General features: G+C 44.1%; 43 protein-coding genes (2 of these 43 cut by a window edge). 11 read left to right on the top strand and 32 right to left on the bottom strand.

All coding sequences use genetic code 11. The annotated features are described in order from the left end of the window. On the bottom strand, positions 1-1,109 hold the 5' portion of the coding sequence (locus tag CXK86_RS15550) for an alpha-L-fucosidase (RefSeq protein ID WP_101314023.1). The gene continues 352 nt to the left of window position 1, outside the view; the window shows 1,109 of its 1,461 coding nt (coding positions 1-1,109); its start codon is at positions 1,107-1,109; its stop codon lies beyond the left edge, outside the window. A 122-nt stretch (positions 1,110-1,231) separates the two neighbouring features. Between CXK86_RS15550 and CXK86_RS15545 the strand changes: the two genes are divergently transcribed. Beyond that, positions 1,232-2,077 carry an AraC family transcriptional regulator gene (locus CXK86_RS15545; protein WP_101314022.1) on the top strand — a complete coding sequence of 282 codons (846 nt, stop codon included), beginning with the start codon at positions 1,232-1,234 and terminating at the stop codon, positions 2,075-2,077. A gap of 28 nt (positions 2,078-2,105) precedes the next feature. Here the strand turns inward: CXK86_RS15545 and CXK86_RS15540 are convergent, their stop codons facing one another. After that, positions 2,106-3,191, bottom strand: a complete 1,086-nt coding sequence (locus tag CXK86_RS15540; RefSeq protein ID WP_101314021.1) for a glycosyltransferase WbsX family protein — start codon at positions 3,189-3,191, stop codon at positions 2,106-2,108. A gap of 61 nt (positions 3,192-3,252) precedes the next feature. After that, a complete protein-coding gene (locus tag CXK86_RS15535; protein ID WP_101314020.1) occupies positions 3,253-4,344 on the bottom strand; it encodes a CgeB family protein in 1,092 nt (363 codons plus the stop codon). A 188-nt stretch (positions 4,345-4,532) separates the two neighbouring features. On the opposite strand from CXK86_RS15535, the gene CXK86_RS15530 reads away from it, so the two are divergent. Then, positions 4,533-4,940, top strand: coding sequence for a hypothetical protein (locus tag CXK86_RS15530; RefSeq protein ID WP_235193806.1), 408 nt, complete (start codon positions 4,533-4,535; stop codon positions 4,938-4,940). Between the two features lie 111 nt (positions 4,941-5,051). Here the strand turns inward: CXK86_RS15530 and CXK86_RS15525 are convergent, their stop codons facing one another. The 6 genes from CXK86_RS15525 to CXK86_RS15500 all read right to left on the bottom strand — a co-directional run bounded on the left by CXK86_RS15525 (position 5,052) and on the right by CXK86_RS15500 (position 11,662). Beyond that, positions 5,052-6,401: a glycoside hydrolase family 30 protein gene (locus tag CXK86_RS15525; RefSeq protein ID WP_101314019.1), complete on the bottom strand. Its 1,350-nt coding sequence runs from the start codon at positions 6,399-6,401 to the stop codon at positions 5,052-5,054. Positions 6,402-6,421: 20 nt separating this feature from the next. Next, positions 6,422-8,065 carry a type 2 periplasmic-binding domain-containing protein gene (locus CXK86_RS15520; RefSeq protein ID WP_180361775.1) on the bottom strand — a complete coding sequence of 548 codons (1,644 nt, stop codon included), beginning with the start codon at positions 8,063-8,065 and terminating at the stop codon, positions 6,422-6,424. 37 nt (positions 8,066-8,102) lie between these two features. Continuing rightward, a complete protein-coding gene (locus CXK86_RS15515; protein WP_017688674.1) occupies positions 8,103-8,990 on the bottom strand; it encodes a carbohydrate ABC transporter permease in 888 nt (295 codons plus the stop codon). A 15-nt stretch (positions 8,991-9,005) separates the two neighbouring features. After that, the gene (locus tag CXK86_RS15510; protein WP_218640789.1) at positions 9,006-9,995 is read right to left on the bottom strand and encodes an ABC transporter permease; all 990 of its coding nucleotides are present in this window, start codon (positions 9,993-9,995) and stop codon (positions 9,006-9,008) included. 119 nt (positions 9,996-10,114) lie between these two features. Next, the gene (locus tag CXK86_RS15505) at positions 10,115-11,137 is read right to left on the bottom strand and encodes a LacI family DNA-binding transcriptional regulator (RefSeq protein ID WP_017688676.1); all 1,023 of its coding nucleotides are present in this window, start codon (positions 11,135-11,137) and stop codon (positions 10,115-10,117) included. A gap of 180 nt (positions 11,138-11,317) precedes the next feature. Next, positions 11,318-11,662 (bottom strand): thioredoxin family protein, encoded by a 345-nt coding sequence (locus CXK86_RS15500; protein WP_036670761.1) that lies wholly within the window; start codon positions 11,660-11,662, stop codon positions 11,318-11,320. 118 nt (positions 11,663-11,780) lie between these two features. Here CXK86_RS15500 and CXK86_RS32085 point away from each other — a divergent pair, with 118 nt between their 5' ends. Further along, positions 11,781-11,918, top strand: coding sequence for a hypothetical protein (locus CXK86_RS32085; protein WP_017688678.1), 138 nt, complete (start codon positions 11,781-11,783; stop codon positions 11,916-11,918). Positions 11,919-11,997: 79 nt separating this feature from the next. Here CXK86_RS32085 and CXK86_RS15495 read toward each other — a convergent pair whose 3' ends face one another. Both CXK86_RS15495 and CXK86_RS15490 read right to left on the bottom strand, forming a co-directional pair. Beyond that, the gene (locus tag CXK86_RS15495) at positions 11,998-12,300 is read right to left on the bottom strand and encodes a DUF3817 domain-containing protein (protein ID WP_306068467.1); all 303 of its coding nucleotides are present in this window, start codon (positions 12,298-12,300) and stop codon (positions 11,998-12,000) included. A 195-nt stretch (positions 12,301-12,495) separates the two neighbouring features. After that, on the bottom strand, positions 12,496-13,464 hold the full coding sequence (locus CXK86_RS15490; protein ID WP_036670760.1) for a LacI family DNA-binding transcriptional regulator: 969 nt from the start codon (positions 13,462-13,464) through the stop codon (positions 12,496-12,498). Positions 13,465-13,621: 157 nt separating this feature from the next. Here CXK86_RS15490 and CXK86_RS15485 point away from each other — a divergent pair, with 157 nt between their 5' ends. Further along, positions 13,622-15,046 (top strand): glycoside hydrolase family 1 protein, encoded by a 1,425-nt coding sequence (locus CXK86_RS15485; RefSeq protein WP_076249446.1) that lies wholly within the window; start codon positions 13,622-13,624, stop codon positions 15,044-15,046. 193 nt (positions 15,047-15,239) lie between these two features. Here CXK86_RS15485 and CXK86_RS15480 read toward each other — a convergent pair whose 3' ends face one another. From CXK86_RS15480 to CXK86_RS15460, 5 genes are all read right to left on the bottom strand, one after another. Continuing rightward, positions 15,240-15,842, bottom strand: coding sequence for a sugar O-acetyltransferase (locus tag CXK86_RS15480; RefSeq protein ID WP_101314076.1), 603 nt, complete (start codon positions 15,840-15,842; stop codon positions 15,240-15,242). A gap of 38 nt (positions 15,843-15,880) precedes the next feature. Then, entirely contained in the window at positions 15,881-16,447 is a 567-nt protein-coding gene (locus CXK86_RS15475; protein ID WP_076249448.1) for a sugar O-acetyltransferase, read from the bottom strand. A gap of 219 nt (positions 16,448-16,666) precedes the next feature. Next, entirely contained in the window at positions 16,667-17,830 is a 1,164-nt protein-coding gene (locus CXK86_RS15470; protein ID WP_076249449.1) for an MFS transporter, read from the bottom strand. 128 nt (positions 17,831-17,958) lie between these two features. Further along, positions 17,959-18,711, bottom strand: a complete 753-nt coding sequence (locus tag CXK86_RS15465; protein WP_076249450.1) for a TrmB family transcriptional regulator — start codon at positions 18,709-18,711, stop codon at positions 17,959-17,961. An 87-nt stretch (positions 18,712-18,798) separates the two neighbouring features. After that, a complete protein-coding gene (locus tag CXK86_RS15460) occupies positions 18,799-20,835 on the bottom strand; it encodes a catalase (RefSeq protein WP_373888066.1) in 2,037 nt (678 codons plus the stop codon). 206 nt (positions 20,836-21,041) lie between these two features. Here CXK86_RS15460 and CXK86_RS15455 point away from each other — a divergent pair, with 206 nt between their 5' ends. After that, positions 21,042-21,302 (top strand): hypothetical protein, encoded by a 261-nt coding sequence (locus CXK86_RS15455; protein WP_074094912.1) that lies wholly within the window; start codon positions 21,042-21,044, stop codon positions 21,300-21,302. A gap of 125 nt (positions 21,303-21,427) precedes the next feature. Here the strand turns inward: CXK86_RS15455 and CXK86_RS15450 are convergent, their stop codons facing one another. Further along, a complete protein-coding gene (locus CXK86_RS15450) occupies positions 21,428-25,168 on the bottom strand; it encodes an alpha-L-arabinofuranosidase C-terminal domain-containing protein (protein ID WP_036608355.1) in 3,741 nt (1,246 codons plus the stop codon). Positions 25,169-25,553: 385 nt separating this feature from the next. Between CXK86_RS15450 and abnB the strand changes: the two genes are divergently transcribed. Then, complete coding sequence (gene abnB / locus CXK86_RS15445) at positions 25,554-27,971, top strand: arabinan endo-1,5-alpha-L-arabinosidase AbnB (protein WP_101314018.1); 2,418 nt, start codon at positions 25,554-25,556, stop codon at positions 27,969-27,971. A gap of 202 nt (positions 27,972-28,173) precedes the next feature. Here the strand turns inward: abnB and CXK86_RS15440 are convergent, their stop codons facing one another. Beyond that, positions 28,174-28,728, bottom strand: coding sequence for a helix-turn-helix domain-containing protein (locus CXK86_RS15440; RefSeq protein WP_036608360.1), 555 nt, complete (start codon positions 28,726-28,728; stop codon positions 28,174-28,176). Positions 28,729-28,858: 130 nt separating this feature from the next. Between CXK86_RS15440 and CXK86_RS15435 the strand changes: the two genes are divergently transcribed. After that, entirely contained in the window at positions 28,859-29,440 is a 582-nt protein-coding gene (locus CXK86_RS15435) for a LysE family transporter (protein ID WP_076249454.1), read from the top strand. Positions 29,441-29,493: 53 nt separating this feature from the next. On the opposite strand, the gene CXK86_RS15430 is transcribed toward CXK86_RS15435, so the two are convergent. Then, a complete protein-coding gene (locus CXK86_RS15430) occupies positions 29,494-30,471 on the bottom strand; it encodes an MBL fold metallo-hydrolase (RefSeq protein WP_076249455.1) in 978 nt (325 codons plus the stop codon). Positions 30,472-30,671: 200 nt separating this feature from the next. On the opposite strand from CXK86_RS15430, the gene CXK86_RS15425 reads away from it, so the two are divergent. After that, on the top strand, positions 30,672-31,649 hold the full coding sequence (locus CXK86_RS15425; RefSeq protein ID WP_076249456.1) for an alpha/beta fold hydrolase: 978 nt from the start codon (positions 30,672-30,674) through the stop codon (positions 31,647-31,649). 87 nt (positions 31,650-31,736) lie between these two features. On the opposite strand, the gene CXK86_RS15420 is transcribed toward CXK86_RS15425, so the two are convergent. The 5 genes from CXK86_RS15420 to CXK86_RS15400 form a co-directional block, all read right to left on the bottom strand. After that, positions 31,737-32,384 carry a hypothetical protein gene (locus tag CXK86_RS15420; protein WP_101314017.1) on the bottom strand — a complete coding sequence of 216 codons (648 nt, stop codon included), beginning with the start codon at positions 32,382-32,384 and terminating at the stop codon, positions 31,737-31,739. Positions 32,385-32,696: 312 nt separating this feature from the next. Next, complete coding sequence (locus CXK86_RS15415) at positions 32,697-34,178, bottom strand: DHA2 family efflux MFS transporter permease subunit (protein ID WP_101314074.1); 1,482 nt, start codon at positions 34,176-34,178, stop codon at positions 32,697-32,699. Between the two features lie 68 nt (positions 34,179-34,246). After that, positions 34,247-34,834 (bottom strand): TetR/AcrR family transcriptional regulator, encoded by a 588-nt coding sequence (locus CXK86_RS15410; protein ID WP_047842796.1) that lies wholly within the window; start codon positions 34,832-34,834, stop codon positions 34,247-34,249. A gap of 262 nt (positions 34,835-35,096) precedes the next feature. Next, positions 35,097-38,351 (bottom strand): bifunctional cytochrome P450/NADPH--P450 reductase, encoded by a 3,255-nt coding sequence (locus CXK86_RS15405; RefSeq protein WP_101314016.1) that lies wholly within the window; start codon positions 38,349-38,351, stop codon positions 35,097-35,099. Positions 38,352-38,649: 298 nt separating this feature from the next. Then, positions 38,650-39,570 (bottom strand): NAD(P)/FAD-dependent oxidoreductase, encoded by a 921-nt coding sequence (locus CXK86_RS15400; protein WP_101314073.1) that lies wholly within the window; start codon positions 39,568-39,570, stop codon positions 38,650-38,652. Positions 39,571-40,033: 463 nt separating this feature from the next. Here CXK86_RS15400 and cyoE point away from each other — a divergent pair, with 463 nt between their 5' ends. After that, entirely contained in the window at positions 40,034-40,963 is a 930-nt protein-coding gene (cyoE, locus tag CXK86_RS15395) for a heme o synthase (protein ID WP_036608378.1), read from the top strand. A 116-nt stretch (positions 40,964-41,079) separates the two neighbouring features. On the opposite strand, the gene CXK86_RS15390 is transcribed toward cyoE, so the two are convergent. The 3 genes from CXK86_RS15390 to CXK86_RS15380 all read right to left on the bottom strand — a co-directional run bounded on the left by CXK86_RS15390 (position 41,080) and on the right by CXK86_RS15380 (position 46,429). Beyond that, a complete protein-coding gene (locus CXK86_RS15390) occupies positions 41,080-42,849 on the bottom strand; it encodes an ABC transporter ATP-binding protein (RefSeq protein WP_101314015.1) in 1,770 nt (589 codons plus the stop codon). After that, entirely contained in the window at positions 42,846-44,591 is a 1,746-nt protein-coding gene (locus tag CXK86_RS15385; protein ID WP_101314014.1) for an ABC transporter ATP-binding protein, read from the bottom strand. Before CXK86_RS15385 ends, CXK86_RS15390 begins: the two co-directional genes overlap by 4 nt. Positions 44,592-45,193: 602 nt before the next feature. Beyond that, positions 45,194-46,429: an MDR family MFS transporter gene (locus CXK86_RS15380; protein WP_127545778.1), complete on the bottom strand. Its 1,236-nt coding sequence runs from the start codon at positions 46,427-46,429 to the stop codon at positions 45,194-45,196. Positions 46,430-46,574: 145 nt separating this feature from the next. On the opposite strand from CXK86_RS15380, the gene CXK86_RS15375 reads away from it, so the two are divergent. Further along, positions 46,575-48,341, top strand: coding sequence for an ABC transporter substrate-binding protein (locus CXK86_RS15375; protein WP_101314013.1), 1,767 nt, complete (start codon positions 46,575-46,577; stop codon positions 48,339-48,341). 78 nt (positions 48,342-48,419) lie between these two features. Here the strand turns inward: CXK86_RS15375 and CXK86_RS15370 are convergent, their stop codons facing one another. From CXK86_RS15370 to CXK86_RS15345, 5 genes are all read right to left on the bottom strand, one after another. Continuing rightward, on the bottom strand, positions 48,420-51,047 hold the full coding sequence (locus CXK86_RS15370; protein WP_180361774.1) for a PAS domain S-box protein: 2,628 nt from the start codon (positions 51,045-51,047) through the stop codon (positions 48,420-48,422). Between the two features lie 268 nt (positions 51,048-51,315). Further along, positions 51,316-52,047: a polyprenyl synthetase family protein gene (locus CXK86_RS33025; RefSeq protein WP_373888068.1), complete on the bottom strand. Its 732-nt coding sequence runs from the start codon at positions 52,045-52,047 to the stop codon at positions 51,316-51,318. Between the two features lie 1,837 nt (positions 52,048-53,884). Next, positions 53,885-54,682: a sulfite exporter TauE/SafE family protein gene (locus CXK86_RS15360; protein ID WP_101314010.1), complete on the bottom strand. Its 798-nt coding sequence runs from the start codon at positions 54,680-54,682 to the stop codon at positions 53,885-53,887. Between the two features lie 491 nt (positions 54,683-55,173). After that, the gene (locus CXK86_RS15350; RefSeq protein WP_101314009.1) at positions 55,174-55,929 is read right to left on the bottom strand and encodes an SDR family NAD(P)-dependent oxidoreductase; all 756 of its coding nucleotides are present in this window, start codon (positions 55,927-55,929) and stop codon (positions 55,174-55,176) included. Between the two features lie 325 nt (positions 55,930-56,254). Then, entirely contained in the window at positions 56,255-56,725 is a 471-nt protein-coding gene (locus tag CXK86_RS15345; RefSeq protein ID WP_143781208.1) for a DUF6376 family protein, read from the bottom strand. A 141-nt stretch (positions 56,726-56,866) separates the two neighbouring features. Between CXK86_RS15345 and CXK86_RS15340 the strand changes: the two genes are divergently transcribed. Beyond that, on the top strand, positions 56,867-57,671 hold the 5' portion of the coding sequence (locus CXK86_RS15340) for a bile acid:sodium symporter family protein (protein WP_036670738.1). It continues 164 nt past the right edge of the window; only the first 805 of its 969 coding nucleotides appear in the window; its start codon is at positions 56,867-56,869; the stop codon falls past the right edge of the window.

The following is a 57,671-nucleotide window of genomic DNA, read 5'->3' as shown; positions in this document are numbered from 1 at the left end:
CCATTCACTTCCAGCCACTTGCCAATGCTCAGCAAAATCTCACGATCTTCTTCCGGTATGCTGCCGTCTGCTTTGGGTCCAATGTTCAGCAGTAAATTTCCGTTTTTGCTTACAATATCGACGAGATCCCGAATGATCTCTTCAGCCGTTTTATAGTTATTATTTTCCGTATAACACCATGAGTTTTTAGCAACAGCTGTATCCGTTTGCCAAAAATAGGGCTTAAGCTCAGCGAACTGTCCCCGCTCCACATCCGGAACGGCACTACCAAACATGTAGGCCTCATGTTTATAATTGATAGCTACAGGCACGCCCCATTCTTCGCCTTTGTTATAATAATAGGCAGCAAATTTCTTCAGATAGGGTTTGAACGCAACCGTTTGAATCCACCAATCAAAATAAAAGACCTTTGGCTGATATTGATCGACCAGTTCACAGCAGCGAATCAACCAGTCCTCCAGATACTCCTCGGTTGGAGGTGAGTCATACAAGTCGAAGTGATCCTTGGGTTCAGGCATGGCAGGCCAATAGAAATCCCCACGCTCCAGGGGTTCCTTAATATCTGAATCAAACTCCTTCCCGTGAGACATGAAGAACCAGTGCTCGGCGCGGTGAGACGACACGCATAATGTCAGCCCCTGCTTCTCGTATGCAACCTTCATCTCACCCAGAAGATCCCGTTTGGGCCCCATTTCATATGTGTTATAGTGAGAGATAGAGCTTTTGTACATCTGAAAACCATCATGGTGCTCTGCCACAGGCATAACATATCTGGCTCCAGCCTGTTTGAATAACGTTGCCCATTCGTCTGCATCAAACTTCTCTGCACGAAACATCGGAATGAAGTCTTTATATCCAAAGTCCTTATGAGGTCCATACACCTCAAGGTGATGTTCAAAAGCTTTGGTGCCTTGTATGTACATATTTCGCGAATACCATTCGCTATCATAGGCCGGTACAGAATATAGCCCCCAGTGAATGAATATGCCGAATTTCGCTTTTGGGTACCATTCTGGAACTTGGAAGGTGCTAAGCGAACTCCAGTTGTCCTTGAATTTACCGCTCTCAATCGTTGCTTCAATATGTTGCAAATATTCGTTTTTGTCCATGAGATGTTCTCATCCCTTCTGTTATTGTCTGTAGTTGTATTGTAGTGCTACGGCCGAAAGATAGACATGCAGAACACTAACTTTTAGATGGACAATAATAACCTTGTATGGAGATGAAAAGTATGAATCATCAAACTTTGCTTACGAACTACCTGTCCAATCTCCAAGTCGAATTATTCATGGTCAATTACAATCGGTGCGATACGGATTGGCGGGATCTGGATTACACGCCCGATTACAGCAAGTTTTATTTCATATGCGAAGGTGAAGGTTGGCTCAAAATTGGGGATGAGGAGTATTACCCTGCACCTAATCAGCTTATTTTAATGCCAGAGGGGATCCAACAGTCCTACTCTGCTATTAATGACCGTCCTTTTCTCAAATATTGGTGTCACTTTAGCGCAAAGGTTGGGGGAATCAATTTGTTCCAAATTCTGAAATTCCCACACATCTGTACGATAGATCAACCTGAGTTGATTCAAGCAATCTTCAGCAGTATCCTTACATATGCAAAATCCGATGAAGTCTATGGCCATATGATGGCCAAGAGCAAACTAACCGAGCTACTGTCCCACTATATAATGAATCTGGATCTGGATCAGATCTCTTTTATTAACGTGCCTGTCATGGAGAAACTGTCCACCATTCTGGCTTATATTGATTCCAACATCGAAGAGAATATTTCGGTTCAGGATCTGGCCCAGATCGCCTACATGCATCCGAATTATTTCATTCGATTCTTCAAGCAGCAGATCGGTGTTCCTCCGATCCTCTATATTACTGGCAAAAAAATCGATAAGGCCAAGGAGTTGCTGGCCTGCACCCCGAACACAATAACCACCATCGCCGAGCATCTCGGTTTCAGTGATTTGTATTATTTCTCCAGACAGTTCAAAAAGCATACAGGGTTAACTCCAACGGAATACCGCAAACAACAAACGGTACTTACAACGAAACATGGTCTATAAATAAACTCAAAGCAAAGAGAGAGTTCCCTCATTCGGAACTCCCTCCTATAGACTTGTTTCTGTTCGATTCATGCTGAGTTACTTTCTTGAGTTCTCTCAAATAAGCATAACCATAGTTTTGATCCGGCTCAAGATATGCCCCTTCCGCCCACTCATTCCAGGCATTAACAAAAAGATATTCACTTTTGTACAGCGTCCTCGCTCGTTCCATCTGTCTGGACAGATACAGCCCAAACTTCTCTGGGGTGGCCCCGAGCGTACTCTGTCCGTCAACACCTCTCCGCGGTGTATTATCCCAATTGACAAAAGCACCTGGATAGACAATTTCTCCGTTACGGTGTGGTGTTCGTTCGAGAATGGAGGACCATACCTTGTCGTAATTCACAGCAATATGCTGCTGTCCCTTGATGTTCATTTCGATCCATATTCCATTCATATGTCCATGTGCAAACGTATAATGCGGTTCAAATTCCATACTCGCATCAAAGATCTGACCATTAAATGTAGGGAATCCACCAATGGTCTGAACAAAATGAATCCCATTCAGGCCATGTTTCAAAGCCAATTCACGCCAAAACTGAATCATTTCCTCACATTGCGGAATACTGGCTGGTCGATAGATCAGAAATAATGGCTTACCTTCCACTCGAATATATCGTTTGTCCTTAAATACTTTTACCAGATAATTAAAATGTTCTTCCCAATCCTCTCGATCCCCATAATTCTGGGCCATGAGAATATCGGATTCTTGCCCATCCCATTTTCTTGTCCATGTCTCATTGGCCCAGGACAAGCAAAAAGGAAAATCAGGCTCCCCACTATCCAAAATTTCATTCACTGGTTTTTCCAGCAAACGCTTGCCTTTGAACCAATAATGATAATAACAAAATCCATAAATGCCATGCTGTTTAGCCGTTTCCGCTTGCCATTTTCGTACATCTGGATCGGAAAGATCATAATATTTCCCCTGAAATGGCTGTTTAGGCTGATGATGACCCGAATATAAAGGCGCGGCTTTTTTTACATTCGTCCATTCGGTAAAACCGTCCCCCCACCATCGGTCGTTCTCCTCAATCCGGTGAAATTGGGGCAGATGCAGAGCAATTACCTTCAATCAGAACTCCTCCAATGCAGCAACATGATGCAGCCTACGCTCCTGTGATTTTTGGGATGATTTATATGAAAATGATATCCAGCAGTCGCAATGTTTTTTGTAGATGGGATTGATTATATTTCATGTATGCCAGAGCATGGCTAGCGGCCAGTCTCCTTGCATCAACACTCTGCCAGTAATGTTCAAACTTCTGAGTGAGTTCTTCACAAGAGTTGTATTGTTGAAAGTTACTAAGGTCAATCCCGTTGCTCTGATTCACAGATGGTCCTATGAGCTGAAACGTCCCACATGCGGCAATTTCCATCACGTTTTTGATTGATTCGCCACGATGAATAACCAGTTTACTTCCGTTATATAACATCTGACGAGCTTCATTCGTATGAACAGGCTTGAAATCCCCGATCTGTGCCCAACCCTTTCCATCTACCCGAACCTTTTTGTTATCCAAAAGACCCGATTTGGCAACAGCGGTGACGATGCCATCCGATTCTGCATCCCCGATGATATAAACATCCGATTCGTACTCCGAGGGAACAGCTTGCGGACAGAATATATGTGGATCAGGCGGCATGAACAGTTCATGACTACCAGTGCTTCCCATATGATGCTGATCATCGCTTATTTGGGTTGAATGTTGTGTAAACACGTGATCAAAAATCGGTAGAATAGTTTCGCTTTGATTCACATGTTGATCGGCAGACAACCAGATGGCCTTCTTCACGGTTGATGTCCTTAATGCTGTAATATTCTCATCCGGCAAGTTTTCTTCGCTTCCGATAACCATAATCAGGTCAACATCATTAGAAGACAAGCAGGCTGACACGGATTCGATATATTTAATCTCATTCACATTTCTCACGAGATGTTTCAGACTCTGTTCAATCAGGACACAATGTGATGACATTTCTCGGTCATTACAAGGAGTAATAAGAAGCACATTTAACTCCTTATAGATCACTTTTGGCACTTCTCGGGCAGGTATGCTTCCCACCTTCATCATTTTCAGCCATTGCTGATTCAGTTCCATTTGCTGCACTTCCATATGTTTACGCATGGATTTGAGTTTCCTGTTCAGAACCACATTCATCTGTCTCAGGAATAACCGGTTCGCATCATGAACTGAACGTTTCTTTTTTGTGGACTTAACCTGCATTTTTGACTTCTTTTGGATAGCAAACCCTCCCGTTCCATACGAAAACATTCTCTGCCTACAATATGCACGACATAGTGTTTCGCTAACTCTTTTTTTGCAAAAGGGGCTTTATCCCAAGTATATAATGTGTGGCCACCCGGATCATTCCAGATCTTGTCCTCATAGAATATAAGAATACTATATAGGAGATGATATCTTTGCCAACATTTGATAGCATCCTTGTCACCGGTAATCAGACCATTAACCAAGATCTGCAAGTTAATGGTAATCAAACCGTTGGTGTCGATCTAAACGTCAATGGCAGTCAGACCATAACAGGCAGCCTTCAAATCAACGCCAGCTCCTCGATTGTCAACCATTTGGGTGTAGGCGGAGTGATTGAAGCTGGAGATAGCGTTAAGGCCGCTACACAATTAATGGCACTTAATCAACCTACTCTTCCAGTCTCCCTCCCCGTTTTGCAACAATTCAGATATTACAATCCTGGTGTTGCAGGTCAACCCGGTCTGGTCTTAACAGGGACTGCTGGCAATCAATATATACTGTTCGTTGATGAAAGTAGCGGGACACCCCATCTCGCCATTCAACCCGTATAAGATAACCCTGAATCAGATGAGTTTCACCAAAAGAAGCGATATCCGTGTACACTCCGGATATCGCTTCTTTTGGTTTCTTTTTTGATGAAGCCTGGTTATAACTCCATCCTTTTATAAATCTGTGATCAATACGGACATGACACTCTTGCTTTCCAGCTGGAACTTCATCAATACATCGTCGCGCAGCTTTACCTGTATGTTGCCCGTTTTCTCCTCATCATTGAAGAGGACTAAAGCTACGGAACCATCGGCATTTTTAAAAGCCACAGAACAAATTCCATCACCACAGGATGTTGATTCGATCCGAACAGCCTTCGGGCGGATCACAGCACTGAAATGAGCCAGAGCATAATAATCAAGTGTATACGTAAGTTCCTTTGTTTGCTGATTCACCTGTACGATCCCACGACACGTACTGCGGCCAAATCCCGGAACGGTTGGCCCGTTGTTCTCGTCAAGTGCCATATTCCAAAGTACAAAGGACTTGCTGTAATTGCGAAGAATCTGAATTCCCGTTCGCATCACATTTGAGAAGGCTTGCTCAAATGGCGGAATCCACTCTCCACCCGAACCTTCAGTGAAATGCACTTCTTTCCCTGCAAAAGCTTCATAAACCTTCGTTTGAGCAGAAGCATCGCCCCCGTACCAATGCCAGGCTACACCATCCACTTCCTCTCCCGCTTGTTCAAGTACGGTCAGGGGATAGTCCGGTTGATCCCAGTTGTGATCGTAACAGAGAATCTTGGTTTGGATATCGTTTTGCACAAAGGCTGGTTTGAGATGGTTTTTGATAAAATCTGCTTGGGCCTCGGCTGGCATCAACATTCCGGGATAGTGCCCGGGTTCATAGAGCGCCTCATTCTGTGGTGTGATGGCATGGATCGGTAATCCATGCTTGCCATACGCTTGAATGTATTTCACGAAATATTCAGCATAAACGGGATACCATTCAGCCTTCAGCTGTCCGGTGATCATGGATCCGCTCGTTTTCATCCAGCCGGGTGAACTCCATGGTGAGGCAAATAGCTTCAGCTCAGGATTCAATGCCAACGCCTTTTGCGTTAAAGGAATAACGTCCTCTTCATCATGTGCAATGCTGAATTGGGTTAATTTCGGGTCTACCTTCTGTTCTGGCATATCGTTATAACTGTATATCGTTCTCGCATAGTCCGAAGCGCCCATCGGATTTCGGATGACCGAGAGCCCAATCCCTTTCTCTGGATGGAACAGCCGGGTCATAACCTCTTCCCGCTGCTCCTCACTCAAGATTTGGTTGATCAAATAGGCAGATGAATCGGTAAAAGAAGCACCAAATCCGTCCATCTCCTGATACGTTAACTGATCATCCAGATGGATGGTCGTTGTCTCCTTATCAGCATCTAGTGGTTTCAATTGCTCTTGGGATAGAGATACGAATAAATCTTCTTCACCCGTGGATTTGTACATTTTGAATGTAGTCATAGGATTCTCCTTTAATTCTATTATTGAATGCCTAGTTTCTCTTTGTTCAGTTTCATCTTTTCACTGCGTACCTTCACAATCTCTTCCCAACGGTTCTCACCTAAAAATGACTTGTAAGAAGCCAGTGCATTGTCATACGAGGCATCATCCTTGGACCGTACCATACTGACCAGCGTTGTATTCCACTTCGTATTGATTGCTGACAACGCACGAGCTTCAGGTGTACCTTGATCCGGGCTAATATTCTCCAGAATAAAGTGTGGTTTCAGCTTGCCTTTGCCCCACTCCTGCATCTGTTTAATCGCTTCAGGAAAAGCATCTGCACTGAGGGCTTTGTGGCGGTCATGACCGAAGAACATAAACTCACCCATTCGATAATCCTTTTTGAATTGATCTGCGTTATTCAGTTGCATGTCTTTCACTGCTGGCAGCAGTTCTACACTACCGTCGGCTTTGGTTTGGTAGGTTTTCCCCTCAATCCCGTAATTCATAAGCGTCTGTCCTTCTTCACTCAGCAAGTATGTGAATATCTGAATGGCCTTGGCCGGATCTTTACAGTCCTTGGAAATGAAATTGATCATCCATCCCGTTATCCCGGATTGATTCAATGTTGGTGCATTGCCTTTGGTGCTCTGCGGTCCATCGATAGCAACATATTCTTTGCCTGGATTGGCACTCATGTAGATTTGCAGGTTTCCTCCTTGTTGAGGTGTACCGTCAAGCAGCATGGTCGCATATTTACCGGACTTCACTTTTTCCTCGAAAGCGGTTCCATCATCGGCAAAACTGTCATCACTGATATTGGCGTCTCTATACACGGTGTTCAATGTTTTCAACCACGTGAGGTAATCTTCATCCAGATTGCGATCATAGAATTCTCCTGATTCGGTCTCCAACGGAACACCGATGAAATCTTGTAACGTATCCCCGAGTGAACCTGTTCCTTCACCAATAGAGTTGAATCCAAACGGAATCAGCGCAGGGAACTCTTGCTTAATTCGTTTCATCACACTCTGGAATTCTTCTGGCGTTCCAATGATCGGACTACCCAAAGCTTCGTACACATCTTTACGAATGATAAATGCCGTTTTGGCAGGAATGTTACCGCTATCATAATCCTCTTGTGTATTGGAATAGTTCGGGTAACCATAAGTTTTACCATCCGCCAATTGGAACCAGTTCAACGTATCGGCAGCCGCAACTTTATTGAAGTAGGGATCATATTTTTCCGCCAGATCGTTCAGCGGCATCGCCCAGGTTGCAGCTTTTTGTACCACAGGAGAATTGGAGTCAAACACCGTCAACAAGTCAGGCATATCTCCACCTGCGAAAAAGGTGTTTAACTTGGTATCATCACCCGTGATGAATTTAATATTGATGTTCAACTCCTCTTTGATTTTCTTGGTAACAATGTCCTTGCCAAAATCGGTGTTCCACCAGTCAGCATTGACGTACCATGTCAGGTCGGTAGCCTCTTCCTTTTTATCCAACTGCCAAGCTGGCTTTTCCGGGTCAACCGTATAACGATCTTCAATGGAAACCCAGTTTCCTTCACTTGAGCCCCCAGATCCACCACTGCAACCTGTAATCATAAGTACGGCTGTGAGCAGTGTTGCGAGCAATTTAATCCCTTTTTTGCCTGATGCCTTATTCAACTTCAACATATTTTTGTTCCTCCTCAAAATGGGGTATTGGTTGCTCCTATTCCTTGACTGCTCCGAGCATCATTCCCGAGATAAAGTATCTCTGAACGATGGGATAGATCAGCACGATAGGGAGTGTTGTAATGACAATGGTGGCCAACTGCACGCCTTTGGTCGTTGTTTCAATAACAGCCGAACCCCCGACATTTTGCATGGATTGTGTCTGTGACTGCACGATAATCTCATACAACATCATCTGAAGTGGATACAGTGACTGATCGGTAATGTATAACTTGGTTGTCATAAAGTCGTTCCATTGCCCCACCCCATTAAATAGTGCAATTGTAGCCATGGCAGGCATGGAGAGTGGAATGAAGATTTTCAGGAAAATATGCCAATCCCCTGCACCGTCAATCTTGGCCGATTCTTCCAGCGAATCCGGAACATTCCGGAAGAAATTCATCAGAATTACGACATCATAGAAGCTGAATAACGCCGGGATAATGTACACCCAGAAGCTGTTAAGCAGGCCAAGTGATTTGATTAACAGGTATGTCGGGATCATACCGCCCGAGAAGAACATGGTAATAACACCCATGGCAACGTATAATTTACGGCCTCTTATGTACTTTTTGCTCAGACCGTAACCAACCATGGCACAAAAGAACACATGTGTAACAACGCCGATCGTTGTTTTGGAAACTGATATGAAGAAGGCCTGCCAGATGCCCTGATCATTGAATACCGCTCTGTAATTCTCCAGCGAGAATTCCGGTGACCAGAAGATGAATCCACCTTCCGCCAACGCTTTGCCTGAACTAAAGGAAGAGATGATGACATTCCAGAGCGGAACCAGAATAACGATCGTACAGATGATTAACAAAATCATATTTAAGGTATCAAAGATCCGACTATCGAGATCTTCTTTTGCCACCTTTCCATTCACGCGGGATGCCTCCTTCTACAACACAGATTGATTATCGTTTAATTTGCTTGTGATTTTGTTTGCAGTGACGAGCAGAATGACAGAGATGATGGAGACACCCAAGCCAACGGCCGTTGCATATGAAAAGTCACCCTGAGACATCCCCATACGGTAGACGTACGAATTGATGACTTCCGCTTTATCGCGGTTCTGGGAGTTCATGAGCACCAGCGTCTGATCCAGATTCGACCCTAATAAACCGCTTACAGTTAAAATCAGATTTAAGCTTATGATTGATTTCATATTAGGCAATGTGATATTCCAGATCTGTCTAAGACGGCTTGCACCATCAATTTTGGCCGCTTCATAATACGTAGGATCAATCTTTGCCATGATCGCCAGATACAGAATCGTTCCCCAACCTGCTTCTTTCCAAATATCCGATAACGTAGCAATCCACCAATACTTGCCTGCATCCAGCAAGATGTTCTGCGGTTGCGAGATCACTCCCAGGCTAAGTAACAACTGATTAAATAACCCCGTTGTCGAAAACCAGGTGATCAGCATTCCCCCAAGTACGATCCAGGACAAAAAGTGAGGTAAATATGAAACCGTTTGCACAAACTTCTTGAATCGTCCGCTGTTTAACTCGTAGATCATGATTGCGAGAATGATCGGAATGACAAACCCGATACCTAATTTCAAAAAGCTGATCCCCAACGTATTCACAACTGCATCCCAGAAGTATTTATCTGACAAAATGATTCTAAAATTATCCAACCCTACCCAAGGAGCGGTAGCCAGCGTATCAATGACCGTGTAATTTTTGAAGGCAATTGTCAAACCGTAAATCGGAATATAACAGAAAATAATCATAAAGATAATGCCAGGGATAATCATCGATTGAATCTCCCATTGTCTCCAATAATCGACTATGAATTCTTTAATCCGTTGTCCGATGGGTTTCTTCCCATTGGGATTGATCGCATTTTTACCTGTTGATGTCTCTACGGCTAATTTATCCACGTTTTTTTACTCCCCTCCATCATACATACATTTATATAAAAACGTTTTTATTTTTCGACATAAAAAACCCCTTTGTTTTTATTTATGTAAAAAAAGACCGGAGAAGAAGCTGAGTCAACTTATGTACGGTAGTCTTTCCGGTCGATCTTCACATGGCTTGAACCTCTAACCACCAGCTCACCCGCCAATTTTTGCGCAGCCCCTTGTTCTTTCTCCTTAATCATACCCACCAGTTGATTGATTGCCAGGATACCCTGTCTTGCAATTTGATTTCTTACCGTTGTGAGTGGTGGAGAAAAATACTGTGCGATATCAATATCGTCAAAACCCACGACACTAACATCTTGAGGCACTTCAAAGCCCTCAGACTTCAACGCATGCATACAGCCAATTGCACTCAAGTCATTCCCTGCAAGAAATGCATCAGGTCGCTTGCCGGGGTGCAAATGAAGAAAAGATTTTATCGCACTATACGTGCTCTCCTCCTCAAAATACCCTTGTATAATGTAATCTTCATCGATTGGAAGCTGGTATTCATGCAAGGCAGCCAAATAGCCGTCTCTACGCTGCACACTGTCAAACATCGTATCCACACCCGAAATATAAGCAATTTTCTTGTGCCCCAGCCCAATTAAATACTTGGTAGCTTCATAAGCCGCCACGTACGAGTCAAAAATGACACTTCCCATCGTATCGCTCTGATAGACCCGATCCAGAAAAACCGCCTTGATCTTGTCTTTCTCCATTGCGATAATATCTTGCTCATCAATCCGAAGCTCTTCGTAGATAATGACACCATCCACCCGCCGACCCAGAATATTACTCATAATAACGTGTTTATCCTTGGTCACAAATACATTCAAACCATACCCAAGACGATCACATTCGCGAGACATTGACTCAACCAGCTTATAGAAATACGGACCCGATACACTTGTAGTGAAAAAACCAAGCATTTTGGTTTGACCGGACTTCAACAGCTTGCCATTCAGATTGGGCACATAATTTAAACGCTCTGCCACCTTAAGAACATGTGATTTTGTCTCCGGGTTCAAGACATCCACACCATTTAAGGCGTTGGAGACCGTAGATATGGATACGCCCGCTTCCCTTGCTACATCTTTAATCGTTATCTTTGCCATAAGTTTTGTTCCTTTACTATAAAAACGTTTTTATAATGTTTAAATTATCATAAAACCGTTTTCATGGCAACACTTTAATTTGCGAGTTCAAACATCATGTACTTTATTCATAGCTATATGCCACTGAGGGCGAAAAAAAACGGCTCATGTATGAGCCGCCGTTCATGAAGCTTTAGCTTTCTATTCCTCATCCTGGATATACATGGAGTGAATCTGTTGCAACTGCTCTTCCAGACGTTCCAAGCGAACAAAACGATCCGCTCGAATATATTCCTTCTGCTCCACAAGCATGATCATTGTTGGAACGGTAAAAATAAGAAACTTGGAAGCAACTTCTTCCACGTCGTTAGCATTAATGTGACCGAGGTATATTGATGGATAAGGTTCAAGCAACGCCCTGATCTTGGGGAGTAAAGCGTGACATACACTGCACTCTGGACGAGATACATACAAAAAAACCAATTCATGTTGTTGAATAACTTCTTCAACCATTTCTATGGATGTTAACTCATGAATATCTTTCATAGAAGCTCAACCCTTTCAATCATTCAATAGCTTGCTCATTTAAACTTTTTCTTTTCAAGTATAGCCTATATGCGTTAGAATCAAATGGAATATATCCCCATATGAAAGAGGTTATGGTATGAAAAAATCATTCTTATTTCTGTTCACTGCCCTGGTTGTTGTTACTTCCTTCTCGGCGTATACACCTGTGTCGAATGCCTCAGGCGATATTGGAGTCAGCTTATTGTCCGATCGTCAGCAAGGTACAGTAAAGTAGAACTTGTACAGAAAGTAACAGGCGACAATTCGGATAACATCTGAATTAGTCGCCTGCTTTCATTTATTCTTATTGATTTTTATTTCCAATCTCTCTTTCGAAGATAAGATTCGAATACAAAAGTACCAAACGGCAGTAGACCGGCGAGTCCACCCATCAGCCAACGTGTTATCTTCCACTTTTTGACCAGAGCCAAATGCACTAGTGCAATAAGATACAAAGGAAATAAAATACCATGAATCATGCCCATTACGGCTACAGCGGAAGAGATATCTGCAAAATATTTCAGAGGCATAGCAATAAAAATCAATAAAAGTAAGGATACGCCCTCCCATATGCCCGCAATTCTGAATCGGCCTGTCACTGTTTTCATAAAGTCCATTCTCACCTTTCCTGCTAATCGTTTGTGAAATATGTAACTTGTAACATGATACAAAAATCTCACGCCACATCTCCGTACAGATATGTCGTTCTGAAGCTCATATTCAGTATAACGTATGACTCCGATTTGAAGATGCTTCAAATTTGAATAATTATTGAATCCATAAAATCAGATTCCAACATCAGTCTTATGGATTCAAGTCGTCTCACGCTCAATCAGCTGGTATGTCAGCTGTTCGGTCTGCAACTCCATTTTACCCAATACGGCCCACAATTGATGGAAAGCCTGGGTAGCTTGCTCCGCAATCGGATTGTGTATGGTCGTGATTCCAAGAACACGGGAAAGCTCGATATCATCAAACCCCACAATGGCGAGTTGTTCCGGTACCTGAATTTTCCGTCTGCGTGCTTCACTAAGAATGCCGATGGCTGCATAATCATTGGAACATAATACGGCCTGTGGAAGTTCTGGCCCCTCAGCCATTCTTCGCATCGCTTCTTCGCCATCGGAGGAGCTAAATACGGAATATTGATATGCTTCAGTCCACACATGCAACCCTCTGCTCTTCATGAAAGATTCATAGGCTTCACGGCGGCTCTGGGTATTCAAACTTTCAGCCCTTCCAAATACATTTGCAATTCGGGTGTATCCTCTCGAAACCAGATGCTCCAGAGCTAACTTATACCCCTCTGCCTGATCCATAGCAACAGACGGAATCTCGTCATTCCCCATTCGCTGCCAGGAGACAATGGGCCCATACTCCATATAAGCCTTTAATTTCCGAGGATCATTAACACAAGCAATAATAACTAGCCCATCGACTCGTTTACTGCGCAGATCTTCGAACGCCTGCAATTCAATCTCCGGATCTCCACGGGATGTATAGATAATCGTCTGAAACCCAAAATCCATGGCTGTATCAATAAATTGATTCATGAATGTAAGAATGATCTCACCTGTGGTAGAGGTCACAATTCCAATCTGCTTTGTTTGCCCTGTAGATAAAGATACCGCATTCCGGTTGGGAATATAATTCAACTGTTTCATAATATCCGTTATGATCTGTCTTGCTTCATCACTAACATGCGGAGAATGATTAATCACGCGTGATACTGTCGCTTTTGAGTAACCGGACCGCTTCATAATTTCATCAAACTTGGACATCGGAGACTCCCTTCTTGCTAACGAACTATAGAATAATAGTATGCCTCAGATCTGGGTCAAAAGTAAAACTTGACGTGTAACCCGTTACAACGTTTAAGCTTTTTTTATGTCATATATGAATCATCTTAAAATCAATTTGATGAATGGAGCGATACACATGAGTAATCAAACCTATCAATTCCCGGAAAATTTCCTGTGGGGTGGCGCAATTGCAGCCAACCAGGCTGAAGGTGCATACAATCAAGGCGGCAAAGGATTATCTACTCAGGATGTAGCTCCCAAAGGCATCATGGGTCCAATCACGGAAGAACCCACTGAAGATAACATGAAACTGATCGGTATCGATCTGTATCATCGCTACAAGGAAGATGTGAAACTGTTTGCAGAGATGGGCTTCAAGGTATTCCGTACTTCCATCGCCTGGTCCCGGATTTTCCCAAAAGGGGACGAGCTGGAACCAAATGAAGAAGGTCTTCAATTCTACGATGATCTGTTTGACGAGTGTCACAAATACGGGATCGAACCACTCGTTACGCTATCCCACTATGAGACACCTCTTCACTTGTCCAAAGAATACGACGGCTGGGTTAACCGAAAAATGGTTGGATTCTATGAGCGTTATGTAACTGCCGTATTTAAACGTTATAAAAACAAAGTGAAATACTGGCTTACCTTTAACGAAATCAATTCGATTCTTGAAGCACCCTTCATGAGTGGAGGCATCTACACGCCTAAGGAGAAGCTTAGCAAGCAAGATCTGTATCAAGCGATCCATCATGAGTTTGTAGCCAGTGCTTCCGCTGTGAAGCTCTGTCATGAGATTATTCCTACGGCACAGATTGGGTGTATGATGCTCAGTATGCCTACCTACCCGCTGACACCGAATCCAGACGATATGATCAAAGTCATGGAATTCGAACACAGCAACTATTTCTTCGGTGATGTACACGTAAGAGGTCGCTACCCTGGTTATATGAAACGTTACTTCCGTGAAAATGGAATCGAGATTCAGATGGAAGCTGGCGACGAGGAAATGTTGCTGAATACGGTAGACTTTATCTCTTTCAGTTATTACATGAGTATCTGTCAGACAGCAGACCCGGAGAAACAAATCGCAGGTGAAGGTAACCTTCTTGGGGGTGTACCTAACCCTTATCTGCCAGCAAGTGAATGGGGATGGCAGATTGACCCGCAAGGATTGCGTTATGTGCTTAACATGTTCTATGACCGCTATCAAAAACCACTGTTTATTGTAGAAAATGGTCTTGGTGCTGTTGATGAGTTGATCACGGGTGCTGACGGCGAGAAAACAGTTGAAGATGACTACCGAATCCAGTATCTGAATGATCATCTGGTTCAAGTTGGTGAAGCTATTGAAGATGGCGTTGAAGTTATGGGTTATACATCATGGGGTTGCATTGATGTTGTCAGTGCGTCTTCTGCCCAGTTGAAAAAACGTTATGGCTATATCTATGTGGATCGTCATGACGATGGATCAGGAACACTCGAACGTTATCGCAAGAAATCCTTCCATTGGTACAAAGAAGTGATCAGCAGTAACGGGAAAAGTTTGCAGCGTTAAGGATCTTTAAGCAAATGTAACAGATACATTCTTCTATCCCTCAGACATATCACATGAAAAAGTGTCGGTTATACGATACCTTGGCATGTTTTCTGTCTGGGGATTTTATTTTTATTTTCAAAAAGAAACACCCGATGATACACATCGGGCACTCTCATTAGCGACTATCACGTTGTTCACTATTTATTCTTCACTAGATGTTCTTCACTACATCCCTGCTGTACTTGGTTTTGTCTTCTTCCGTTATCTTGCGAATGACCCTGCAAGGACTACCCGCAGCAATCACACCAGATGGTATACTCTTGGTCACTACGCTCCCTGCTCCGATGATCGTATTGTCTCCAATCGTCACACCGGCAAGAACTGTCACACCGCCACCGATCCACACATTATTGCCCACCGTGATGGGTCCAACGATCTCCAGACCTTCATTGCGCTGCTCAACATCATAAGGGTGGCCTGCTGTATAAAATCCGCAATTGGGAGCAACAAAAACGTTATCTCCAAAACTAATTTTGCCTCCATCCAGCATGACGATATTATGATTGCTATAGAAGTTCTCACCAATTTCAATATTATAGCCGTAATCACATACAAATGGCTGTTCAATCAGGAAACGATCGGTCGTTCTCCCGAGCAATTTCTTAATTAACGCTTCTCTTTCATTGATCTTGCCTGGATGGAGCTGGTTATAATCGTAACAAAGCCCTTTGGCATGTAAACGCTCTTCAATTAACTCTTGATCATAATTGGCGTTATACAAGAGCCCTAATTGAGATTTTTCTTTTTCAGTCATCATTTTGTAAGCACTTCCCATCTTCTATCTAAAATAAGTTAAAGCTCAATCTCTCTAATAATTCTGGCAGGATTACCGCCCACAATCATATTATCCGGAACATCCTTTGTAACCACAGACCCGGAAGCAATGACCACGTTGTCTCCAATGGTAACCCCCGGGTTAATAACGGCTCTGCCACCAATCCATACATTATTGCCAATCGTGACTGGCTTGCCGTATTCTGCACCCGTACTGCGTTCATGCGGATGGAGTGGATGAGTAGCCGTATAGATATGCACATCTGGCCCCATTAAGCAATGGTCTCCAATACGAACTTCACACACATCTAATATCGTACAGTTAAAATTGCTATAAAAATGATTGCCTACATGAATGTTATATCCATAATCCACATGAATATTAGGTTCCATGCCCAGATGTTCACCTGTAGATCCCAACAGTTCCTTCAATAACTTGGTGCGAAGCTCACCGTCCGTTTCCGTCGTTTGATTGAACGTCCGCGTCATTTTCCTTGCATACTCTCTGTCCTCAGACAATTGAAGATCCGAAGCCATGTACAGCTCGCCATCCAGCATTTTTTGTTTTTCCGTCTTCGTAGTCATGATCACCGCTCCCTCATTACACATCATGTAATTCAACATTAAATAATACTTTTAAAAACTCTTTTAATTATATAGATTAGTATGAATAAAGCAAGTTTTGCTCGATATGAAAATGGTTTATTCTACTGACGCGTACTCTAGCGAAACAGCAAAAAAACCTCTACACCCATTAGACTATGGGAATGCAGAGGTTCAAGCTTTTTGTCTAATTTCTTTATTCTAAGCAACCGCCTGAACGGTTTTTTCCTTAACGCTAATGGCATAGATGGCAGTCACCAAACCAAGCAGAATCAGAACAGAACCAACCCATCCGGTGTTCAGAATCGATGAATGATCGATCACTATGCCGCCGATATAGGTACCCAGTGCAATACCTGCATGGGCAATACCTGAGTTAGTGCTGATTAGCGTTTCGGCTGTTTCCGGCGACGTTTTGATAATGAGACTATTCTGTACAGGCGTAACGGTCCAGCTCAGTGCACTCCAGATGCTTAACAACAACAAGAAGGCGATCAAAGGCAATCCCACACTGAACGGAATGACAGCCATACTTACGATAAAGGGAATCAGCACAATGATAATGGCTTTAGCAGGATGCAGACGATCGGACAACATGCCTCCAATGCCTCCACCTGCAACAGCGGCGATCCCAAACATCATATAGATAAAGGTGACCATCGTCGCACTGGCACCCAGCGTTTCTTGCAAGAATGGCGTGAAATACGCATATAAAGTCAAATGACCCGCAAGCACAAGCAAAGTTGTAGCATGGATTGCCAACATTTTTGGATTCCACAGTGCCGTAAGCTGTTTCTTCAGGGATACAGCAGGAATAGGCTGTACACGATCCATCGCAATCCAGATGGCCACCATAACCACTGCTGTGAGAATAGCGATCAACATAAACACCTCACGCCAGCCTGCCAAGTTACCTACAAAGATTCCAAGAGGTACACCTAGGATAAGTGATGCACTGCCTCCCATGGTAATAATCCCCACGGCGCGTCCTTTATATTGTGGTTCCACAATACGTGCTGCAAGGGTCAGGGAGAGCACAAAAATAAGTGAACCCGTTGCGGCTCCGAGTGCTCTGCCCGCCATCAGCATATAAAAGCTGGAACTAAATGCAGAGATCAGATTACTGATCAGAAATACAAACAGCGTACACATATATACTTTTTTACGCTCGAATCTGGCCGTCATATTTAATAAAATCGGTGCAGACAACGCATAGACAAGAGAGAAAATAGAGATTAAATACCCGGCTTTCGCCAAGGAAAGATGAAGATCCGTAGCAATCAGGTCCAGAATTCCGCCCAAGATCAGTTCAACCGTTCCGACCACAAATGCTGCGATAGCAAGCACATATACTTTCTTATTCATTTTTTGAATCCTCCTCTAAAAGTTACAACTACGATAGTAACCCATAAGAATGAAAGTTTCAATAGCTATTTTCATGATTGTTTTCAAACAAAGATATAACAAAAAAACTATCCTCCAAGAGAATAGTTTTAATAGATTAATCTGGTGAGCAGTTTCTCGATTTCAGCATCCTGTAACAGTTGGTCACCGTATTTTTTAGTAATTTGAGTAAGCGCAACATCATGGTAGAAATAATCAGTCATCGCTTTAACAATCGGTTTGGACATCGTCTTGATCGCTCGCCATGAATCGTGCTCTACACCGGCAAACAGCAGATATTCATGATCCACAATAAGCAGCTGTGATGGTTCCGGCGCATCAAGCAATGGAATCAACGAGTATATCCGGTTTAAGGATGTCTCCATTCCCCCAACGGCAAGCACTTCAACGTACACGCCCTGCTTTTCCTTCTGCTCCAGCAGTTCACGATATTTCTCCATTCGCTCATTCCAGGCCAGAAAAAGAACCGATGAATCTGCTTCCTCGATAAGCTGTTCGATATTCGACGCGATGGATGACTCATCTTTTAACGTCCAGATATGTTCATCGGTGAATGTACGTTTGATTTTGTAACTCTTCAATTCCTCAATATCTTTCTCAAAATCAGCCTTGATCTTATGAATAATAGACTGAAGATCCACAGCCATATATAGTTTCTTCTTCCCATCCATCGTTGTCAGCACCGTTCCCTTGTCGATCAGACGGTTGAGCACTTCATAGATTTTGGCTTTGGGAACGTTGGAGTAATTAACAATCGATGTGGCATCAAGCGGTTCATCCTGGGCAAATATAGCCTCGTATACCTGACTTTCATATTGTGTAAACCCGAATTTCTGCAACATGGTTTGGATCGGCGCATCCCTTCTTAGTGTGTCTGGTCTATCTAGTTTAGACGCATGAACTTCCCATGTCCAGTTTATCCCACGTGGCTATGTCCGATCCCAAAAGCGCTGCTGGGTCATCGCTTGAATGAATTGCTCTGCAAACGCCGCAGGCTGCTGTTCCACAATGACGCCAGGTTTGCCTATAATGCCGACCGGCTGGATCACCGCTGCACCCGTCGGTGTAGCACCGATCGGTTTGAAATGATTGTACGTTTCGATCGCATAGGATCGGGTGTATTTCTGAACATAATCGTTTTCCTGCTGTCCTCCAACAATGAACAGACCATCATATACCAAGGGTGAGCCGGTCAAAAAGCTGTCGTCCACCTTGAGCTCCACATTCCCTGTTCCACGTACCACACCCTGTCTTTCATGTACAATGACTGGTTGAAGTCCCGCTCCCTTAAACTCTTCCAAAATGTATTGTGTGCTCGGGCCATCGAACCCTTCCCCAACAATCACTCCGACACGCAATGTCTTGGGAGAAAACACCGTATTTGCCATGCTGAGCGCAGGTGACGACTTCGTCACTGGAGATTCAGGGACGTTAGGTACATTGACTCCGAGTTCCACGGCCAGAATAGTCGCCAGCTCCGTGCTGATATGACCTAACATATTGACAACCTGCTGACGAATGGAAACATCCTTTACCTTCCCAAGTTCAAACGTGAGTGCTTGAATAATATGGCTTCTCTCCAAGCCTGTCATGCTATTCCAGAATAGACGTGCCTGTGAGAAGTGATCCAGGAAGCTGAGTGCCGTTTTCCGTTCTTTAAGACCTTGCACCGGGGAAGGGTATGTCACAAAGCCCCCTTTTGTTCCCGGCACAGTATAAGGTGAGTTATTGGCAAGCGAATTGTCATGATAGGCGATTCTCCCCTGATCAATGGTATAGCGAGAGGCTCCATCTCTCTGGTTGTTATGTACAGGGCATACCGGACGATTAATCGGCAGCTCCTGATAATTCGTGCCAACCCTCGCCAATTGAGTATCCGTATACGAGAACAGTCGGCCTTGAAGCAGTGGATCATTGCTGAAGTCAATGCCACGTACAATGTTGCCTGGATGGAAAGCCGACTGTTCCGTTTCTGCAAATACATTCTCGACATTTTGGTTAATCGTCATTTTACCGATGATTCGCACCGGAATGTCTTCTTCAGGCCATAATTTCGTTGCATCCAAAATATCAAAATCAAACTTGAATTCATCCGCTTCCTCCAAAACTTGTATTCCGAGTTCAAACTCCGCAAAATTACCCGCATTGATGTTTTCCCACAGATCCCTGCGATGAAAGTCCGGATCCGCACCTCCCAGCTTTTGAGCTTCATCCCACACAAAAGAATGCATGCCAAGTACGGGCCTCCAATGAAATTTCACGAATCTGGATTTGCCTTCATTGTTCACCAGTCGGAAGGTATGTACTCCAAATCCCTGCATCATTCGAAAGCTTCGCGGTATCGTGCGATCCGACATAATCCACATGACCATAGCAGCCGACTCTTGGTTATTCGCAATGAAATCCCAGAAGGTGTCGTGTGCAGTAGAGCCCTGTGGAATTTCATTGTTAGGTTCCGGCTTTACCGCATGAATCAAATCCGGGAACTTAACTCCGTCCTGAATGAAAAAAACAGGTATATTGTTGCCCACCAAGTCAAAATTGCCTTCCTCAGTATAAAACTTCACGGCGAACCCACGTACATCCCGATTCGTCTCGTTAACCCCTTTGGAACCGGCAACTTCGGAAAAACGCACAAACAGCGGTGTTTTCACACCTGGATTCTGAAGAAAATGAGCCATCGTTAACTCTTCAAGTGATTCATATAACTCAAATTCACCGTAAGCTCCATATCCGCGGGCATGCACAACTCTCTCCGGGATGCGTTCCCGGTCAAAGTGAGACAGTTTCTCACGCATCAGAAAATCTTCAAGCAACGTGGGTCCGCGATCCCCCGCTTTTAGCGAGTTGCTGTCATCTGATATTTTAACCCCTTCGTTGGAAGACATCTCTTTGCCGTTATTATCCCGTAGAAAGGTATTTCTTTGCTCAATCTTTTTATTCTCATCCATAGGTTCCTTGCTCATCCCAATCACCTCCAGAATATATGTATGGGATTGAAAATGCATTTATGAGTATCTGTTATACCTATGAATTGATGTGAATTCCACAGGCACTAGATATAAATGGAAGGTGTTAACCCCATTTATTGCTCATGACGTCTTTTGTCTAACACCTTCTACATCACATTGTCATTTACTATAAAGAATCTAATAGAAAAGAGATGATTAGTATGGCTCGTGTCAATGCTGTTCCGCAACCGGATCTGGTATTAATCTATTGGTCAAGAAATCCGCTCGTCCCTGGTTCTGCGCGCAGAATCCAAAGTGTACGTGTGATTGGCAATACGTCTCCATGTACATTCACACTGGTTCCCGGTGCACGGCTAATCAATGCACTGAACTGTTTGCTGGACAATGATATTGGATTCAAAGTGGTCTACCGCCATAAAACGTCAGCAATCAGTGGCGTTCTGTTATTAAAACGCAGATAATCAGACCCAAAGAAATGGTGCCTTCCTTTAGGAGAGCACCATTTTTTCGTTCTTTGATCATCAATGGACAGATTTCGAACGCCAAAAAACCGCGATAAACGCGGTCTCTTGTTCACGATATGAATTTAATTCAGAATATCCATCACCAATACATTCACTGAATGAGCTGTTAAGTTAACGACCACCGATGTATCCGACAGTGTAATCTCCTGTTCTTGGGGAACCACTTTCTCATCATTCTTCTGATTCACATTCGGAATATGCACCAAATGATCCTCTCCAGTAAGTGTGATCAGTCTGGCTGAAGCATCTACCTTCAGATCCTGAAGGCAAATCCGGGTTGATTTATCTACACCATCTGCATTCACCAGTTTCACATACACATGCCGTGCGTCCTTCGTAACAGAGTGGAATACTTCCCGGTTGTAAGCTTCCAGCTTGTAATCCAGAACCTTGCTGGTATTACGTCCGTCTGTATAGGAGCAAACCAAATTCTTTCCTGTATCTCCACCATAGTTAACCGTGATTGTATAATCGGTTCCATTCTCGAGTGGTTCATAGTTGGCCGCTCTCAGGTTACCTGCTGCCGAGCTGGATGAATAGTCTCCCAGTGTATAACCCTCAATCCCTTGTTTGTACACCTTCACGCCTGTTGCGTTCCCGCCGTAACTAATTGCGTACTCGATAACATCCTTGTTCTCAGGCGAGATATCCGTCAGTCCCACACCGATGTAAAAACCATCCTCACCTGAAATTCTTTCAGCCTCAACGTGAACTTTGTAATTGGTCCATTCGTCATTCAGCAGATACAATCCATTCAATCCACTTGATTGTGCCTTCAAAATGAGTCCTTTTCCTGCGGTTAACGCATATCCTTCCGATCCGGGAATCTGTCTCCATGCCTCACTAGGCTCTGTACGTTCCCTGAAATCTTCATCAAACATCAAACTGCCATCCACATTGGACGTCACTGTAACTCGTTTCACCACGATGTCTGCATGACCCGTTGCAATCTCGATACCTCCACGAGGAATGAGATTCAACGGTTTGCCTTTGCTATAGGTGGAGAATGAAGTCTCAAGCACCTGATCCCCTACATATTTTGCAAAAAGCTGCTGTACATAATAATTCGGTGTATACCACACGGTTTCATCATCAAACCAGATGCAGTCTGGCGTCCAGCGGTAAGTACCGTCCGTTAGTACTTTGTTGAACAATGGCGCATAGGCAGCCAAACGCACAACGTCCGCGTTATTTTCAAATCCAGTCATGATCGCAGCTTCTGCAACCGCTCCTGCCAGCGTGTTTTTGTCCGTGGAAGCATATTCTCCAACAAATACTTTGGATGTTTCTTTCCAATCGATACTTCCATCTTCAAGATAAGCCCGGTCATAGTAGTTGTAGCGATCTACGTTATTCAGCAAATATTCATTGGATCGGTAGTAGTGCTCATCTGCAATGGTGTCCATGTAATTGTCCTGATTCTCATACCAGGTTACCGTCTCCTCAATCACCTCAGCACCATCTGCAAAAGCAACCTGAGCTGACCCGGTGAGGTTCCCACTGAGGAATTTCCATCCTTCTTGGTACGCATCATCATCCGCCTGAGCTCCAACCGTCGAGATAATGTGCAGCTCATGATCAGGATAGTTCTGTTTCATGTACTCATCTATCGAACGTTTGAATACTTCGAAGTTGGCAAAAAATTCAGTGCCCCAGTTCTCATTGCCTACGCCCAGATAACGAAGATCAAACGGTTCAGGATGTCCCATCTCGCTTCGTACCGCTGCCCATTCGTTGTGTTCAAAGTCTGTACTGAGCGCAAAGTCAATCAGATCTGTAAAGTTGCGGATATAATAATCCCTTAAAGCGCCACCCGCAGGGTGAGCATAGTCCGAGCGCGCCTGACACAACACACCGCAAGCCATGACTGGAACCGGAGCGGCATTGAGATCTTCCGCCAGTTGGAAGTACTCCATATAACCGAGGCCCATCGTCATCATGTAACCCCAGACATTATAATTTTCTTTGCGGAGCTCAACCGGACCCACAGAATCCTTCCAGTCATATACGTTATCCCAGATAAAAGATCCCTCCGAGATACATCCTCCCGGAAAACGCAGGAACTTCGGATGCAGATCTGCGAGTGCCTGGATTAGATCTTTTCTCAATCGATAGTTCGGGTTACCTGTGTAGTTAGCATGTGCCGTAGCCGATATTCCCTCTTCTGTCGGATCAGCTCCCCATACATTCTGAGGGACTAGGGACACCATATCGATGGAGATGTCACCTGCAAACGTAAGTGCCAGTTGACCAAGTACAGTCTCCGTTCCGATCAGAGACAAACCGTATTTCTTCCATGTGTTCCCGCCTTCAACATGCAGCGTTACCGAATCACTGATGGAAGTGTCACTTCCATCCTGCAATTGAACAGTGATCGTTCCTGCCAATTCTGCTTTTGCCCATACGGTAAAGTCATATGATTCACCCTGCTTGATGGACATGGCACAATGCTGGTTGGAGTCTGAGAATCCACGATTCCGAATCGTAGCCCCATCCTGAACCGTTACATAATAAGCATTTACTTCAGGGTCTTCCACGTTAAAATGAACGTTTAGTCCATCCGTATGCTGTACGCGCATTTTCTCGGTGTCGCCTGACCAGGCAAACAAAGGTTCACGATTTCGACCTGTCGAACAACCACATTCTCCAGAGTCATGCGAGTACGTATCAAATGCAAAAGACTCAAATGATCGATTCTGAACAAGCTCTGCATAGATTCCGCCATCTGCCGCGTTGTTAATATCCTCGTAGAAAAGTCCATACATGACTTCACTGATATCCGCCACCTTCTGATCTCCATGGATAGTGACCGTGTAAGGCGGGAGATGCGCTGGCACAACAGACACGTCAAAGCTTTGGCTCAGCTTACGATCACCTCTGTTCAGAAGCGCACGGAGCGTAACCTCTTGTGCTGATGTGATCATCTGAACTTCCCCGCTCTCGGACAAGACTTCCGGCTTACTGGAGCTCCATTCAACAGACACTTTACCACCCAGCAAGTCTGCAGGTAATGATACATCCTTGGTGATGATTCGGTTGGGGAAGGACAAGTACTTGTCCGCCGCAAGCTTCACAATCGCTTCATCTGTCAGTGACTCACACATCACTTCAATGACTTCATCCATGGTGAGTGCTGCCCCATAGATCCGAAAGTCGGATAACGAACCTGCAAAATCCACATCCGGTGCATACTGGGAACGTCCAATATAATTCCGGCTATAATTCTCAGGATCGGTGAACGAATCAAACCATTCGCGCAATTTGGCATAATTGCCGCTCGACGTCTGACTGATCGAGCCGTCTGCGGCCTTCTCCCCGTTCACATACACAATTGGACCCGCACTGCTCAACGTTCCCCCTTGGCTACCTGCCACGGAGAGCGCAATATGCAGCCATTCTCCACTTGCAACTCCTCCACTTGGGTGGACAACCAGATTATCTCCGGCGTATAACGTACCCAGAAGCTGACGTGTCAAAAATAAATACGGCCCCTTCTCCCCTTTACCAAAGTCAAAAATGCGTTCCCACACATTAGACCCCTTGCCCAGAAACACCCAAGTGGCAATCGTGATTCCCGTGTTATCGCTTACATCACGAAGCAGATTCGAGGGTAATTGCAGATAAGAAGTTCCATTCGCTCCCCCGTTGAAAGTCACCGCCGTTCTGCCTTTCAACTCGGATATCACAGGCGGGATCTCGCCTTTGGTTATACCATCATGGCCCTTACCGGAGCTGTCCTTCCCGATCTGAACGGTATCTTCAAACGTGTATTGTGCAATTAATTGATTTTGATATGTGCTCATGTTCTTACCTCCTATGTAGTTGGGAATTGTCGGTTCACGCTTTTGATTCGCATTAATATAAAATGATTGATAAATAGTTAAACACATTTCTTAAACGTAATAATATCGCATCATCGATCCCCATTTCAATCCTAAATTTGAGAAAGACAACTGGTTTATTTGAATGTAATGACCTTTATCGGCTCTTCCCGTCTCTTATTTATTTTTCATTTTACTCTTATAAACATTAGATTTATGGTTTACAAACATATAAATCAATTGATAATATAACAAATGAAAGCGCTTGATATAATGAAATACTCAAAGGAGGTCTGCCGAACCTTTTATCGTGTGTTGCCAAGTATCGGTTGATTTTTCATTCCGGGGAATAGGAAAGGGGAAACGTATGAAACGTTATTGGGTTCGCGTACTTAACATTTCTGTACTAAGCACCACTTTACTTACTGCAACAACTTTGGCACCGGTCTCGGTGTTCGCAAATGGTTCAGGGGCAACCGTGGGTAACTCGCAGAGTTCCACCAAACCTATCGCTAATTCTGCTCCAACATTTAAAAATGTTTCCGTTCATGACCCTTCTGTCATTAAGGTGGATGATACGTTTTATATTTTTGGTTCACATCTGCAAGTGGCTAAGTCCAAAGACTTTCTGAACTGGGATCTGGTCGCCTCCGGCGTTACAGATAACAACCCTGTTGTCCCCAATGTAACCAAGGAATTCGCTGAAGCGTTGGAGTGGGCGCAGACGGATACGTTATGGGCAGCAGATGTCATTCAATTGGCGGATGGCAAGTTTTATATGTACTACAATGCTTGTAAAGGGGACTCTCCGCGATCAGCGCTCGGCATTGCTGTCGCAGACAATATCGAAGGCCCTTATAAGGATCAAGGCATTCTGTTGAAATCCGGCATGTGGGATCAGATCAGTGAGGATGGTACCATTTACGATGCAACGATTCATCCCAATGTGGTCGATCCGGATGTCTTTTATGATAAAAACGGCAAGTTATGGATGGTGTATGGCTCGTATTCAGGAGGGATTTTCATTCTGGAGATGGATGCAACGACAGGTAAACCACTGCCAAATCAAGGTTATGGCAAAAAGCTGACCGGAGGCAATCATAGTCGTATTGAAGCCCCTTATATGCTCTACAGTCCCGAAACTGATTATTATTATCTGTACCTGTCTTACGGTGGGCTAGGTGCTGATGGAGGATACAACATTCGCGTAGCCCGCTCCCAAACACCGGATGGACCTTTCCTCGATGCGGAAGGAAACGATATGATCAACGTTAAAGCGGACAAGGATAAACCGTTGTTTGACGATCGTTCTATTGAGCCATTTGGAGTCAAATTGATGGGGAACTTCCTGTTCGAGAGACAGATCGGTGATCCGGGCACAGGCCTAGGTAGCGGTTATGTATCGCCAGGGCATAACTCTGCTTATGTTGATCCGGAGACTGGCAAACAATTTCTCATCTTCCATACCCGCTTTCCAGGGCGTGGCGAAGAGCATGAAGTTCGCGTGCATGAGATGCATATGAATGCAGATGGTTGGCCCGTTGTTTCTCCGTATCGTTATGCGGCCATGGGAGAAGATACAACGCAACTGACAACTCAGGAGATCGCCGGTCAGTACCAATGGGTGAATCATGGTAAGGACATCACGGCGGACATCAAGCCATCCCAGACCGTTCAGTTCACAGCAGATGGCCAGATTAATGGTGCCGTGACAGGAACATGGAGTCTTGGTGCAGACAACAAGGTTCAGATCACATCGAATAACGTTGTGTACAAAGGTGTTTTAACACATGAATGGAATTCGGAATCTCAAAGTACGGTTCTGACCTTTAGCGCGCTCTCATCCTCCGGAATTGCCATCTGGGGAAGTCAAGGTGTTGAACGGAGTGATCAGGACATTGTAAATGCGGTGAAAAAGGACCTGAGTATCAGCAATACGGATCACGTGTTCTTCAATCTGTCTCTGCCTACCAAGGGAACAAGTGATGCAGACATTACGTGGAAAAGCTCCAATGCTTCGGCTCTATCCGCTACAGGTGTAGTGCAGCGACCACGCGCCGGTAAGGGCGATGCCAAAGTGAAATTAACCGCAACGATTCGTAAAGGAACTGCGGTAAGCTCCAAAACGTTTAACGTTATCATTCCACAGCAAGCGGTAAGCCCATTGCTCGGGGAGTATACTTTTGAACACAAGAAAATTGGCAAAGTCGCACAGGATTACAGCAAAAACGAATATCACGGACAAGCTTTTAACGTGGTCAGTTCTGCTGCTAGTGGCAAAAATCAGGCTGCTACATTCAATGGGACAGACAGTTACATTCAGTTACCTGGACTCATTACAGATACAACGGATTTCACGTTTAGCGCCTGGGTCAATTGGGATGGCGGCGGGTCCTGGCAGCGTATTTTCGACTTTGGAAATGGTTTAACGAGGCATATGTTCCTCACGCCCTCCCAGCATAATGGAGCATTACAATTCACCATTCATAATGAGGGACGGGATCAGAGCCTGATTGCAGCAAATCCACTGCCTTCCAAAGAGTGGGTTCATGTCGCTGTAACCCTTCAGGGTGATGTGGGTACTCTGTATGTGAATGGTACATCGGTTGCAAGCAACTCTGAGATTACTTTTAACCCGAAAGATCTGCAGGTAACGGAAGCTTATGTAGGCAAGAGTCGTTATGCGTCTGATCCGTTCTACAAAGGCAGTCTGGATAACGTAAGAGTGTATGATAAAGCATTAACAGCCAAGGAAATACAGCGTCAGGCCAAAGAAAAACCATAAGTTAGAGTCCCCTTCGCTAGAGGTTGGGGGCTCCATAGTGCAGACATCAATAAAGCAGCCAATGTTTTGAACTGAACCCTTTGTGAGACACGACTAACGAGGGAGTTGCAGTTCATTACATCAGGCTGCTTTATTGTCATTCCTTTCATGTATGCATTTATTCGTTCATCGTTCGTTACATTCACAGATGGATCTTTGCATCTCACTTCGAATAATGAATGACCATGTTGAATTTGTTCGTCTTAGCACCGGAGTTAACGTAGGCGTGAGGCTTGTCCGCTCCAAAACGGATCGACTCCCCTGAACTCACCGTATAATCTTCCGCCCCTACTCTAATCGTAACTTCACCTTCAAAGACCGTAATAAACTCTTCCGTACCTTCGATATGCGGTTCAGCTTTCAACTCAGACTTGGGGTCCATCTCCATCATATATATTTCAAAGCGGCGTCCTTCTTCAAAAGGAAAATGCGGATAAATCCGAACCCTTCCCTCATCCTCCATCAATACTTGAATATCATCCCCCGTTACAACGGTTGTATCTGACTTCGGCTCGTGAATCAAAGCAGTAAAGGAAGTTTTCAGGCCATTAGCAATCTTCCATACGGTTGCAATGGATGGATTGGATTCACCACGTTCAATCTGACCAAGCATAGTCTTGCTAATACCAGACATTTCGGCGACCTTGTCCAGACTGAGTTTTCTTTGTTCCCTAAGCTGTTTCAGGTTCTGAGCAAGAATACTATTGATGTTTTTCAAAAATACATCCTCCTCATTTTATAATTACATTGTGCTATATAACGTACATGTTGTACAATAATAAAGACCGTACGCTATAGCGTACATTTAAGGTCATTATATCACACAACTAAGAAAACGTGGAGGAACCATGAACATTATACCTTTAGTGACCTATGCAATCATCGCTTCATTTACACCCGGACCCAACAATATCATTTCCATGACGCATGCCAGAAATCAGGGGTTCCTCAAGACCCTTCCGTTTATTAGTGGAGTTGCAACCGGCTGCCTGCTTATTATGTTTCTGTCCAGTTATTTCAACCTTATTCTTCATCAATATATTCCCAGGATCGCACCCGTATTGAACGTGTTAGGGTGTGTGTATATGCTCTATCTGGCGCTCAAAATCATGCGAAGTAAACCTGCAGATTCGCAAGAAAACAAGGTTAATCATTATTCATTTCTATTTGGGTTCACCCTGCAATTCATCAATCCCAAAGTCATTCTGTATGGGCTTACTGCCATATCCGTTTTTGTTCTGCCTCTTGGGCAGTCCCATGTTCATTTAATTGTATTTTCCTTGCTGCTCACCTTCATCGGTATTAGTGCCAATATGACCTGGGCGTTCGGTGGCATGTTATTCCAGAGCTTTTTATTAAGATACGAGCGTCCTGTTAATATCGTCATGGGTATGTTGTTAATTTACAGTGCACTATCAATCCTTATGTAAAATGTAATAGAAAAAGCGTCCACTCATTCAATGAGCTGAACGCTTTTATTTTTTTATCCTAATTCCGGTCTCCACCATGGATGTGTAGGGTAATGCTCCGTATGAAGCACAACCTTCTCGCCGATTTTGGGAGTTGCAATCTTAACTTTCAAAGCATGTGCAGCCTTCGTGATTCGTTCAACCGGTTCATTCCAGGCATGATAGGCCAGCGTAAATGCGGCCCAATGAATCGGGATAAGCAACTTACCTCCTACATCCAAATGCGCTTGCACCGTTTCTTCCGGCATCATATGAATATTGGACCAACGCTCGTCATATTGCCCGCATTCCATCAACGTCAGGTCAAATGGACCATATTTACTGCCAATTTCCTTGAAATGAGGACCATATCCGCTATCGCCACTAAAGAACACCTTCGTATGTTGTCCAGCGATAACCCACGAACACCATAAGGTAGAATTACGGTCGAATAATCCTCTGCCAGAGAAATGTCTTGCTGGCGTGCAAGCCAATGTTAGACCTTTGAACGATAACTCATCCCACCAGTTATGCTCGGTAATCTGTTCCGAAGGCACACCCAGTTGAATCAGTCGACGACGTACCCCAAGCGGCACGATAAATCGCTTTGTTTTATCCTTCAATCTGCGAATGGAGTCATAATCCAGATGATCATAATGGTCATGCGATATAATGATTGCATCCAGCCTTGGGAAATCCTCCGGTTGAATCGGTAGATTGGTGCTGTAACGTTTGGTACCCACCCAGGATACGGGTGATGGACGATTGCCCAGCATCGGATCAAAGAGCAATCTGTGCCCTTCAATTTCAAGCAAAAAAGCCGAATGTCCGAACCATGTAACCTGTGGATTATCGGATGCACTGAAGGTTTCAGCGGGTTCACATATCTCCATAGGCATTACGCCCGCTGGCCTCCGCTCTACATTGCCACGCATGGAATCTCTCAATATGCTGATCAGGGACTTGAAGTTCATGCCTGCTGATGTCGGGAGCTGATTTTCGTATTTTGTCATTATACATACCTTCTGTTCTATATAATCAATCTGTGTCTCAACATTTGGAAGAGAACTATTCATATCGTAGCTATATATTAATTCATTGGCCGTTGATATTCAATTTTCGGCTAATTAAGATAGAATTAAGACTCTGTTTTCTCTCCTATAAGATTGGGCATATATGATAGAGAAAATACATGGAGAGTATGTGAGAGAACATGAAGAAATGGCGCAAAAGATTAGTTAAGTTTTTGATATTTGACCTCGCGGTAATTCTGTTGCTTCTGGGTACAGGCGTGATCTACCAACAAGTGGGTTTAAGGCAGGATGCCAAAACACTCGTCCCCCCTGGTAAGCTGTACGAAGTCCATGGAGACAATATGCATCTATATACTGGTGGAGAAGGCGATGTAACAGTCGTACTCGCCTCTGGCTGGGGGACCGCTAATCCCTATGTAGATTATTATCCATTATATGAAAAGCTTGCTCCCAACACAAAATTCGCTGTATATGACCGATTTGGCTATGGATATAGCGATCAGACCGATAAGAAACGTGATGTCGATACCGTAGCTGAAGAATTACACGAGTTGTTGCAGGTATCTGGACAGAAGCCACCTTATGTATTAGTTGGACATTCACTCGGCTCGCTGGAGACCATCCGTTTCGCACAAAAATACCCGGATCTCGTCAAGGGTATCGTCATGATTGATGGTGGAAGCCCAGAATATTATTCGAATGACGATGACTCTTTGGCAGACACAATTGGTGGTTTTGCGAATAAATTCCGTATCCAAACCGGACTATTCCGCCTCTCCATGCAATCTGACATGGTTGTCGAAACTTCTAATGCCAATCGTAATGAACTGAAACTTGTAACCGATGATCTGAAAAAATTGGATACAACTGCGCTGTTGCACAACTATGGTAATGTGAACACGTTGGATGAATTACGTGAAATAGCTGCCAATGCCAAAGTAGTTGTAGATCACAAGCAAACCTTACCGTTTCCACTCACCATACTGACGGCTGATTACCTTGGTGCAAGTGAACCCGAATGGGATAAATCCCAAGTAGAATTCAAATCTTGGTCAGATGATTCTAAACAGGTAACCATTAAAGATACCGATCATTACATCCATCAATATCGCCCTGACCTCGTTGCGGAAGAGATATTGACCCTGGTGAAGAAATAACGTACATCCTGCTAAAGTAAGGCTATGTTATATCATAAAAGAAACCCCAAAGATTCTCTAATATCTTTGGGGTTTTAAGTATGAGATTTATTGTGCTATCGCCAGTCTTGGCCGTTGGGACCTGAAATCGCTGAAAGCTTGTTCGATCTCTAATGAAGTCAACTGGTGACGATAAAAGTACTGTTTCATCGCCTCCATTTCGGTTCGATCGCCATTGTAGATATTATCAATTCTTCGAATGACCTGGTTATATAAGCTCTCACGTCTGGCGTTCACAGGCTCACACAACCAAAAGTTCGTTCTTTTCACATCACCTGTCTCGGTCCAGAGCAAATTCTCATATCGGATGACATCCCAGTCCCAATATCCAGCATGAATTTGCTGAAGTTCCGTCGTAAACATATCGTATATCAAGTTGGGAGGAATGTGTCCATAGGTTACACGGTACTCTTTCAGTTTGAATGCTTCAATCCACTCTGTCAGGGTGTACTCACCTGGTGAATACGCATACAATTTAGGTGTATAAGGATTACTCTGCAATGCCCTAAGTGCTTCACTTTCCATCTCCCCATCCAATCTTGCACGTGAAGCATATACCTTGAGACAATAGTCATGCAATCTATATACAACCGAGCTATTACTAATAAGCGAAGCCTGTAGAGTAAGATGGCCATTTTTTTCGTAGTGCAACAGCATCTTTTCAATGTTGTTGCCAATGGGATTGATGATGATCATAATGAAGTCTCCTTGATTAAAAATAAAATATAAACCGTTTTCGAATTGGTTAAAAATTGTACTATTACATTCTATATTACCCTTTTATATTAGTATGAACATATACAATTTTGCCGGAACATGAAGTATTTGCTCTGAAATTCATTCTTTAAACCGCCGTATTCCGGCTACATTTTTACTCTAAAGGCTGTAACCCGTTTCACGTCAACACCAAAAAAGTATAGAATAAGTACGAAAAAAAGCGATGCGTCCTTAAAGTTAAGGGACACATCGCTCTTATACAATATCTAATTATTATTGTTAGTTAATGGATTAATGCATAGGACCTTGTTGTCCTGGCGTTGATCCTACTTTGACCCGTTTCACAAAGAGTGAAGTAATCAGACCGATAATCGACAGAACTAATGCGAATACAAACGCATTCTGTACACCTGACGTGAAACCTGCCAGTTGATTTTCTGGACTTTCCGGGTTCGCTACTCCGCTCAAAAAGCGGGATTGTCCTGCGCTCAGTATACTTACCGCAACAGCCGTACCGATCGCTCCGGATACCTGTTGCAACGTATTCATGATGGCAGTACCGTGAGGATAATACTCACGTGGCAATTGGTTCAGACCATTCGTTTGTGCAGGCATCATAATCATCGAGATTCCGACCATCATGAACACATGCAGCGTAATAATTTTGGCCAGTGTTGTTGTAGGTGTAATTCCAGTGTACATGAAGAGTACAACCGTTACGACAGCCAGACCAATAATCACAAGCCACTTCGGACCGAACTTGTCAAACAGTCGGCCCATGACCGGAGACAGTAAACCATTCAGCAAACTACCCGGCAATAGAACCAGTCCGGCAGTTAACGCTGTAACGGCCATACCTTGTTGCAGATACATTGGCAGGATCAGCATGGATGACAGCATCATCATCATACAGATGAATATCAGGATCAAGCCAATCGTAAACATCGGATATTTGAACGCTCGCAAATCCATCATTGGCTGTTTCATTCTCAACTGACGGATACTGAATAACAGCAAGGACAACAGACCAATAACGAGAGTGGCAACAACGACCGGACTCGTCCAGCCTCCGCCAGTTTCTCCATGTCCCCCTGCACTACTGAAGCCGTATACGATACCACCAAAACCAAGGGTAGAAAGGATAATGGACAGTATGTCAATTTTGGGCTTGGTCAATTTCGAAATATTTGGCAAGAACAACAAGCCGCATACCAGTGAGATCAGGAAGAACGGCAAGGAGATCCAGAAAATCCAATGCCAGCTCAGATTAGCCAGAATCAGACCGGAGATACTCGGACCGCTTGCTGGTGCAAACATGATAACCAGACCAATCAATCCCATGGCAGCACCACGTTTTTCAATCGGGAAAATAACCAATATGGTGTTAAACATCAGTGGCAACAATAGCGCTGTACCTATCGCCTGCAGTACCCGTGCCACCAACAGAATTTCGAAGCTAGGTGCAAGTGCAGCAACAAATGTTCCTGCAATCGAGAAAATCAAAGATGTTGTAAACAACTGTCTTGTGGTAAACCACTGCAACAGCATACCGGATACCGGTACCAGGATTCCCAACACAAGCAAGTAACCTGTAGTTAACCATTGAATCGTTGTAGGACCTACTTCCAGTAGAGCCATAAGTGGCGTCAATGCCACGTTTAATGCCGTTTCTCCAAACAGACCAATAAAGCCGCTCAGCAGCATCGCGAACAAAATCGGAAATACCTTGTATTGCTTTGTTTCTTGTTGATTCTGTGCAGAATCAGCCTTCATGGAAACCTCCACGATCCCATCCTCCTCAAACGTATCGAACTTTCTTTTTCTCTGTCTCTTGGTATAAATTATTGAATCTGTTTGGCGTTCTTCGTCACAACCGACAAATACTCAGCAGCCGTCAGCAGAGGCTGTTTATCCTGATTCGTCAGGCTGATAATCAGTGCTCCCTCCATCAAAGAAATGATCAGAAGTGCCGTCTCCCGCGCCTTCTCTTCACCAACGCCATCCAGAATCAGATGTTTCTTAATGACATCCTGCCAATCTGCAAATACACCCTGACATGCAATACGCAACTGCTGACTAATACACGATGTCTCCACAGCTGCCCAGAAGCTGAATGGCAGAAATCCGGTAAACCCGGCTGCTTCTGTTTCATGAGCCAAATCATGAATAAATCTCTGAATGGCATCCCCCGTATTGTCGTGGGCTGCAAATGTTTTCTCAAATGTCTGCAAGATATGTTCATTGGCTTTTTGAATACACTCGTGCGCGAGCTCTTCCTTGCCTTGCGGGAAATAATGATACAACGACCCTTTCGGCGTACTACTCTCTTTGATGATCTGATTCAGACCGGTCGCATGATATCCTTGTGAAAAAAACAGTCTCGCTGCTGTGCTGACAATAGACTCTCTAGCATTAGACTTTTCACTCAACGAAAGCCACTTCCTTCAAATAATTATAACAATCGGTCTATATAATTAAACCCGCTCAGATCGGCACTGTCAATCATTTTTATTTCAAATTTTAATGTAAACGCTAACAGTTCAGGAGTGAGAAAATGAACCGAGCGACGGCTCACGGTCAGATCATCATAACAGCCGCTAATTTGGAGACAAAGCTCCAGATTAAGCGGCTGTTTGTTAGCTTGAGTATATTAAGGACTGTATATTAGTAGATATTGGAGTCATCTCCGTCTTAATGTACCTCCTCATGCACAGTTTTAGGAGTTTCACCTGTTCGTTTATTACCTGCCCACACGTCTTGCACGTAGCGTCCTTCGGCCTGAAGCTGAATGAGCCAGTCCTTCGCTTGCTGCACCGTTGCTCCCTGCACCTCCTGATACGCTTGCTGCAAAGTCTCTTCTACCGCAGGAGCCATCTGGCTTCCATCCCCGCATACGTAGAGTTTTCCTTTGTTCATCAGCACGTGAATCAACTGTTCGTAATTCTCTTTCATTAGATGCTGTACATACGTTTTGGGCTTGCCATCCGCACGAGAAAAAGCAGTGTGTAGCTTAACGATCCCTTCTCGCTCGTATTGTTCAAGCTCTTGACGATATATGAAATCTGAATCATTCCTGCACCCAAAGAACAGATGCGCCTCACTCAGTGGCAAACCTCTCTGTTTCATAACAGCTCTCGCCTGGAGGAAACCTCTGAATGGTGCAACACCCGTCCCCGGTCCCACCATGATCATTGGAACATCAACCTCTTCCGACAGATGGAATTCGGATTCAGGTGTACGTACAAACATCAGAATATCTTCTCCGGATGAACAACCAGCGAGGTACGATGAAGCAACTCCCAGATATTCGCCCTTACCACTCCATGCAGGTTCTCTTACTACCGATACGGTTATACTCGCTTGCTCGGAATTCAGGCTTGGCGAGCTGGATATTGAATAATATCTGGGCTTAAGCGGAGGTAATAATTCAAGGAACCTTTCGAATGGCAGTTCACACGCCTCATACTTTTCTAGCAGGTCCAACATCGTGATTCGATTGGCAAGAATATAATCCTTGTAGCTGTTTTCATCCAACATGCCTTCCAGTTCACGCTTATGAGGCGGACATACCGTATGATTAGCTAACTCCTGCAACTGTGTTCTGGTAACAGGTGTCTGCAATTCCACACAGTGAGTGAGCAACTCATGAATCTTGACGGGTCTGTTCAGTGGAAGGTATGTGAGATGGCTGACGTCCGAAGTTAATTGGATCGGAGTATCCCCACGTAGTCCGAACCGACTGAGTATCCGATCCACATTCTGCTTCTGATTGTTAGGCAACACGCCGAGATGGTCACCTTCTATATAACTCATGCCTTCAGGCAGTAACACTTCGATGTGACGCGTGCTTCTTCCACTTCCCAGCGCCTGAAGCTCTTTATTAACTACAACCGTGGCATAGCTGGCATCATAAGTTCGTGCAAGTGGCATATCCGTTTTCTCGCGGACAAACTCCATTTGAAGTCTGCTTGTGCTTGATAAGGTTGGTTTCACTACTTCCTCGCTAATCCCCAAGACACCCAACACCTGAGGCCACAACATATGCTGCCACATCTCGACTTGTTTCTCCATGTCACCTCCGGCATCGGCTTCACCGCGGGATAACAGTCTTTTACCTCCCAATTCTTCAAGCCTCTCATCTATTAATCGAGGAATGCTCTGGTACGTCCCGGACCAACTCCGATCTCCACAACCCAGAACGGCATAGTTTACATCCCGTGCTTCCTCTGACTCTGTTCCCTTTAACCAGTCTACAAATGCCGTAGCATTTTGCGGAGGTTTACCGTTATACGAAGCTGTGACGATGAGAACGACACCTTGGCGGGGAATGCGGCCAACCCACTCATTCAGAGTGGCTGCTTCACTTGGGATTCCATACGAACGTCCTTTTTCCACAAGCTCTCGGGCAATGCCATCTGCCGTTCCCAGATTGGAACCATATAACACCAGGAGCGAAGGCTTACCATCTGCTTCAACGGCCAGGATTTCTTCCCTCTGGCTTTCACTTGCTATATTTTTATGAACAACAGGAGCAGGTTTCTCTTTCGCAGATACGGTCGACTTATTCCTTGTTTGCGAAGCCGCGCGCGCTTTCACCTGGATCCGGAAGTCTCCCGGCTTCAATGTCAGTGTCTGTTTAACATCTAACTCATAGTTGCTATAATCGATCAACTCAAAATGTTTAAGGACCATGCCAAGCACAAGTGTTGCTTCATATAAAGCAAACTGCATGCCTATACACGCTCTCTCCCCATTACCAAAAGGTTTATACGCATGATGAGGCACTTTCGCCGTATCTTCAAATCGCTCTGGACGGAAAAGCTCTGCATCCTCTCCCCATGCTTCTCTGTCACGGTGAAGCTGGGGCAAAAGAATACTGCAACTTTCTCCTTTCTTTAAGGGATATTTGCCACCTATGACGGTGTCTTCTTTCGCATATACGTCAAATCCCGGAGCGGTTGGCCAGAGACGTAACGATTCACTAAGAATCATGCGAATATAAGAAAGCTGAAGAATTTCTTCGTACTGTGGTGAGTCACTGACCAATATCTGATCCACCTCGTCATACGCCTTTTGAAGCGATTCCGGATTTTTGAGTAGAAAGTAAAGAGCAAAAGATAACAAACCACTCGTGGTTTCATGTCCGGCAATGAGAAACGTAATAATCTGATAACGGATGTTCTCATCATCCAGCATTTCGCCAGTCTCCGGATCTTTGCCATTCAACATACGTGCGAGCAAGTCGACCTCTTCGGGTGCTGAACTCGCTTTACGTTCCTCTATAATCTGATCTACCAGAGAGAACATCGTCTGAATATCCGCTTGGAACTGTCGTTTGGTTTTCACCATAAGCAGATTTTGAATTTTCAAACGTGAACTCTTCTGCATAGCTTCATTTAATGCCCGAACCATGCTTTCAATAAAAGGACTGTGGTCCTGTCTGTAAAAACTGTTAAACCGATAATTGAATCCACATAGTCCAATGGTATCCAACGTAAGGCGTGTCATATCATCCGCAACATCAATCGTATCGTTGGAATTGAGGCGTGCCCACTTATTGATCAACTGTTCGGCAATATCAACCATCATCGGATGATAACCTTTCATGGCCTGTTTGCTGAAGGTGGGAAGCAGAATGTTATGGGCCTTTTTCCAATTGGGCTCCGAGGTTCTGCTTGTAAATAAACCATCGCCGCCAAAGGCACGTACGTTTTCGAGTTCATTGTATACAAACTTGTCAAAACGGGACACATCGCACAACTCCGCGACAAGATCTGGTCCAGATACGATTAAACCGGAATAACCGGGAACGGTAAGTCGATATATTGGTCCATGCTGTTCAGCCAGAACGCCTAGCGACAGCGTTGGTTTATCTTTATCAATTAAGGGCAGATTGCCAAGTGGTCCATACATTTTGGGTTGTGGAATGTAAGTTGCATCACTCATGATGATCACCTCTTAACTGTACGCCGTAGAGCAAGGTATTCGTTAGCCATATGATGGCTGTTCTGCTTTCATTCATAAGTCATCTCTCCTTTGATGATTTTATAAATGATAGTAATATATATCATTTGATAATACATTAAACCATAATTGATTTAATATCAAATTTTCTTCCGGCTGAATAACTTTCAATTGAACCGGTCAACGTTTAAGTTGAATAACAGCAAATAGAGGATTGCATATGCAATCCCCTACTGTATGAAGCAATGACGCTATGATTCTATGAAACTTTTAATTTATTCTAATGATGACTTGGCCCATCCCAGTTCTCGAAATTCAATTCATTATTAATGCTTACCGCAGACAACGCCCCCAGAGACGCAGCCGTGATTGCCTGATATATCTCGGATGCTGCATCACCAGCACTGTATATACCCGCTACGGATGTTTTGCCTGAAGCATCAACGATAACCGTTCCTGATTCTGTAATTTCACAACCGATGGCCTTTGGCAGTTCTGATCCGGTAAACAGTTTCGGTTGAAAGAAAACTCCTGTGCAAGGAATCGCTGTACCGTCATTTAGTACAACTTGCTGTACCATCCCTTCTTCAGAGTTAATGGATTGAATCGGTGCATCGAATACAGTAACATGATGTTGCTTCAGCTCTTCACGGTGCTCATCGGTTAAGGAATCTGATCCATTCGTACAGATCGTATAACGTTCTGTCCAGCCGGATATGACTTTTGCCATATGTAATGCGTTAACTCCACTAACGATGATGACCAGCGCTTGGTCTCTTAACTCCCATCCATCACAATATGGACACACAAACGCACTTTTACCGTAAACTTCTGTTAATCCGTTAATATCCAAGGGAAGGTCTTTCTTGCCTACCGCAAACAAAATCTTTTTCGTGCGATAACTTGCCCCCTGAGTAGTCTTAACTACAAAATCACCATCGCTACCTGTTATCGCAGTTGCCGTATCGGATGCAAATTGAACTGAGGGATACGCTGCAATCTGATCTTTGGCAGCTTTCCGGAATTCACGTGGACTTGCCCCATCTCTTGTCACAAACCCATGAGTCTCCCTTGTAACCCAGTTACGCGGTGTCTCATCATCAATGACCACAACGTTCTTGCGGGCCCTGCCAAGTACTAGAGCTGCATTAAGCCCCGCTGGTCCTCCACCAATAATAAGTACATCCAAGAGTTGATTCATATTACTCATATTATTCACCCTTTCCAGACATTTAATATCTCTAATTAAATTTTAAAAATAACCTCCGCTTTCTCTTAAGAAAGTAATATCGGAGATTTACAAGAACACATTTTAAAAAGACTATTAAAGATATCTTATATCTACAATAAACAAAACCTAACCATTTTGCAACATATATCTTTAACTACGTTCTTCAATCCAATCTGTGTGAGTTGAATAAAAGATTATTTACACTTACACTACAATGACAAGAACAAACTTTATATCACTGTTATACCCGGATTTTTGATTTCTCTCCTGTAACACAGAAATAATTATTTAACAATTAAAAACAACCTTGTTTTTAAATTGTTCACAATCAAATGACATTATTTTAAATACTAAAACGTTAATTAAATCACATAGTGTATTGAATGGTATAATAGCGACATAATATATAAGTATAGATATAGGAAGTGAGTTCTTGAAAACATTGAACAATGGTTCACAGACCAATATCAGCCTGGAGTATAGCTCGATTCCGAAAGTATTCTTCGATACGATCAAAATCGGAATCATCAAGTCCAACCTGATCGCCATGTTTGCGGGTTTAAGTTTGGCTTTATATGTATTTGATGCTTCAATCTTAGCTAATATTGTACCAATCATCCTTTCCTTTATTGGATCTTCTCTCATTATTGGAGCTGCAGGGGTGTTTAACAACTTGTATGATCGTGATATTGATGCGATCATGGAACGTACGAAGAAACGTCCTACCGTTACGGGACGCGTAGATACCAAGTCGGGTCTAATTCTCGGTATTGCAATCACCATCATCGGGGGCATCATGTTGTACATCGCTTCCCCATCCGCTGCTGTATTTGGTATTTTGGGTCTGTTGCTTTACGTGTTCCCTTACACGATGTGGACCAAACGTACAACGATCTACAACACAGAAGTGGGAAGTCTTTCGGGTGCTGTGCCTCCACTCATCGGTTGGGCAGCCATTTCACCTGAACTGGGTCATTTCGAGATCTGGGCATTGGTCGTTACGATGCTCTTATGGCAAATGCCTCACTTCTACGGGATTGCGATTCGTCGTTTTGACGAATACAAAGCTGCTGGTGTTCCCATGCTACCCGTTGTTAAAGGCATCAGACGGACATACATTCAGACAAATGTGTATCTGGTACTGTTACTGATCTCCAGCTTTTTATTCTGGCCGATGAGTCCATTTGTCGCTATTGTGGCATTTCTGGTTAGCTTGGCTTGGCTCATTCTCAGTGTGGCTACCTTTGACAAGAAAGAAACAGAGAAATGGTCCAAACGGATGTTTATCTTCTCCATTAACCATATCACTATTATCTTCCTGGTCATCATTGCGTATTCCTTGATTGCTCAGATGATGAGATAAAAATATTCCATCTTTCCACTCGTTATAACGATAAAAAGCCTTACAGACTGTCCTCTTTCAAGGAGTCGTCTGTAAGGCTTTTTTGTTTTTTTATTATCTTTTCTAAATTTTCAAAGCTATCCAACTTTGGCGGGGGTTTGTTCCCCTTGCCACAGCAGCTGCATCTCTTCATTGGTGGCAAGCAATTCGGCCAAACTTCCCTCGGCTTCAATGCGTCCATCTTTCATCACGATAATGTGATCTGCTTTGGAAAGTGCTGCCCTGCGGTGAGAAACTGCGATGCAGGTGACATCCGGCTCTTGGAACAGCCCTTCCCATACTTGTTGTTCTGTCTCCACATCCAGTGCACTGGACAGGTCATCAAAGATAAACAGGTCCGCCTCCGTCATTAACATGCGTCCTGTGGCCGCGCGCTGAATCTGCCCGCCTGACAGCATCACCCCTCTGGGACCAACCGGGGTCTCAAGCCCCTGATCCAGATGTTTGATATCCTTCTCCATCACAGCCAGACGAATGGCTTTTTCAAGCGCTTGCTCGGTGTTCCCCTGTTTGCCTTGGACGATATTTTCTTTCAACGTATCACTGAACAGTCTTGGCACTTGCGGGGTATATGCGGCTCTAGGCGGCATCAGGAACGTGGCTGGATCAACAGCTGCTCCATTCCAGTGAATGTCCCCTTTTTGTTTGGGTAACAATCCAAGAAGTGTGCGTACAAGCGTTGATTTACCTGATCCAATCCGTCCTGTAATCACAAGAAATTGTCCGCGTTTCAGACGGAAACTGATCTCTTCTATGCCATTTGAAGAATTCGGATATTGATAAGTCAGCTTATTCACCTCAAGAGATTGCAACTTCTCCTTAGGGTCCCTCTGTTCACTTACAAGCTCCGGCGGATCTTCATACAGATAGATTTCCCTCGAATCCATGATCTGGTCTTCTTCCCCCGGGCGGAATAGCTTACGCATACGATCATAGGATACCTTGAGCCTTTTGTGCTGAAACACCATATAACCAAACAGTGAAATGCTAAATCCGATATTGGCCAGATAACTGGTGAATAAGGCAAAATCACCTACGGTAAAGTTACCTGCTTTCATCTCAGCTGCACACATCAGTAGAATCAATCCGGTACAGATACTTAGAACATGCTGATTCATCGATCTCATCCACTGCTTGAACAGATTGTCTCGAAGTGCAGCCTGGCGACGATCTTCATTCAACTGGTTAAAACGTGTAGAGACATTCTCTTCGGCCTGACCCAGTTTCAGGGCTTGCACTGCTCCAAACGTTTCCGCAATAAAACTGGTAATTCGCCCAGTCGATTCTCGATTAACCTGTGCATATTTCCGAGCCCGATTTCCGGACAGGTTGTTAAGTAAGGTAACGACCACCAACGGCAGCACGGCAACCAATGTGATCTGCCAATTAATGTTCGCCATAATGACGATAGACACAACAGCAAATACAAGACGTCCCCAGAAGTCTACCCATGATTCTACATACTCGACGACTTCATCGACATCATCCCGAAAGCGACTCATCGCCTCCCCTGGTGAAGCCGGAAGATTACGCCCAGGCCAGCGCATGATTGCTGCGAGCATGTTGGTTCGCAAAATCGCCTGAACATGATACAGATACGTAACCCATGCATAGAAGGCTACAAAAAATGTGCCCACCCGTGCCATTCGGACTAAAGCAATAAAGATTAGCGGCACAGCAAGCCACATGTAGTCGTTTGAACCCGCTGTTGTGCGATCAAAAAACCATTGCATTCCAATACCAATGGCTAGCGGTAAGGAGTGAAATATACACCATAACAATCCGTTGATTATAAACAGCAAAGGCCTGAATCGAAACAAACGGCCTATAAATCCTGCTACAGTCATGCCAATTCCTCCTCTCGGCCTGTAATCAGCAGTCTGGCATAGTGAGATGCCGGGTTACTGGCAAGTTCTTCTCTCGCTCCAAATTCCAGTACCTTGCCATCACCGAGCACCATAATCCGGTCCACTTTCTCCAGCGTAGCCAGTCGGTGAGCAATGATGACTCCTGTGGATTGTTTCATTAACTGGTCAATTGCTGATTGCAGCATACCTTCGGTCGCAGCATCCAGACGTGACGACGGCTCATCCAGAATAACCAGACTCGGTTCGGTTAGGAATACGCGAGTTAAGGCAAATAACTGTGCTTCCCCTGCCGACAATGAAGCTCCACCTGCAGCCAGATACGTATCAAGTCCTTCTGGTTGTGAATTAATCCATTGGCTGAGTCCAAGGCGATCCGTCGTCTCCTTGATCATCTGATCGGATACATCCCCATTGAACAGGGTCAGATTGTCACGCAGCGTGCCATCAAACAACTGCACATCCTGTGTCACCATTCCCACCCGGCGATAGAGCGCTTGTAATGAAAGCTTTGTGATATCCGTTCCACCTACACGGATCGTACCCCGATCCAGATTGTACAGCCGGAGAAGAACACGACTAAGACTCGACTTACCGCTACCTGTGCGACCGATGATTCCCAGACGTTCACCAGGTTTAATAGAAAAAGTTATGTCCTGCAATACCGGTTTATCCTGGTTATAACTGAAATGCACCTGGCTGAATTCCAGACCAAGAGGTCCTTCCGGCAATTGCTCCTCTGTGCCCTCTTCAATCTCACTCTGCATGGACAACAGCTCTCTGGAGCGCAGCATGCCGGATTTTGCTTTTTGAAACTCCTGCACCTGATCTCCAAGCATCTCAATCGGATCATTCAGCATCTGCGTATATTGATAGATCAGAAATAATGTTCCGATACTAATTAGACCTTCCATATAATAATGCACACCCAGCAAAAGCACAGCAGTGACCGCCAGAGCGAACAGGACTACTGTGGTATTCCACGGAATAACCCGTAGCAGCCAGGCTTTTCTCCCCTTACGGAATACCGTGCGCATCGTGCGGTGAAAGCGGTTCATCACATAGGGCACATGACCATTTGCTTGCACATCTTCAATCCCGGCAATGCGTTCTTCAATTAATCCAAACAGAGAGGCACTTGCCGCGCGTTCATTTTTGGAAGAGTCCACGCCCAGATTTCGGATGAAGACCATGAACAGGATCGATAATAATGTGAACACGGTCATGACCAAAGCAATGGGCACATTAACACTGAACATGAACCCGAGAATTCCGGCCAGCAGCACAAAACTCCCGATCACTTGCACAATGAACATCGCGAAAAAATTGGAGATACTTGTGACGTCGCCATCCACACGTTCAATCATTTCTCCAGGTGTTTTCACATTATGAAAACGCATATCAAGACGCAGGCAGTGCTTCAGCAGATCTCCGCGCAGTTGATTCGTGGCCCGCCAGGCCACGTCGTTCCCCAAATAACTGACCGCTACCGTAATGAGTTGATTAAACACGGCAACAACCAGAAATATTCCTGCAAGCTGAACAAGATTGGTGAGGACTCCCCCACTTGCTGCTGTATCAATAAATCGTTTAATAATCTGTGGATTCAAGAGCTGAAGCCCTGTTGATGTGAGCAACATGATTAAAAGTAAGGCCAGCCGTCCTTTAACTGGTTTTAGATAACGCAGCAGCCATGACATGGAGCGTTTCTCTGTTTTGGGCACAGGTCCCACCTCTTTATCGGTTTATTTAATTGTTCTTGCCTATTCATATTTGTTGATGATCTTAACAACAGCAAATTTGCGATCACTAGGATGAGTCATACATAATGACATTAAAATCGGGATTTCCCGCCCATAATTGATATGTAGAACGTAAGTTGACCATTGTACATTCTCCTTTTAACAAGTTAGTTTTTTATAAAATAACGCTCCAAACGCTCCTTTCCATGTGAATAAATTGGGTGGAATGCATGCAAAAAAGCCATAGATGAACTAATGTTCATCTACAGCTTGTAGCCAAAAGAGATCGAATGAAATGCAAAGCATTTCAACTATCTCCTCTGCATCGCAATAATGATGAGCGTCCACGACAGAGGTGCACAAACATGACTGTCCCAACGCGATCATTGCAAAAAAATTGGATTAATGTCACTATGCTCATGCGTATTCAGTTATCGATTCGAAATCTGTATAGGCATAAACATAATCATCATCCCACCCGTTTCACATATTTGTTGTTTATTGTATTCGCTGGACTAACATCCGTCAAGATAATTTTAACTGAATTGTTATTTAATTCATGCCATTAAACTTTTCAATTCTCGCTACATACTTAATGATGTAGGCTCTGTTTGTTTTTCTCTAACAACAAGACGTCTGTGTGCTATCAGAAGAAAAGGTACTCCCAGGGCAGTCGTCAGTGCAATCGGTAGAAAAACAGCGAGCCCATTCTCCGCTCCAAATTGACTTAGCAACACCCCTCCCATGACAGGTGCAATGACACTACCGATATTATTGAAGCCGATGGTACCGAAATACGTCCCTTTCCATTCCGGCTTTGCAATCCGGTCAATGAGCATATCCATCATGGTGAACAACAACACTTCCCCAATGGTAAATAGTATGACACTCATCATCATCATGAGTACACCTTCAGCGATTCCGACCATCATAAGACTGGTTGCAACCAGCAGGTTACCCACAATCAGAGGAACAAGCGGTGGAAAGTTTCGGAAGGTTCGCACAAGCGGATACTGAATAATCAGTACCGTCACGGCATTCAGGGAAAGCATGTACGAGAACATCTGACTTCCATTTTCAAAGATCGGGCTCCTCGCCAAGTACTGTGCCAACGTAGAACTAAAGTGCCCGTAACCCAGAACACAAAATGTGGTACCGATTAATACTGGCAGAAACACCCGGTCGCGACCGGTGGTTATGAGTGCTTCACGCAAACGTGGTGCGGTTGCCTGATGACGCTCTGGCAGATTGGCATGCTGTAGCTTGAATTGCAGAAATAATACAAGTCCATAGGCTATGTATATCAATCCGGAAATCACAAATGGGAACGTTGATTCAGATGATCCCAGCTGAAATCCGATAATTGGCCCAAAGACCACACCAAGATTAACTGCAGCATATCTGAGGTTGAACACCAGCAATTTGTTCTCCGGAGAAGTAATATCCGATAACAGCGCTCTGGAGGTGGGCTCAAATACTGCGCGGCATAATCCGTTTAACGTATTGGCAACAAAGAACACCCATAGATGCTCTGCTGCTGAAAAGATAAAAAACACACCTGCCCAGCTAAATACCGAGATTAACATCACGATTTTGCGACCGATCCGGTCCGAAATATAACCTCCATAAAAGCTGACCATAACACCTGCCAGCGAGCTAACGGCCACAGTAATACCGGTCTGGGTCGGTGTAGCATCTAACACACGTGTCAGATAGATGGATAGAAACGGGATACTCATGGACGTCACAAGACGTCCAAACATGGTTCCGATAATGATCGTCCATGCCAAGGGGTGAATTTGCCTTAAATATTGCTTCATGCGAACTTCTCCTATTCTTTCTAGATGCTTCAAATGCGGACTTTTTGAACAACCTCTACTAATGTATAATTGTAAGGATAAAAGGGGGAAAGAAAAGTGTAAACATATGATCACACTTTTCACCTTTAATAGAGGAGTCATGACCATGGATACCCTACATACACACTTTATAAGGCTCGCCGGCGCTGAACAACTTTCATTCAAACTTCATGAACCTGTAGCGGTAACGATCGATAGCCTGTCCGCTGCCTTGTGCTGCACCCCTCGTAATGTGAAATTCATTCTCAGAAAATTGGAGGAACAAGGCTTTATCCATTGGCAGCCTGGGCGTGGTCGTGGACATCATTCGGAGTTAACGATGCTGCGTAGCATGAATGAAGCGTTGGAAGCGAGTTTTACCGAACTTTTGGGTAAAGGCAAAATGAAAGATGCCATTGAACTCATCGGAACCGTTCAGATGGATGATACATTGCGAGAACAGCTCATGCTCTCCCTTCATCAACAGATGGGATTTCACGGCCACGATGAAACTGCCTCTGGTCAGGATATCCTGCGCATCATGAGGTCACGCCAGTTAGGTGATTTGGACCCAGCCTTTGTTTATACTGCATTTGAAACCTACCTATTAAGCCAGGTCTGTAATACGTTGATCACCTATGACGCCAAGACAGAATCATTCCTGCCAGCACTGGCGCACATGTGGGAGTGTAGCGAGGACCATCGCTTATGGACCTTCTATCTCCGGAAAGGTGTACGTTTCCACAACGGACGTATCATGACGTCCCGGGATGTTCAAGCGACATTGCAACGATTGATTGATGTACATAGTCCCTCCATCTGGTTATATCGGGATATCGAACGTGCGGAAGTAGCTGGTGATTACTGTATCAAGTTTGTTCTACATCGTCCTAACCGGTTTTTCTTGCATCTGTTCAGTTGTATTCGGATGACAATCCTGCCCTACGATTACAATGTAGCCAATACATTGATAGGTACCGGTCCTTTTCAGATCTCTGAGCTGAATGAAGATGTGCTGGAGCTTACCGCTTTTGATGCGTACTACGGCATCCGGCCACATCTGGATCAAGTGCATTTTTGGTTTGTGCCTGACCTGAGTCCAAATGATCGCTATTATGAGCTACCGGGTACAGATCGATTAAGTCTGGCAACAGGCTGTGATCAGACCAACAGTATCAATTATCCGGCGCTGGGTTGTCAGTATATGCTGTTCAATTTTCACAAGGAAGGCATCCATCATCATCCCTTATTTCGACAAGCCCTGCGTATCGTCTATGATTCGGTCGCACTTGTAAGAGATCTCGGCGGGAATCGGATCACACCGGCCAGCAGCTTTCTGCCTTGGAGAAGTGCAGCCCAAGACTGGACCGCTGCCTCTCTTGAGCATGCTCGTGAATTGCTGCATAACTGTGGGTACCAGGGTGAGACGGTAACATTATCGTATAAGCATAATAAGGATGCAGACGTTGCGGAGTGGTTCCAGTGTCGGGCAGCGTCCATCGGAATGAACATCAGCATGCAGGCCGTTGTGGATTATTTCAACTCAGAGGAAACCACAAACGCACAATTGATTCTGGCTGAAGAGATACTGGAGGAAGATTGGCAGTACGGCATGATTCATTTTTTCAAAAACCTGTCCAACCATTTTCATATGTGTATGTCTCCTGCATTCCAGTCTCTATTGGATGACAAACTGGATCATTTTGCAAAGCTTCATCGGGCAGACCGTACTGCGCTCCTGGATGAAGCTGAAGCCTTGCTACGTGATCACTGCTGGATCTTGCATGGATGTCACATGAACAAGCAGGCTGAACTGGATCAGAGCATCTTTGGCATGCAGATCGCAGAATTCGGATATATGGACATCTCCAAATTGTGGATCAAAAATCCTTAGAGATTTGTGCATAAAAAAGATGCTAGCTTATTTATGATAAGCTAGCATCTTTTGCTCATGAATCCATTTTCAGGACACTCAGAGATTATTTTTGATGTAATAGGTCTCCAATGCTTGCATAATGGACTCGATTTTGATCGGTTTGCTGACATACGCATCCATGCCTGCCTTCAAGCAGTTTTCCATGTCTCCTCTTACGGCATTTGCAGTTACCGCAATAATGAATGGACAACTCTCGGGGGGCAAAGCATTTTTAATCGCTTTTGTCGCTTCGAATCCATTAAGCCTTGGCATATGCACATCCATGAAGACAATATCATATGAAGTGTGTTTGACCGCCTCGACTGCCTCAACACCGTCCGCCACATGATCCACGAAGTGCCCTTTTTTCTCAACGATTCTGCTAAGGACGAGTTGATTCACCTCATTGTCTTCTGCAATTAAAATCCGTAAGGCTGATGTTCTGCTCTTCTTCTGCTGTTGATCCAACCTGTTGCTCTCTTCACCGTTATTTAATTTAAATTGGGCGGTAAATATAAATATTGCACCCGGTTCATCCGACTCCTCGATCCAGATCTCACCCTGCATAAGCTCCACCAGTTTCTTACTAATGGCAAGGCCAAGACCGGTACCTTGAGGTTTGCGGGTCATAAAATTCTCCAGTTGGTAGAAAGGTTCAAATAATTGTTGTTTCCTCTCGGCCGGAATGCCAATGCCCGAATCTTTTACCTGAAAATAAAGCTGCACGTTATTGCCGCACTGCTCCTTAACTCCCACTTTAACTTCCACTCCGCCTTCTGAAGTGAATTTGACCGCGTTACCGATGATATTGGTAAGTACCTGTTTAAGACGATAAGCATCACCATACACCGGAGTTGGAATAACATCTTCTACGCACATGCGAACATCCAGCTTCTTTTCACGAGCGAGTGGTTTTACGATTTGCACCGTCTCGGTCACGATCTCTACGAGATCAAAAGGATCTTCTACCAGATCGGTTTTGCCTGATTCGATTTTGGAAAAATCAAGAATATCATTAATGATGGCCAGCAAGGAATCTCCACTCTTCTGGATGATTTCGATATATTCCTTTTGTTCCCCGCTAAGTCCAGGAGTATCCAAAAGCAAATCCGTCATCCCAATTACACCGTTCATAGGTGTGCGGATTTCATGACTCATCATCGCCAAAAATTCACTTTTGGCCTTATTCATTCTCTCCGCTGTCTCTTTGGCTACCAGCAGTTTTTTCTGCTCCGTAATATCCTTCGCAATCAGGTAAAACCCGACATTGGATGTATTAATAATGATTGGAGCAAGCGTAGCCAAGACCTCTGTCTCAGATCCATTCGTGTGCCGAACAGCGTTGATCTCCTTTTCAGCCATCTCATAGTTACTGCCCAGAATCAGACCCAGATTACTGGCTCCGATAAATCTGCTTATGCTTGTACCGATCATTTCAGCCACGGGACAACCCGTCATTTTCACCGCTACTGGATTTGCATTCATAATATTACCATCCATGTTAAACGAGATAATGGCGTCATGATTGTATTTCTTAAGCGAAGTGTATCGCTCCACAGATTCCTGCAATTTAAATTCGATGCGCTTGCGTTCAGTGATATCCTGTAGTGTTCCGTTCAGCTGAACTGGCTGACCATGCTCATCAAGCGTAATTAATCCACGCAAGTGAAGATACTTCTCATTCCCATCAGAGCTGATGTGTTTGTATTCAAAATCGAGCGGTTCACCCTGTTTTACCCCTGCAATATGTTTTTGTAAAGAGGTTATATCTTCGGCATCCATAACATCAAAAACATCACTTATCCGATATGGTTTGCAGGTGCGTTCAAGTTCAAAAATCTCAAAGATCTGATCTGAAAATGTAATATGGTCTAAGACCATATCCCATTCCCAACTACCAATCAAGGCGATACGTTCAGCCTCTGCACTGATATCCTTTTGTTTTTTTCGCTCTGATATATCTCGTCCAATTGTAAAAATCTGCTGTTCATGCTCCGCATCACCAAAGACCTTGTATGTGGTTTCAAACCAAAGATAATGCCCGTCTTTATGGCGGACTCTAATATTCAACAGATTACCTTTAGTCAAATCCATCTGTGAGATCCGTTCCAGATCTTGTGGGTGAAAGGAAGAATTATTGTTTTGGCCAATGACTTCTTCCGGGGAATAACCTAATATTTGTTGGACTGACGATGAGCAGAACCGACAAACTCCCTCTGCATCGGCAATATAGATGATCTCCTGAGCATGATCCGTAATAAGTTTGAACATTTCTTCACGATGAAGAAGTTTTTGTTCAGACAGTTTACGATTGGAAATATCAACAATATGGCAAACGGAATAAAGAGGTTCATCCGTAATTTCACTTCGAACCAAGGAAACATGTATTGAACACCATAAGATGTCACCATTTTTATTAATGTAACGTTTTTCGTATTGATTTTCTTTTGATTTACCTTCAAATAGCTCATAACTACAGATCATATCTTGTGAGAAATCATCCGGATGTGTAATATCCTGATACGTGAGATCCATTAATTCATCACTTGTATAACCTAGCATACAACAAAAAGCAGGGTTCACTTTCATCCATTGCCCTGTTGGAGCAACGAGTGCAATCCCAATAGGCGCTTGGTTATAGATCTGCTCGAACAATTCATGATGATCGACCTTTTGAACCTGCATTGTAAGTTCTCCTTTTGGCATAGACTCCATGTAAAGTTTGTCGAAATCTAAAATTTTTACTGATATAAGATGTTCTATAAGAATTAGTCAGTTTTAAAACAACAGTACCTGCTTAATACCCAGAATTTCAACCGTTGAAACAAATCTTTTTAAGAAATTTGTGTCTTTAAACCAAACAAGGCCCGGAATCCATCCACATGGAATCCCGAACTTTGTCATTATATATCATTATGAGTCATATGCAACACGGAATCATTAGAAAAATGGGTTAGCGCTCGCGACCAATAAGATAATCCAATAAATGTCTCAGAAATGGAATAGGTTTCGGCATCTCGTTCAATGCATCTGTAGCAAGACAATAATGCTCCCACATCGCTTTCTTCGCGCCTTCATCACCCAGAATAGACACAAAGGTTGAATTGTTGTTCCGCTCATCCTGACCTGCAGGTTTCCCAAGAATGAGGTGATTCCCCTCGAAATCCAGCAAGTCGTCCTTGATCTGGAAGGCGATCCCCGCATGATAAGCGAACTTTTTCAGCGCAGCCATCTCCGGTTCCTTCACTTGGGCAAGTATCGATGGCATGACCAGGGCAGCTTCGAAGGCAATGCCAGTTTTGTAAAAACAGATCATGTTCAACTGCTCCAGCGTCAATGCCTTGCCTTTGGAGTTCAGATCCATGGCCTGCCCCATACACATATCCTCTGCTTTTTCAGCCGAATACTGAATGAGTCTGAGTACGGTCGCCGCATCAAAGCGATCCAATGAGGATTGCTCTCCAATCGCCTTCTGAATGAGAAACAGACCCGTAAGCTCTGCTGTAGCGCTATTGTGTACATGATGCAGCGTTGAACGTCCACGTCTTGTCGAAGCATTATCCTGCGTAGGCAGATCATCAAAGATCAGGGAAGCGGTATGCATGTACTCCAATGATCTTAGCAGCGGAACGATGGATGATTCATGAAGACCATACTCGCGCACGCCCATAACCCAAGTTAATATCGGACGTAACCTTTTTCCGTCGCCTTGCAAACTGTAATTGGCTGCATCGATCAGCGTTTCTTTCATCTCATGAAGGCCACCGGGCTTCGCAATCTGCAACTCCACATTAATCTGTTCGCGAACCGTTCGAATGGTCTGTTTGAACTCCTCTTTCTCCTGCTTGTCATTTTTCAATTGAAGCACAACCTGATCCCGTAACAATTTATCAAGGAAATCAACGTCATCTGCTTTTCGCACCATCTGTTGAACCAGTTGATTGAATTCAGGCTGCCCAGAGGCAAAGATCGTCATCACTTCATCATATTTCTGCTGCCCCAACCGTTCTTTACAGCGCTTCAGACCGTTAATGGCACGATCTAGTATGACCTCGCGGGTCTTGGCGTCTGAGTTATATACTTCATGGATTAGATGAGAGATGACTGCCCAATACAATTCATATGGATTGATCAAGTCGGGACGCAAATCTCGATACTTCAAATAGTACGTATACGGAGTTACTGCCCCTTCTTCCATATCGTCAAACATATCGGCAAAATCATCGGCCAACTGATTATATATTCCGTAATAGAACGTCCGTAGATCAAATCCTTCATCCACTGGCGCACTGAGAACAGACCGGACGATTAATCGGGAAGAAGAAGATTTGACAATAATCGGAATGTACAATTCTTCATTCGTATAATTCGCATTGGCTAATTTCTTGTTGCGATCGATCTCCTGAGACTGAAAGAACACATAGGATTGCTCTAAGAACGTGCGCTGTTTCTCTGGATGCTGGTAGTTCTTGATGTACTCAAATGCTTCCCGAAGCTCGGAATGTACATATTCAATCACTTCAAGGTTGCTGCCTTTCCAATCCCCCAGATCAGGGACGACCCCGGTAAGAAGTGCATCGCGTATCATCAGGGAATATTGTTCTTTTTCATGAACAGTCAAAGCTTGAGAATCCAGCAGATCATCCACAAATGGATATGTCAAACCGTACGAATAACCAAGTCGGATCGCCGCATCAAATCTCCGGGCGCGTTCTTCAGGTAGCGTCTGCTCATTCATCTCATCGTCCACATGAAGGACCACGCCAAGAATGATCTTGATGAGCTTCCGCTGCGCCTGCTCTGCATCCAGCTCCTTCGGGATGTTGGATGCTACATTCTTTAATTTGTTCATCACCCAGATGACAGCTGTTTCAATGTGCTCCTTCTGTCCCCAACGGTACAACGCAGCCAGACTGATATAATCAGGCTGTCCTTTTCGCCCAGTAGCTGAGCCCATAAAGTATTTTTTAGTATTCTGGACAACGTTCTGAATTCGGGCCTGCGTACCCGGAGAATCAAGGGCTTGCCCCAGATCTCGCATATAAATATAGGAGATACTCCGATCCAGGTAATCATCCAGCTTTCCTGTCGTATTCAGCCAGTGGATATATCTATGAACATCCCGAGGATCCGGTTTTCTTTTGCTAGGTGATAAAAGAGAAATCCAGGCAAAACGATGAATATGTTTCTTTTGCCATACATGAATATCTTGGGTAAGTGCTGTGGTATACGTATTATCCATAAGTTGCTGCCTAAGAGAAGTAAAATACTGAGATGCTTTCTGCTCAGCTAGCCGATATCCTGCATCAGCCTGTTCTGTAAGTACGTTATTCATAGGGTGGATACCTCAAATTCTATTAATGTTAAACATGTATCCATGAAAGGAGATGAGGTGCTCCATGGACGAAAACTGAACTCATTTGATCGTGTATCCAACGCTTCAGCTCATGTTCATAACCTTTATACGGCGATCCAACCGTTTGGTTACGAAATCGTCATTGTTCATTTCTACATACGTGATTTTACAGAATGGAAGACCAGACTTTGACCGCTGTGATGGCGATAAGTACGATTAATGCATATCGAAGTACCCTCACATTGATCATTGAACTAACCCGTGAACCAAGGGATGCTCCAAGCAGACTGCCGATCACCGTATAGATGATGGGTTCCATCGGAATGTCTCCACCCGTAATTTTCCCTATAACGCCGCCGATTGCGGAGATAAATACAATCGCCAGTGAAGAAGCAATCGTCGTTCGTACGGGGATATTGAGAATCGTCAGCATGATAGGAATAAGGATAAAGGCACCACCCGCACCAACAATTCCTGATACAATACCTACTGCAAAAGCCGTGCCTGCTGCAATCCATCGGTTAAACACCAGTGGAGCTGAGGTATCAAGCTTTCCCTTTCCGGGAATCAGCATAAGCACAATCGCCATGATCGCCAGAATGCCATAGATCAGATTAATAATCCTTCCGTCCAGATGACCGGATATGAACCCGCCGATCAGACTGCCAGCAAGAATGCTGGAGCCCATGTACAGCACCAATCCGCGGTGAACGATCGCCCCACCACTTCTACCCGTTTTTACTTTTCTCCGGAATGCAATCACACCAGCAAGTGAAGCGAAAAACACTTGAAACATACTAATCGACGATACCTGATGTGCTGAGAACGGCTCCAATCCCACCCAGGATGGAACATATAACAGTAGCGGATAATTGATAATGGCCCCACCAATACCCAACAAACCGGAGAAGAATGAACCGACCAGACCCAGTATAAACATGATGACAAAAAGCAGAAGATCCATCGGTTATGCGCTTCCTTTCGTGCAATATAAATCTCATTTCGATATCACTCAAAAGTGCTATACACAGCGAATATTATCCGTTATAATAAAAACCAAGTAAATTAATCCGAAATGAGTGATTAAGCATGTTTAACGTGTTGAAGACTCTTTTTGAAAATAAATGTCCACAGTGCAATGAAAAATTACAAGTTCATAACGATGCGTTATGTTCAACCAAAACTTGTTCTCAATGTCATTACAAAGAAGAGAGTTATGGCTCTCTCGGAGTTCGAATTGTATATGACACACCACAAAATGATAAAAAGATACAACCTTGCTAATTGTATCACGATCTCTGAAATTTCGGGATGATTCGACAAACTTATTTCCATCTCACATGCTACGATTACTTTATAATGAAAATACAAAAACGGTACAAAACGAATTAATCGTTCTGCACCGTTTTTTTTCTGTTTTTTTGAGATGAGTTCTCTTAATTTTAGAAGGTTATTTTATTTGGTTTTGAAGCTGAGGAATCCATCATCTACGGCTACGGTTGTTCCGTTCACTGCGCTTGCTGCATCACTGAACAGGAATGTAACCACACTGGCTACTTTCTCTGGTTGAATGAGCTCTCCACGCATATGTTGAGTAGCAAGCGCATCCTTCATGGCTTGGTCATCACCCAGAATCGGTGTTTCGATAAAGCCAGGTGCTACACCAACTACACGAATTCCATGCTCAGCAAGTTCCAATGCACCGGATTTGGACATCATAACAACAGCAGCCTTGGCTGCATTGTAGTTGAAGCTACCTACTGCAGCAACACTTCCATAGATCGAAGCTGTATTTACAATAGTACCTTGTACATTTAATTCAACCATTTTTTTCGCGCCATAATACATACCGTAGTATACACTGTGCTGATCTACATCAATAACTCTGTGATAGGATTCCGGGTCCATCTCCAGAAATGGCTTCACAAGTCCAATGCCTGCGTTATTGAAAATACCGCTTAACGTACCATATTGCTCTACGGTCCAATCGATCAGGGCTTTGATCTCGTCCCCTTTGGATACATCCACTTTGTACGCGCCCGCTGTTCCGCCTGCTGCTTCAATCTCTGCCGCAAGCTTCTTGGCTCCGTCTTCATTATAGTCAGCGACAACAATAGTCGCACCTTGATTCGAAAGTTGAAGTGCTGTTTCTTTACCAATACCACTGGCTCCACCTGTAATAATGATTACTTTTCCATTGTGTTGAGTCATGACTCAGCTCTCCTTTGGCAAAATATATTTAAGGGCAGTCCAAAACTTATAGTAAGTAACTATATTTTATTAATTTATATACTTATCATACGCCTCTGTCCCAACCTTGTCAAACCATAGATCAGCTTCACATAAATATGAGATAAATGTCATATACATCTCCTATTTACATGATATAGTCTAGCTCCTGTGATTTTAAATATGCATGAGTTTTCGGATAATAAAAAAGCGAGCATAACGGTAATTCAATCATTCCGATATCTCGCCCTTATAAAATATGAGAATTTCAAACTGTGTTGTCTTCCATATTGAAAATTAATTCAACTTATTCACCCTGAAGTCCGCTAAGCGGATCTTTCAAATTATTGATATTGGTGATCAGTTCAGGAATGCCTGTCTTCTCCCAATTTTCTGCCGTAAAACCTTGCTCTGCAATTGTATTCTCGAAATTGTTCACGACTTCTGTTAATTGCGTATTATAACTGACCAGATTCTCATGAATGCTCTCTCCTATTGCAGGTGCAGTCAACTGAGAAAATTCACTTGCTTCTGCTTGGATCAGATCGATTTTCTCCTGAATCTGCGTTGTAATCTCCGGATTATTCACCGCACCCGATGCGAGCTCTTGCAGATCAGCCCCGGCGTTTGATACCTGTTCTATATAATCAGTAGCCCCACTCACATAATTTAAACTTTGATTAGCTTGTTCCACGACAGAACATGCCGAAATCAAAAGAATACTTGATGCAATAAGGCCTGTCATCATTAATGTGTTCTTTCTTTTTCTTATAAACATGATCATCTCCCCTTCTCCTAATCGGAATCCTTGTTCCAAGTCCATAATACCTGTTCAGACTACTTCATTGCAAATGGGTCTGCAGCCAACGTTATTAACATGTATAATAGTAAAATCACACGGTAAAGGGATGTCATGATTATGCTTCAAGCTTTGAACCAACGCTTGAACCGCATCATGCCACTGATTACCCCAATCAGCATTATTATTGGCGTGTTATGCGGGAGTTTTCTTTCTTCTTATACCTTTTTATCTCCTTGGCTTTTTGCGTTCATGACGTTCGCTGGAAGTATCAGTCTTGGGATACGGGATTTTGTGAACGTGCTGAAAAAGCCGTTCCCCCTGTTTGTATGTCTGTTTATTTTGCATTTGGCGATGCCTCTAATTGCTCTTGGTATGGGTCATCTGGTTTTCCCTACAGATGCGTACACCATAACGGGCCTTGTTCTGGCAGCCGTGATTCCGACAGGAATAAGCAGCTTCATCTGGGTCAGTATCTATCGGGGCAATATCGCACTTACGCTATCCATCATCCTGATTGATACCATGCTTGCTCCTTTTGTAGTGCCCGGGGTGTTATCCCTGTTAATCGGAACCAGTGTCACACTGGACACAGCAGCCATGATGAGCAGTCTGTTCTGGATGATTGTTGTACCATCCCTGCTCGGTATGCTGCTGAATGAGTGGACCAAAGGCGGCATTGTCCCGGTCTGGGGACCAAGGTTGAATCCGTTATCCAAATTGTTCATGGCATCTGTCGTTGCGATTAACGGATCTGTCGTTGCGCCCTACTTGGCTGATTTCAACTGGAAGTTGGCTGGTCTTGCGGTCATCATTATTTTCCTGGCATCATTCGGTTATGCGCTAAGTTACTTCATCGCCCGATTGCTAGGCTGGAACGAGGCCGATCAGGTCGCTCTGGTGTTCAATGGGGGCATGCGTAATA

Source organism: Paenibacillus sp. BGI2013 (assembly GCF_002843485.1).
Classification (GTDB): domain Bacteria; phylum Bacillota; class Bacilli; order Paenibacillales; family Paenibacillaceae; genus Paenibacillus; species Paenibacillus amylolyticus.
This window is presented reverse-complemented; position numbering and strand designations above follow the sequence as displayed.

Coding starts and splice junctions, on each gene's coding strand:
- CXK86_RS15450 (WP_036608355.1), bottom strand. CDS start 25,168: ATGAGCACATATCAAAATCAATTAATTGCACAATACACGTTTGAAGAT.
- CXK86_RS15390 (WP_101314015.1), bottom strand. CDS start 42,849: ATGACTGTAGCAGGATTTATAGGCCGTTTGTTTCGATTCAGGCCTTTG.
- CXK86_RS15380 (WP_127545778.1), bottom strand. CDS start 46,429: ATGAAGCAATATTTAAGGCAAATTCACCCCTTGGCATGGACGATCATT.
- CXK86_RS15530 (WP_235193806.1), top strand. CDS start 4,533: ATGATATCTTTGCCAACATTTGATAGCATCCTTGTCACCGGTAATCAG.
- CXK86_RS15435 (WP_076249454.1), top strand. CDS start 28,859: ATGAACATTATACCTTTAGTGACCTATGCAATCATCGCTTCATTTACA.
- CXK86_RS15485 (WP_076249446.1), top strand. CDS start 13,622: ATGAGTAATCAAACCTATCAATTCCCGGAAAATTTCCTGTGGGGTGGC.
- abnB (WP_101314018.1), top strand. CDS start 25,554: ATGAAACGTTATTGGGTTCGCGTACTTAACATTTCTGTACTAAGCACC.
- CXK86_RS15405 (WP_101314016.1), bottom strand. CDS start 38,351: ATGAGTGATGCAACTTACATTCCACAACCCAAAATGTATGGACCACTT.
- CXK86_RS15505 (WP_017688676.1), bottom strand. CDS start 11,137: ATGGCAAAGATAACGATTAAAGATGTAGCAAGGGAAGCGGGCGTATCC.
- CXK86_RS15495 (WP_306068467.1), bottom strand. CDS start 12,300: ATGGACTTTATGAAAACAGTGACAGGCCGATTCAGAATTGCGGGCATA.
- CXK86_RS15420 (WP_101314017.1), bottom strand. CDS start 32,384: ATGATCATCATCAATCCCATTGGCAACAACATTGAAAAGATGCTGTTG.
- CXK86_RS15370 (WP_180361774.1), bottom strand. CDS start 51,047: ATGCAGGTTCAAAAGGTCGATCATCATGAATTGTTCGAGCAGATCTAT.
- CXK86_RS32085 (WP_017688678.1), top strand. CDS start 11,781: ATGAAAAAATCATTCTTATTTCTGTTCACTGCCCTGGTTGTTGTTACT.
- CXK86_RS15425 (WP_076249456.1), top strand. CDS start 30,672: ATGAAGAAATGGCGCAAAAGATTAGTTAAGTTTTTGATATTTGACCTC.
- CXK86_RS15500 (WP_036670761.1), bottom strand. CDS start 11,662: ATGAAAGATATTCATGAGTTAACATCCATAGAAATGGTTGAAGAAGTT.
- CXK86_RS15480 (WP_101314076.1), bottom strand. CDS start 15,842: ATGACTGAAAAAGAAAAATCTCAATTAGGGCTCTTGTATAACGCCAAT.
- CXK86_RS15470 (WP_076249449.1), bottom strand. CDS start 17,830: ATGAATAAGAAAGTATATGTGCTTGCTATCGCAGCATTTGTGGTCGGA.
- CXK86_RS15460 (WP_373888066.1), bottom strand. CDS start 20,835: ATGAGCAAGGAACCTATGGATGAGAATAAAAAGATTGAGCAAAGAAAT.
- CXK86_RS15415 (WP_101314074.1), bottom strand. CDS start 34,178: ATGAAGGCTGATTCTGCACAGAATCAACAAGAAACAAAGCAATACAAG.
- CXK86_RS15430 (WP_076249455.1), bottom strand. CDS start 30,471: ATGACAAAATACGAAAATCAGCTCCCGACATCAGCAGGCATGAACTTC.
- CXK86_RS15350 (WP_101314009.1), bottom strand. CDS start 55,929: ATGACTCAACACAATGGAAAAGTAATCATTATTACAGGTGGAGCCAGT.
- CXK86_RS15520 (WP_180361775.1), bottom strand. CDS start 8,065: ATGTTGAAGTTGAATAAGGCATCAGGCAAAAAAGGGATTAAATTGCTC.
- CXK86_RS15455 (WP_074094912.1), top strand. CDS start 21,042: ATGGCTCGTGTCAATGCTGTTCCGCAACCGGATCTGGTATTAATCTAT.
- CXK86_RS15535 (WP_101314020.1), bottom strand. CDS start 4,344: ATGCAGGTTAAGTCCACAAAAAAGAAACGTTCAGTTCATGATGCGAAC.
- CXK86_RS15345 (WP_143781208.1), bottom strand. CDS start 56,725: ATGTTTATAAGAAAAAGAAAGAACACATTAATGATGACAGGCCTTATT.
- CXK86_RS15545 (WP_101314022.1), top strand. CDS start 1,232: ATGAATCATCAAACTTTGCTTACGAACTACCTGTCCAATCTCCAAGTC.
- CXK86_RS15490 (WP_036670760.1), bottom strand. CDS start 13,464: ATGTCCAAGTTTGATGAAATTATGAAGCGGTCCGGTTACTCAAAAGCG.
- CXK86_RS15360 (WP_101314010.1), bottom strand. CDS start 54,682: ATGGATCTTCTGCTTTTTGTCATCATGTTTATACTGGGTCTGGTCGGT.
- CXK86_RS15375 (WP_101314013.1), top strand. CDS start 46,575: ATGGATACCCTACATACACACTTTATAAGGCTCGCCGGCGCTGAACAA.
- CXK86_RS15400 (WP_101314073.1), bottom strand. CDS start 39,570: ATGAATCAACTCTTGGATGTACTTATTATTGGTGGAGGACCAGCGGGG.
- CXK86_RS15475 (WP_076249448.1), bottom strand. CDS start 16,447: ATGACTACGAAGACGGAAAAACAAAAAATGCTGGATGGCGAGCTGTAC.
- CXK86_RS15465 (WP_076249450.1), bottom strand. CDS start 18,711: ATGTTGCAGAAATTCGGGTTTACACAATATGAAAGTCAGGTATACGAG.
- CXK86_RS15525 (WP_101314019.1), bottom strand. CDS start 6,401: ATGACTACATTCAAAATGTACAAATCCACGGGTGAAGAAGATTTATTC.